44 protein-coding genes and 2 tRNA genes (1 of these 46 running past the window's edge) are annotated in these 57,671 nt (G+C 44.8%); 28 read left to right on the forward strand and 18 right to left on the reverse strand.

Annotated elements, in window-relative coordinates:
* The 7 genes from AAEY72_RS08980 to leuS all read right to left on the reverse strand — a co-directional run bounded on the left by AAEY72_RS08980 (position 1) and on the right by leuS (position 8,930).
* Positions 1-76, reverse strand: a tRNA-Lys gene (locus AAEY72_RS08980).
* A gap of 160 nt (positions 77-236) precedes the next feature.
* A tRNA-Lys gene (locus AAEY72_RS08985) sits at positions 237-312 on the reverse strand.
* Positions 313-496: 184 nt separating this feature from the next.
* Positions 497-2,446 carry a MacB family efflux pump subunit gene (locus tag AAEY72_RS08990; protein ID WP_352310326.1) on the reverse strand — a complete coding sequence of 650 codons (1,950 nt, stop codon included), beginning with the start codon at positions 2,444-2,446 and terminating at the stop codon, positions 497-499.
* A gap of 253 nt (positions 2,447-2,699) precedes the next feature.
* Positions 2,700-4,025, reverse strand: a complete 1,326-nt coding sequence (locus tag AAEY72_RS08995) for an efflux RND transporter periplasmic adaptor subunit (protein ID WP_352310264.1) — start codon at positions 4,023-4,025, stop codon at positions 2,700-2,702.
* Between the two features lie 276 nt (positions 4,026-4,301).
* Complete coding sequence (holA, locus tag AAEY72_RS09000) at positions 4,302-5,381, reverse strand: DNA polymerase III subunit delta (RefSeq protein ID WP_352310265.1); 1,080 nt, start codon at positions 5,379-5,381, stop codon at positions 4,302-4,304.
* 58 nt (positions 5,382-5,439) lie between these two features.
* Entirely contained in the window at positions 5,440-6,102 is a 663-nt protein-coding gene (locus AAEY72_RS09005) for an LPS-assembly lipoprotein LptE (protein WP_352310266.1), read from the reverse strand.
* A 122-nt stretch (positions 6,103-6,224) separates the two neighbouring features.
* Complete coding sequence (gene leuS, locus AAEY72_RS09010; protein WP_352310267.1) at positions 6,225-8,930, reverse strand: leucine--tRNA ligase; 2,706 nt, start codon at positions 8,928-8,930, stop codon at positions 6,225-6,227.
* A 211-nt stretch (positions 8,931-9,141) separates the two neighbouring features.
* Here leuS and AAEY72_RS09015 point away from each other — a divergent pair, with 211 nt between their 5' ends.
* On the forward strand, positions 9,142-9,519 hold the full coding sequence (locus AAEY72_RS09015) for a Spx/MgsR family RNA polymerase-binding regulatory protein (RefSeq protein WP_352310268.1): 378 nt from the start codon (positions 9,142-9,144) through the stop codon (positions 9,517-9,519).
* Between the two features lie 85 nt (positions 9,520-9,604).
* Positions 9,605-9,964: a hypothetical protein gene (locus AAEY72_RS09020; RefSeq protein WP_240216828.1), complete on the forward strand. Its 360-nt coding sequence runs from the start codon at positions 9,605-9,607 to the stop codon at positions 9,962-9,964.
* A 157-nt stretch (positions 9,965-10,121) separates the two neighbouring features.
* On the opposite strand, the gene argB is transcribed toward AAEY72_RS09020, so the two are convergent.
* From argB to AAEY72_RS09045, 5 genes are all read right to left on the reverse strand, one after another.
* Entirely contained in the window at positions 10,122-11,033 is a 912-nt protein-coding gene (gene argB / locus AAEY72_RS09025; protein ID WP_010198880.1) for an acetylglutamate kinase, read from the reverse strand.
* Positions 11,034-11,520: 487 nt separating this feature from the next.
* A complete protein-coding gene (locus tag AAEY72_RS09030; RefSeq protein WP_352310269.1) occupies positions 11,521-13,440 on the reverse strand; it encodes a phosphohexomutase domain-containing protein in 1,920 nt (639 codons plus the stop codon).
* Between the two features lie 42 nt (positions 13,441-13,482).
* Positions 13,483-13,947 carry a dUTP diphosphatase gene (gene dut, locus AAEY72_RS09035; RefSeq protein ID WP_010198884.1) on the reverse strand — a complete coding sequence of 155 codons (465 nt, stop codon included), beginning with the start codon at positions 13,945-13,947 and terminating at the stop codon, positions 13,483-13,485.
* Between the two features lie 145 nt (positions 13,948-14,092).
* Positions 14,093-15,496: a magnesium transporter gene (mgtE, locus tag AAEY72_RS09040; protein WP_352310270.1), complete on the reverse strand. Its 1,404-nt coding sequence runs from the start codon at positions 15,494-15,496 to the stop codon at positions 14,093-14,095.
* A gap of 137 nt (positions 15,497-15,633) precedes the next feature.
* On the reverse strand, positions 15,634-17,667 hold the full coding sequence (locus AAEY72_RS09045; RefSeq protein WP_194620361.1) for a UvrD-helicase domain-containing protein: 2,034 nt from the start codon (positions 17,665-17,667) through the stop codon (positions 15,634-15,636).
* 800 nt (positions 17,668-18,467) lie between these two features.
* Between AAEY72_RS09045 and ndhC the strand changes: the two genes are divergently transcribed.
* The 14 genes from ndhC (at position 18,468) to AAEY72_RS09115 (ending at position 35,857) form a co-directional block, all read left to right on the forward strand.
* Positions 18,468-19,091, forward strand: a complete 624-nt coding sequence (gene ndhC, locus AAEY72_RS09050; RefSeq protein WP_240216826.1) for an NADH-quinone oxidoreductase subunit A — start codon at positions 18,468-18,470, stop codon at positions 19,089-19,091.
* A 175-nt stretch (positions 19,092-19,266) separates the two neighbouring features.
* Positions 19,267-19,935, forward strand: coding sequence for a NuoB/complex I 20 kDa subunit family protein (locus AAEY72_RS09055; RefSeq protein ID WP_010198893.1), 669 nt, complete (start codon positions 19,267-19,269; stop codon positions 19,933-19,935).
* Between the two features lie 132 nt (positions 19,936-20,067).
* Entirely contained in the window at positions 20,068-21,843 is a 1,776-nt protein-coding gene (gene nuoC, locus AAEY72_RS09060; protein ID WP_189586443.1) for an NADH-quinone oxidoreductase subunit C/D, read from the forward strand.
* 200 nt (positions 21,844-22,043) lie between these two features.
* Complete coding sequence (gene nuoE, locus AAEY72_RS09065) at positions 22,044-22,553, forward strand: NADH-quinone oxidoreductase subunit NuoE (RefSeq protein ID WP_240216825.1); 510 nt, start codon at positions 22,044-22,046, stop codon at positions 22,551-22,553.
* Positions 22,550-23,974 (forward strand): NADH-quinone oxidoreductase subunit NuoF, encoded by a 1,425-nt coding sequence (gene nuoF / locus AAEY72_RS09070; RefSeq protein WP_352310271.1) that lies wholly within the window; start codon positions 22,550-22,552, stop codon positions 23,972-23,974. Before nuoE ends, nuoF begins: the two co-directional genes overlap by 4 nt.
* Positions 23,975-23,984: 10 nt before the next feature.
* Complete coding sequence (gene nuoG / locus AAEY72_RS09075; protein ID WP_352310272.1) at positions 23,985-27,095, forward strand: NADH-quinone oxidoreductase subunit NuoG; 3,111 nt, start codon at positions 23,985-23,987, stop codon at positions 27,093-27,095.
* Positions 27,096-27,147: 52 nt separating this feature from the next.
* The gene (gene nuoH, locus AAEY72_RS09080) at positions 27,148-28,140 is read left to right on the forward strand and encodes an NADH-quinone oxidoreductase subunit NuoH (protein WP_352310327.1); all 993 of its coding nucleotides are present in this window, start codon (positions 27,148-27,150) and stop codon (positions 28,138-28,140) included.
* A gap of 55 nt (positions 28,141-28,195) precedes the next feature.
* Entirely contained in the window at positions 28,196-28,744 is a 549-nt protein-coding gene (gene nuoI, locus AAEY72_RS09085) for an NADH-quinone oxidoreductase subunit NuoI (protein ID WP_189586455.1), read from the forward strand.
* Positions 28,741-29,460, forward strand: a complete 720-nt coding sequence (gene nuoJ, locus AAEY72_RS09090) for an NADH-quinone oxidoreductase subunit J (protein WP_352310273.1) — start codon at positions 28,741-28,743, stop codon at positions 29,458-29,460. The genes nuoI and nuoJ overlap by 4 nt, the downstream gene beginning before the upstream one ends.
* Before the next feature lie 98 nt (positions 29,461-29,558).
* On the forward strand, positions 29,559-29,867 hold the full coding sequence (gene nuoK / locus AAEY72_RS09095; protein ID WP_025653102.1) for an NADH-quinone oxidoreductase subunit NuoK: 309 nt from the start codon (positions 29,559-29,561) through the stop codon (positions 29,865-29,867).
* A gap of 4 nt (positions 29,868-29,871) precedes the next feature.
* Positions 29,872-31,746: an NADH-quinone oxidoreductase subunit L gene (nuoL, locus tag AAEY72_RS09100; protein WP_352310274.1), complete on the forward strand. Its 1,875-nt coding sequence runs from the start codon at positions 29,872-29,874 to the stop codon at positions 31,744-31,746.
* Position 31,747: 1 nt separating this feature from the next.
* Positions 31,748-33,376, forward strand: a complete 1,629-nt coding sequence (gene nuoM / locus AAEY72_RS09105) for an NADH-quinone oxidoreductase subunit M (RefSeq protein WP_010198913.1) — start codon at positions 31,748-31,750, stop codon at positions 33,374-33,376.
* A 3-nt stretch (positions 33,377-33,379) separates the two neighbouring features.
* Positions 33,380-34,858: an NADH-quinone oxidoreductase subunit N gene (locus AAEY72_RS09110; RefSeq protein WP_010198916.1), complete on the forward strand. Its 1,479-nt coding sequence runs from the start codon at positions 33,380-33,382 to the stop codon at positions 34,856-34,858.
* A gap of 165 nt (positions 34,859-35,023) precedes the next feature.
* Entirely contained in the window at positions 35,024-35,857 is an 834-nt protein-coding gene (locus AAEY72_RS09115) for a ferredoxin--NADP reductase (RefSeq protein WP_502945361.1), read from the forward strand.
* A gap of 256 nt (positions 35,858-36,113) precedes the next feature.
* On the opposite strand, the gene AAEY72_RS09120 is transcribed toward AAEY72_RS09115, so the two are convergent.
* Complete coding sequence (locus AAEY72_RS09120; RefSeq protein WP_352310276.1) at positions 36,114-36,893, reverse strand: hypothetical protein; 780 nt, start codon at positions 36,891-36,893, stop codon at positions 36,114-36,116.
* A 588-nt stretch (positions 36,894-37,481) separates the two neighbouring features.
* Between AAEY72_RS09120 and AAEY72_RS09125 the strand changes: the two genes are divergently transcribed.
* Both AAEY72_RS09125 and AAEY72_RS09130 read left to right on the forward strand, forming a co-directional pair.
* Entirely contained in the window at positions 37,482-38,369 is an 888-nt protein-coding gene (locus tag AAEY72_RS09125) for an energy transducer TonB (protein WP_010198926.1), read from the forward strand.
* A gap of 90 nt (positions 38,370-38,459) precedes the next feature.
* The gene (locus AAEY72_RS09130) at positions 38,460-39,335 is read left to right on the forward strand and encodes a mechanosensitive ion channel family protein (protein ID WP_010198929.1); all 876 of its coding nucleotides are present in this window, start codon (positions 38,460-38,462) and stop codon (positions 39,333-39,335) included.
* A gap of 34 nt (positions 39,336-39,369) precedes the next feature.
* Here the strand turns inward: AAEY72_RS09130 and ybeY are convergent, their stop codons facing one another.
* Positions 39,370-39,966 carry an rRNA maturation RNase YbeY gene (gene ybeY / locus AAEY72_RS09135; RefSeq protein WP_352310277.1) on the reverse strand — a complete coding sequence of 199 codons (597 nt, stop codon included), beginning with the start codon at positions 39,964-39,966 and terminating at the stop codon, positions 39,370-39,372.
* A 143-nt stretch (positions 39,967-40,109) separates the two neighbouring features.
* The gene (locus AAEY72_RS09140) at positions 40,110-41,198 is read right to left on the reverse strand and encodes a PhoH family protein (RefSeq protein ID WP_352310328.1); all 1,089 of its coding nucleotides are present in this window, start codon (positions 41,196-41,198) and stop codon (positions 40,110-40,112) included.
* A gap of 616 nt (positions 41,199-41,814) precedes the next feature.
* Between AAEY72_RS09140 and AAEY72_RS09145 the strand changes: the two genes are divergently transcribed.
* The 7 genes from AAEY72_RS09145 (at position 41,815) to AAEY72_RS09175 (ending at position 48,393) form a co-directional block, all read left to right on the forward strand.
* Positions 41,815-43,113 (forward strand): FAD-dependent monooxygenase, encoded by a 1,299-nt coding sequence (locus AAEY72_RS09145; RefSeq protein WP_352310329.1) that lies wholly within the window; start codon positions 41,815-41,817, stop codon positions 43,111-43,113.
* A gap of 79 nt (positions 43,114-43,192) precedes the next feature.
* Positions 43,193-44,461, forward strand: coding sequence for an FAD-dependent monooxygenase (locus AAEY72_RS09150; RefSeq protein ID WP_352310278.1), 1,269 nt, complete (start codon positions 43,193-43,195; stop codon positions 44,459-44,461).
* Between the two features lie 23 nt (positions 44,462-44,484).
* Complete coding sequence (locus AAEY72_RS09155) at positions 44,485-45,147, forward strand: OmpA family protein (RefSeq protein ID WP_352310279.1); 663 nt, start codon at positions 44,485-44,487, stop codon at positions 45,145-45,147.
* A 12-nt stretch (positions 45,148-45,159) separates the two neighbouring features.
* Positions 45,160-45,813 (forward strand): OmpA family protein, encoded by a 654-nt coding sequence (locus AAEY72_RS09160; RefSeq protein ID WP_352310280.1) that lies wholly within the window; start codon positions 45,160-45,162, stop codon positions 45,811-45,813.
* A gap of 58 nt (positions 45,814-45,871) precedes the next feature.
* Entirely contained in the window at positions 45,872-47,062 is a 1,191-nt protein-coding gene (locus AAEY72_RS09165) for a hypothetical protein (RefSeq protein WP_352310281.1), read from the forward strand.
* 65 nt (positions 47,063-47,127) lie between these two features.
* The gene (locus tag AAEY72_RS09170) at positions 47,128-47,712 is read left to right on the forward strand and encodes an OmpA family protein (RefSeq protein ID WP_352310282.1); all 585 of its coding nucleotides are present in this window, start codon (positions 47,128-47,130) and stop codon (positions 47,710-47,712) included.
* A 105-nt stretch (positions 47,713-47,817) separates the two neighbouring features.
* Complete coding sequence (locus tag AAEY72_RS09175) at positions 47,818-48,393, forward strand: OmpA family protein (RefSeq protein WP_352310283.1); 576 nt, start codon at positions 47,818-47,820, stop codon at positions 48,391-48,393.
* An 88-nt stretch (positions 48,394-48,481) separates the two neighbouring features.
* Here the strand turns inward: AAEY72_RS09175 and AAEY72_RS09180 are convergent, their stop codons facing one another.
* Entirely contained in the window at positions 48,482-49,393 is a 912-nt protein-coding gene (locus AAEY72_RS09180; protein ID WP_210541337.1) for a LysO family transporter, read from the reverse strand.
* Positions 49,394-49,664: 271 nt separating this feature from the next.
* On the opposite strand from AAEY72_RS09180, the gene AAEY72_RS09185 reads away from it, so the two are divergent.
* The 3 genes from AAEY72_RS09185 to AAEY72_RS09195 are packed head-to-tail and all read left to right on the forward strand — an operon-like array spanning position 49,665 to position 54,568.
* Positions 49,665-52,502, forward strand: coding sequence for an alpha/beta fold hydrolase (locus AAEY72_RS09185; RefSeq protein WP_352310284.1), 2,838 nt, complete (start codon positions 49,665-49,667; stop codon positions 52,500-52,502).
* 3 nt (positions 52,503-52,505) lie between these two features.
* Positions 52,506-53,735 carry a patatin-like phospholipase family protein gene (locus AAEY72_RS09190; RefSeq protein ID WP_352310285.1) on the forward strand — a complete coding sequence of 410 codons (1,230 nt, stop codon included), beginning with the start codon at positions 52,506-52,508 and terminating at the stop codon, positions 53,733-53,735.
* Positions 53,736-53,743: 8 nt separating this feature from the next.
* Entirely contained in the window at positions 53,744-54,568 is an 825-nt protein-coding gene (locus tag AAEY72_RS09195; protein WP_352310286.1) for an SDR family NAD(P)-dependent oxidoreductase, read from the forward strand.
* A gap of 245 nt (positions 54,569-54,813) precedes the next feature.
* Here AAEY72_RS09195 and AAEY72_RS09200 read toward each other — a convergent pair whose 3' ends face one another.
* Together AAEY72_RS09200 and nadB are read right to left on the reverse strand one after the other, a co-directional pair.
* Complete coding sequence (locus AAEY72_RS09200; RefSeq protein ID WP_352310287.1) at positions 54,814-55,707, reverse strand: phosphatidate cytidylyltransferase; 894 nt, start codon at positions 55,705-55,707, stop codon at positions 54,814-54,816.
* An 84-nt stretch (positions 55,708-55,791) separates the two neighbouring features.
* Positions 55,792-57,671: the 3' portion of an L-aspartate oxidase gene (gene nadB / locus AAEY72_RS09205; protein ID WP_352310288.1), read on the reverse strand. Its footprint extends 31 nt past the window's final position; the window shows 1,880 of its 1,911 coding nt (coding positions 32-1,911); its start codon lies beyond the right edge, outside the window; the stop codon is at positions 55,792-55,794.

A 57,671-nucleotide genomic window follows, 5' to 3' on the forward strand; every position in this document is an offset into this window, starting at 1 on the left:
TGGTGGGCTGTCCGCGACTCGAACGCGGGACCAATTGATTAAAAGTCAACTGCTCTACCAACTGAGCTAACAACCCTGAAGAGTGTATAAAAAGCATTTGCTTTTTAACTCTGCAAAAGAAAATCCTATGTAACGAACTTTCTAAAAACTAAACATCTTGACGATGTCTTTTAAACTTATCTTTATTGGTCTACTACCGGATAGGGCAGAACGATTAATAAAGATAAAACTAAATATGGTGGGCTGTCCGCGACTCGAACGCGGGACCAATTGATTAAAAGTCAACTGCTCTACCAACTGAGCTAACAACCCTAACGTTTAAAGTGTTTGTATCCCTAAACGTGAGAGCACATTATATATATTATTAAGACAATTACAACCCCGTATTAGGAAAAAAGTGTAAATCTCTCGTAAAACTGCGTATTTCTTTGATTTTTTATCGCTAATTCAATATTTCGGACTGAATATTTGGCCAAAACGTTCATGTGTCTAGGTATTAATCCCTAGACAATGCTTCAACAGGATCCAATTTGGCGGCATTACGGGCAGGCAAGAATCCAAATACCACGCCAATCAATGTCGAACAAACAAAAGCGGCAATAATAGAAGTCGATGAATAGATGACTTTAAAGTTATCACCACCAACACGATTGATCAGTTCACCAATAGCAAATGCTAAGCCAATGCCTAGCAAACCACCTAAAACACAAACCAAGATAGCTTCAATCAAAAACTGCTGCATGATGTCGTTTTGACGTGCCCCTACAGCCATACGTACACCAATCTCATTGGTGCGCTCGGTGACAGACACCAGCATGATGTTCATGACCCCAATACCGCCAACTATCAGTGAAATGACAGCAACAGATGATATCAATAGCGTTAAAGCACCAGTTGTCGATTCGATCGTTTGACGGATAGAATCTGAATTACTTATTTGGAAGTCATCTGCACCATGACGACTCTCTATCAAGTCAGAAATGGCCGTCTCTGCGGCACTAGAGGAGATGCTGTCATCTAACAATGCTATAAAGCGGTCGATATTGGTACTACCCGTAACACGCGACATCACCGTTGTATAAGGCATATAGATGGTAGGCGTCGTTACATCTGCACCGAAGCCACCGTCGCTCTCTTCGAGTACGCCAATCACGCGTCCGGGCACACTGCCAATCAGTATCACTTCACCAACAGGGTTATCAATATCTGAGAAAAAGGTCTGTTTGGCATTGTTATCGATAATGATATCTTGACTACGTAATGTGACGCTTTTTGCATCAAACCCTTGACCCAATGCCAATGTCTCACCAGTGACGGTTAGATAGTCTTCGCCAACGCCGTTGACGGTGGCATCCTCTTGTGTACTTCGATAGCGCACGCTAGAGTTGGCATTCACTTGAGGGCTAACGCTGATAATATAGGGCTGATTGCCAACTGCTTCTGCGTCTTCTGGTGTCAAATTGTCATCATTATAGCGGCGTCTAGGGTCGCCTCTAGGGTAGCCATCATTAACGGTAATGGTGTTAGTACCTAACGAGCTGATATTGGCGAGGATTTGCTGCTGAGAGCCTTGTCCAAGACCTACGATAGATACGACTGCAGCGATACCGATGATAATGCCGAGCATAGTCAGTAGGGTACGCATCTTATGTGCGCGCATGGAAAGCAAAGACATCTTAAACGCTTCAAGCAATCGATCTATGAAACTACCAAAGGCACTTTTACGGTGCTCACCAAGGATAGACTCTGGTTTTTTGTCGGTGTGCTTATAATGCTCAGTTTGATAGTCAGCGATGACATAGCCATCTTTTAGCTCAATCACACGCTCTGCTTGTGCCGCTAGCTTTGGATCATGTGTGACCATGATAATGGTATGACCTTGTGCACTGAGGTCATGCAAAATTGCCATGACATCTTCACCAGACTTGCTGTCTAGAGCACCAGTTGGCTCATCTGCCAAGATAACGTCACCACCATTCATCAGTGCACGAGCAACAGAAACGCGCTGCTGCTGTCCACCTGAGAGCTGATTGGGACGGTTATTAACCTTATTGCCAAGGCCCAAATCCGTTAATAGCTTCTCAGCACGATTGGTGCGTGCCTCGGTATCCATGCCAGCATATACTGCAGGGACGGCGACATTGTCTTTGGCACTGATATCACCAAGCAAATGATAGCGCTGAAAGATAAACCCAAAGTGCTCGCGGCGTAGCTCAGCGAGCTCGTCAGCATCAAGCTTACGGGCGGATTGACCATAAATCTTATAATCGCCAGCGGTGGCTTGATCTAAGCAGCCCAAGATATTCATCAAGGTAGACTTGCCAGAGCCTGATTGTCCAATGATGGCAACCATCTCACCTTGGTGAATCGTTAGATTGATATCATGTAGGACTCGAATGGTCTGCTCACCAGCCGCAAACTCGCGGATGATGCCGGACAATTCCATAATAGGTTTGCCCAATACTGGTGAGACCGTCGTGTCCGGGGTGACTTTTCTAGGGTGCCCTAGGGTGTCAGTAGGTGCGTTTTTCTCTAAGTCTAGAGTCGCATCATCTATCAGCGGCGATTTGGACGAGGGAGGTATAGTCATAGCAATGTCTTCAATAAAAGGCAAGTAGTCGTTGTAGCGTTGTTATAAAAGGACGGTTATGTTTAAGCGTCCTTTTTAGTCAACATAAGCAACATAGTCAAAGAGCAAGTTACATTCGAGGTTTACCAGGGATACGGCCGCTACCTGATTTCTTACCGCTTTCTTCACTGATGATTACTTCTTCCCCTTCTTTCAAACCACTTAAGATTTGCGCGTTTACTCGGTTATCGATACCGACTTCTACAGTACGCTCTTCTACGGTTCCGTCTTCTTTTAATACACGTACAAACTTGCCGGTGGCTGCTTTGTCTTTTTCTTTGCCTCTAGTTCGCTTTTCTTGTATCACTGTTGACGGTACTAAAAGCGCGTTTTTGGCTTCATTGACGATGATATAAATCTGCGCGGTCATATCAATTCGGAACAAGCGGTCAGGGTTCGGCACTTCTACGTAGCCGACATAATAGATAGCAGCGTCTGTCGAGCTAGTACTACTGATTTGCTCCGGAGCAGGCTCAATAGCAGTCAACGTTGCATCATACTGTTGATCTGGATTACCGATGATATTGAAATAAGCCGGCATACCAGCATTGACGTTGATGACATCAGCTTCGGAGATTTGCGCGTTGATTCTGACGGTAGATAAATCAGCTAGAGTCACAATAGTCGGTGCCGTTTGATTGGCGTTAACCGTTGTACCTTGTTCGGTCGTTACTGAGACAACCGTACCTGAAATTGGCGCACGAATCGTCGTGTAGCTTAAATCTTCTTGAGCAGTTTCTACATTGGTTTGCGACTTACGTAGCGCAGCTTGTTGACTGCTGACGTTAGCATTGGCAGTAGCGATAGCGGCTCTGGCAGTATCGATGGCGGCTCGAGCATTGGCAACGGCTGCCTCTGCTGTCTCAACGCTGGTAGCCTGAGTGTCATACTCCTGCTGCGATATCGCATCGATAGCGACTAGACCTTGCAAGCGTGAAAAGTCTGATTGAGCTTGTCTCAATTCTGATTGGCGACTAGCAAGATCAGCTTGCGCACTCTTAAGACCAGCTTGACGGCTCAATGCATCTGCTTTAGCGCTTTCGATAGCAGCAACACTCTGCTCAAGAGTCGCTTGCTCGTTGCTTAGATTATTATTCTGAGTGACTTGATCAATTTGTGCAATAAGGTCGCCTTTTTGAACCTCGTCACCCACTTCTACATAGAGTTTTGTGACCTCACCAGAAACCTGCGCACCGACATCAACGGTATTAAGTGCTTTAACTTTACCCGATGCCATGACATTGTTTTCGATATCACCGACCTCAACCGTGGCGGTTAAGTAGTTAGGTGTGGTTTCTTCTGGTTTTAAAAAAGTATAGGCCAAAGCCACTAATGCTACGATAATTAAGGTAATGACACCCCATTTGATAGCAGCCTTTTTGCTTATTTTGCGCATGACAACAATCCAATCACAATTAAATCAAGTGTAGATATAGTAGAGACTTCATCTACAAAAGGGAATGTTAATTAGTTTACGAAAGGTTAAGGTAGCTAAGCATAGAGATAGGTACAGAAAATAAACGCTTACTAAAAACAATAAGGCGAAAATTATAGGAGAACAAGATAGGGTAGTAAAATCTGGACTTATAGTGTTTAAACCTATAAGTCAGTAAGAGAGGAGATGGTTAACTGGTTAATAAGCGAAACAATAGAAGGTGGTGACAGACTAATTTTAGCGCATCGCAAATAAACGCTTACCTGCTAGCTCTAATGCTGCTTGTAGTAATAGCTCCCATGCTGGCTGGCGAATAAGCCCCTTAATCGCTTGATCACAACGATACAGCAGCGCAGGCCATTCAGCCGTTTGAGCTTTTGCTTGGCGGCGGCAGGCTTGTTGATATAATCCTTGCTTGCTACGCCAAATACCCAGTGCTTGCGGATCTTGGCCATCCATTAATTGTATGATTTGGCGCATGTCTTTGCTGATTGCCCACAGTACCAAGGTCGTCGGCTCATCAGTGGCTTTCAGCTGAAAAATGATTTTTGCCACTTGTGCGCTATTGCCTGTCAGCATCGCATCGGACAGATCAAAGACACTGAATTGGGCGTCGCTGACCAAGGCGGCTTGAAGATCCTTGATATCTAATGCTACGTTTGGCGCGGTCGTTGTAGACTGATTACTGCCTTCGTGAATTGCGTCATGACTACTAGCATCCAACTGCGGCGCAAATAAATAAGACAGCCGCCATAAGGTTTGATAAGCACTTAACAGGTGATGCTCGGTGTGCGACATGAGCAGTTGCCATGCTTCTTGTGACAGCCTGAGTCCAAACTGCTGGGCTTGAATCTGCAACAGCTGCTGACGTTGCTGTTCGTTGTATAAATTACAATCAATGACGTGACCGTACTGGGCAAATGGCGCAAACCACTTGCTGCTTTGCGCTCGTTTGTCTTGTTTGGGCGTTAACCATAATAAGCTATGACTGTGCGCTCCTGTTTGCGCCTCAACAGCAAAGCGCTCAAGCTCAGCGATAACGGATTTGTCTGGTTTATGATTGCCGGTCACGATCAGCGCGCTAGCATCATCAAATAGAGATTGACTGCCAAGCTCTGACAGTACTTCTTGCCAGCTCTTAACTGATATCAGTTCTATACGTTTAATCGCGTAATTTTGCGCACGCCAATGCGGACGCAAGGCGTCAATCAGCCACTGACTCAGTAAGGGCTCATCTCCATGTGCCAGCCACAAACCTGCTACCGCCACGGATGACTGTAGTAGTTTGGGATAGGCTTGTATAAAAGTATCTTGCATAGACTAATGAGGACACAGGTTTATGAGGATGGATGTGCAGAATGACGTACGCTAAATATTAAGGGTTTGGTGCGTTTGGTACGATAACTGCCGTAGATGCTGACCCTGTTTGTGATGGTGTATTGGCGCTGGTAGGGGCGACTCTAGGCAGAGCAATGGCGACATACTGATCAGTGATACGGCGTGCCAAACTGTCATAGAGCCAGTCACGAACTTGGTCGCCTTGCTGGTCATCGGTACTGACCGATGCTTCATTATACTGGTAGCTGCGCTCAACTTGGATGGGGTTGGTCAGCGTCACAACTTTGCCGTTTTGTAGGGCTTGGTAGCTGACATCTGCTGATATTACCAAGCGAATTTCTGTTAAAACGCCGACCAATTCATAACGCTTAAAGCGTATATTATTGACGCTAATCGCGGCAATGGGTTCCGCCGTAGCGTTTTTATTGTTATTGGTGACATCAGCCGAGGTCATATTATCAGTCACCTCGACACCTAAGGCCTCTAGGCGTCGTGTTAATGGTAACTTTAGTGGGAAGGAGGTACGATTGTCTTCGATAATGACAGCTGTTTTAGCAACATCAAATAGCATCGGCGTGTCATAACCTCGTAGCTGAAAGCCACAGCCGCTAAGGGCTGCTGTCGATCCAAGCACAGCAAACAGTGGCAAGCTTGTGAGTAATGCTGTCGCTAGCTTCTGTCCACTAGACCTTTTTGCCATACTGCATTGCCCATTTGGCTTACTTAATTTTGTTTGAGATGACTGCACAGCTCGATGCTTATACGACATAATCGCTATCCTTATGTTGATAAAAAGGCTTAAAACACTAAGTTTAAAAAGGTCTAGCCTGCAACCACGATATTGACCAGTTTATTCGGTACGACGATTTCTTTTTTGATTTCACCGGTCAAGAATTTTGCCACACTATCCATCGCGCGTGCTTGCGCTTTTAGTTGTTCAGGGTCGCTGTTCGGCGCGACATCCATCTTACCGCGCATTTTACCATTGACCTGTACCACCATCGTGATCATATCCTGTACTAGCGCACTTTCATCCACGGTTGGGTAGTTTAGGGTTAATGTATCGAGCCCTAACTGCTCAAGTAAATGCTCGCCCGCATGAGGCGCATAGACTGATAGCATAATGAGCAAATCAATCAGTGCTTCGTGCTGGACTTGTAGATCGTGTTCACTATCGGCTTTAAAGCTCGAAAGTTCGTTGGCAAGTTCCATGAGGCTTGATACGGGCGTGTTTAGCGCCAGACGATCGCCCAAATCACTATCAATCTTGGCAATAGTCTCATGGGTCTTACGGCGTAATTTTTTCGCTTCTTTGCTTAAGCCATTCGTATTAAAGGCGGCATTGTTTAGCGTCTCAAAGCTTAGGTTTGCTTCGGTGAGCGCTTGCGTATGCTCAGTAGCAATGCGCCATACTTTTTTAACGAAATTATAAGGGCCTTTTAGCGCGTCATCTGACCATTCTAGCGTTTGATCGGCAGGCGCAGTAAATAGGGTATAAAGGCGAACCGTGTCAGCGCCATATTTATCAATAGTGATTTGTGGGTCGACACCATTGTTCTTTGACTTAGACATTTTTTCGATTTTGCCAATGGTCACTGGCTGACCATCTAACTTTAAAATGGCTTTAATCGGTTGACCACGCTCGTTGTAGTCAATATCAATATCTTCTGCAAAATAATAGGTAGTGCTGCCATCAGCATTGACACGGTAAAAAGTACCGGCAAGCACCATGCCTTGAGTCATAAGGTTGGCAAATGGCTCATCGCCTGATACCAATGACTCATCACGCATGAGCTTATGAAAGAAGCGTGCATACAGTAAATGCATGACCGCGTGCTCTACACCGCCAACATATTGATCGACCGGCAGCCATTTATTGGCAGCAGACTTGTTGACCATGTTTTGTGCGTCATTTGGACTGGCAAAACGCGCATAGTACCAGCTCGACTCCACAAAAGTATCAAAGGTGTCGGTTTCGCGCTCAGCAGGATTGCCACATTTAGGGCAAGTCGTATTGACAAACTCTGGGATGTTTTTGAGTGGGTTACCGCGACCATCAGGAACAACATCCGTAGGCAATACTACTGGCAAATCTTGCTCTTCGACTGGTACGGTGCCGCAATGTTCACAGTTGACCATTGGGATAGGGCAACCCCAATAGCGCTGGCGAGAGACGCCCCAATCGCGCAAACGATATTGGATCTTTTTCTTCGCAAGTTCCTGTGGCTCAAGTTTGGCTAGCATGGCTTCAAACGCTTGCTCAAAGTCCAAGCCGTCAAATTCACCTGAATTGATCAAAATATTGTGCTCAGTATAGGCAAGATTTGGCTCAGAACCATCTTTTTTGGCTTCGGCGATAACAGACTCAGTATGACCATCAGGAGACTGGATAACTTGTTTGATAGGCAAGTCGTATTTAACGGCAAATTCATAATCGCGTTCGTCATGTGCCGGTACTGCCATGACTGCGCCAGAGCCGTAGCTCATCAGCACATAGTTGGCAACCCAAACAGGCACTTCTTCGCCAGTCAGTGGATGCGTCACGGTGAGACCAGTGTCCATACCGATTTTTTCTGCTTTGGCTAGGTCTGCTTCCGCGACTGAGCCTTTTTTGCAAAGGGCACAAAACGCAGCAATCGTTTCATCATGTTCAGCCGCGTACTGCGCCAATGGATGCTCAGCGGCGACCGCTACATAAGTGACGCCCATCAAAGTGTCGGGACGGGTAGTAAAGACGTCTAAGCTATTGGCTTGGCCGGCAAGCTCATAAGGGAAGTGCACTTCCATACCCGCACTACGACCAATCCAGTTGCGCTGCATGGTCAGTACTTCAGATGGCCAGTGACCTTCTAATTGATCCAAGTCATCAAGCAGCTCGTCAGCATAATCGGTGATATTAAAGTAATACATCGGGATATCGCGTTTTTCGACCGCTGCACCACTACGCCAGCCTTTACCGTCGATAACTTGCTCGTTGGCTAAAACTGTATTATCAATCGGATCCCAATTGACCGTCGCCAGCTTCTTATAAACCAAGCCTTTTTTGTATAACTGTAAAAACAACCACTGCTCCCACTGATAATACTCAGGGCTACAAGTGGCAAATTCACGCGACCAGTCAATAGACAAGCCAAGCAATTTTAGCTGCGCGCGCATGCTATCAATATTAGCGAACGTCCATTTGGCAGGCGGCGTCTGATTGGCAATCGCGGCATTTTCAGCGGGCAAGCCGAAACCGTCCCAGCCCATTGGCTGCATGACTTCATATCCTTTGAGGCGATAGTAACGGCTCAGCACATCTGAGATAGTATAGTTTCGCACGTGACCCATGTGCAGCTTGCCGCTTGGGTAAGGGAACATCGACAGCATATAGCGACTTGGCTTATCGCTAGGCTCGTTGCCCACTTCATAACGCTTATCCGTTGCCCATTTGGCTTGTTGCGCGGCTTCAATTAGCTGCGGCTGATAGTAGGTGCTGTCATTGGTATGATTAGTATTAGAAGGTTCTGCTGTCACGGCGTTGCTCATAGTCGGCTCGAAATTGATTAATACGAATAAATTGGGTGAAATTTCACAATGCCATAGCATAGCGTAATTTGGCAAAAATTGCGACGATATGATGGTGCGCTTGCTCGATATGTTTGATGTTTTAAAAACTAACGATGGCTAAGTTTCCGCTCTCATGCTCGGTAGTGTTAGGTATAATAAAGACAATAATGATAATTGACTTGGAGCTTATATGACCATCACCATTTACGGTATCAAATCTTGTAGCACGATGAAAAAAGCTTTTACTAAGCTTGATGAGCTGAATGTAGGTTATGATTTTCATGACTATAAAAAGCAGGGCATCGATAAAGAGAGTGTAGAGCGCTGGGTAAAAGAGTTAGGTATTGATAAAGTGCTCAACAAGCGCGGCACTACATGGCGCAAACTGACCGAGGAGCAAAAGCAAGCTGCTGATGATAATGTAAATAATGCTATTGATTTACTTGTCGAAAATACCAGTATGATTAAACGTCCAATTGTAGAAGGTCAGTTGTCAGATAAAAATCAAGGTCAGCAAGTATTGCTATGCGGCTTTGATGCCACTGAATTTGAGGCAAATTTTCAATAAAAAGCTATCACTTTGGCAAATTATAAACTATTCTACTTATTAGTAGAATTAAGTTTGTTCGTTTGTAATAGTCAAGGATAAGATTATGAAAAATTTATTGTTAATGGCAGCGTTGGCGGTGAGCCCTTTAATGGTGACGAGTGTGCAAGCAGCTGACTCGTCTACCAAAATTACCTTTGCAGATAATAGCTATTGCGGCAGTTTTACCGGTAATATTAAAAATGGTAAAGTGTTTCGCTTGTGGCTCATGCCAGATCAAAATCTGGTCATTCGCAATGTGGGTGACGATCGTATCAATGTTGCTTATGTCACAGGGCCAAATGGTCGCCTCGATGGTGACCGTTACGAAGATGAGACTTCCTATTTTACCGAGCGTAAAGGCAATCACCATATGAAAGTATACGGCAATAGTAGTCATAGTTCCGTAGAGTTCTGCGCTTATTAGGGTCTGTTTAGCGATCAGCAGTCCTAATATTTGAATGTTCAACAGACCCTAAACTTGTTTGACTATGATTTGATACCATCCAATCAATAAAGCCCGAACTTAGCATTGTCTAGGTTCGGGCTTCGTTTTTTATACATCTGATTTGGGCGGCTGGTTATTAGATCACCGTAGAATCTATCTCACGACTAATCAGCGTGCCGACACCTTCGTTGGTGAAAATCTCTAACAGCGTCGCATGAGGCACACGACCATCAACGATAACCGCACTTTTTACGCCACTGCGCACCGCATTGAGCGCACATTGAATTTTCGGAATCATACCACCTGAGATAGTGCCGTCTTCAATCAAGCTGTCCACTTTCTTTGGCGTTAATCCGGTGACGACTTCACCGTCACGACCCAATACCCCTTTGATATTGGTCAATAGCATGAGCTTTTCCGCTTGCAAAAATTCAGCGACCTTACCCGCGACCAAATCAGCATTGATATTGTAGGTATTGCCTTCGCTGTCGACTCCAAGAGGCGCAATCACAGGAATGAAATCAGAAGCAATCAGCATATTAATCACGTCTTTATTGACGCTGACAACATCACCGACAAAACCTAAATCGACAGGCACAGCGATACCATCTGCACCAATTTTTTCCATCATTAGTTTTTTGGCTAAAATTAAATTGGCATCTTTACCCGTCAGACCAATCGCGCGGCCACCGTGCTTATTAATTAAGCTGACGATAGATTTGTTGACGCTACCGCCCAATACCATCTCAACGATATCCATGGTACTTTTGTCAGTCACTCGCATACCATCGATACGGTTGGACTGGCGACCGAGCTCTTTTAGTAGATTGTCTACCTGTGGGCCACCGCCATGTACGACGACAGGGTGTATACCGACGGTTTTTAGCAAGACGATATCACGAGCAAATGAACTCTCAAGCTCAGGATCGGTCATGGCGTTACCACCGTATTTGACCACAATGAGCTTATCCACAAAGCGCTGGATATAAGGCAGTGCTGTGGTTAATACTTCAGCGGTATTTTTGGCTTCATCCAAATTAAGCGTCATGATAAGCTCCTAAAATTTAGTTCTAAAAGAGATGGGTTTAAAAAGTTGGTTTATTACGGCTGACTATCGTTAGACAGGCTTATCTTAGGGCGTGTTGAACATTCACAAATAGGCACTGCTGATTGCGAAAACTGTTCTAGACAAGGCGTAAAACGACGGTAATGCTCATGCCTTAACTAGGTTTACAACGCAGCATAGGGCAGTTTTCGCATCAGCTCGAAGAGACAGGTCTATTTTTTGCCATTTCATGGTTAAAAATAGACGCTTAGAATGACTAAACTTACTGTTTTAACGTCGAACTGTCTAAAAAATAGTCTCTGTCAGTGCCATGGTCGAATGTGCAACACGCCCTAATTATTCTCAGATATGCTTGTCTTTATAATGATAAAAAACGATTTATACAAGGATTGGTAGCGAGATTTTATGTCAGCGGCTAGGCAATGATGATAATGAAACAAGTTAATTCAATCAAAGTCAGTTCAAAAAACTATTCAGAGAGAAGTGCTGCAATCTGCTCTGCCAAGTGTTTATCAAATGGGCGACACAGTGCGACGAAGCGGGCTTGTATGTCTTTCAAATCTGTAAGGCTATCACCAGCAAAGCGCACGGTCAAATGATGACTGGTGTTTGATTGGCGTAATACACCAAAACCATGAGCAAAATCTAAGCGCACGCCATCAATACAGGTCAGCTGCGTGCCGCTCGGTAATAACTGCTTTGCTTGTGCTAAGGTTGTGTGCTTGACGCTCGACGATACACAAGCGCATTGTGATGAGACATAAGCCGCAGTCAGTGTGCTGTCGAGGTCATCAGAAGACGCGGCAACCAAACACTGCAAATAACAACAAAATTCTGCCAATTGCTGCACGATTGGGCACTGCAAAGGCGCTCTACTGGGTAAAGGTAAATAATGATCTGCTGTACTGACCAACATCGGTAATTGATGGGTAATCTCAGTCAAGCGAATAGGGCGTGACTGCTCAATCGGCTCACCCCATAAACCAACAGCAGCCGATGATGTGTCACGATGCGTCGCTGTATAGGCCAACCAATGTAGTAGGCGCAAGCCCGCATACATCGCATCATCATGAGCAGTAAAATAACCATCGTTAAAAATAAAGTGCCCAGACAATTCACCTGCGAATAAGATTTGACTGTCATCGGCCTGTAGCTGTTGACGCATTAAACTACTGCCAGTTTTACTCAGGATTGGCGTCGCTCCCAAATCGCTTAAGAGAATAGGCAGATGGTGTGAGCATTTAATATCGAACAGCACTTGCGGGGATGCGGTATGAGTTTGCCATGTCTCTGGACGCTCGCTCATGGCGACTGAGGCGAGCAAATACAGCAAATGATCGGGCATGACTATTTTGCCACTGTTGTCGACGATCATCAGTCTATCGCCATCACCATCAAATGCTAGACCAATATCAGCAGTATTAACGATGACATTTTGTTGCAATTCTGCCAATCGATTCGGCTCAGTAGGGTCAGGGTTACCCATGGGGAAGTTACCATCAGGGGTGTCATTGATGATGATGACGCGCTGGCAAAAAGTGGTAAATAAGGGCAGGGCAATCCTGCTAGTGGCCCCATGCATACAATCAATAACGATGGTGAGATCAAGCTTTTTAAAGGTTCGTTTGTTACTAGCCGATAGGTTTTGCTCGGGATAAATACTGACAAATACTTCAGCAATGGCATCAATATAAGGCGTTGCCACAGTGTCAGTCGGCAAGCCAATGACCGATAGCACTGAAGTTGCCTGTTGGTCATTACTTTGGCTAGCACTTGGAAGCTTAAGGTTGTCACTATGATTGTCGATCTGATTGTGGTGTTGGTTGGTCTCAAACGCTATCAAATCTTGATAAAGCATCTGAATATCTTTAGCACTAGGAGAAGTATTACCGACCAGCCATTTGAGACCTAAGATGCCTTTTGCAGAATGACTGGCAGTGACCATGATGCCATGACCAGCGTATTGCTCGGTCCAAAATGCCATCATCGGTGTCGTAATTAACCCTAAGTTAATTACTTGGAGGCCTTGCTTTTGTAGGATCGATGCCAATGACTGAGCCATACTGTCACTACCGCAGCGTACATCATAGCCGATGATGACCGTGGTTTCTTTCGGCTTATGATGCGGTTTAACGTTGCTGTTAGAAATATGGCTATTAGCAATGGGGCTACTAGAAATGGGGCTGTTAGAAATGGGTTTGCTACGTTGTTTCGCATTATGGTTTTTATAAAGTCGCACAAATGCGGCGCCCAAAGCCTGTATAAAATCCGGAGTAAAGTACTGCTCGTCGCCGCGAATATCGTAAGCACGAAATAAGGATTGCTGCGTCGCAAAAAACGGCATGGCTTTACTCTCCTTATCGGCGTGGTTGATATTGTCGTGATACATGCAAAATGGCTAGCCAGTGACTATCTATACAGATTAATCGTCTTAGTGACGACCCGAATGTCCAAACCCGCCAGCACCGCGTACGCTTTCATCACTGAATTCTGCGACAACTTCAAACTCAGGACGGACAACAGGCACCACGATATATTGCGCCATACGTTCTGCTGGATTGAGCACAAAGTCGTCTCCACTACGATTCCAAATACTGACCATCAGCTCACCTTGATAGTCCGCATCAATCAATCCGACCAAGTTACCCAAGACGATACCGTGCTTATGCCCAAGCCCTGAGCGCGGCAAAATCATACCAGCATAGTTGGGGTCTTGAATATACACAGCGAGACCAGTACCGATCAAATGCGTTGCGCCTGCTTTAATGGTCAAAGGCTCGTCAATGCAAGCACGTAAGTCGATACCTGCACTGCCATCGGTGGCGCGAGTCGGTAAGGAAAACGCTTTATCTTCAACGATTTTAGGATTTAATACTTTTACTTGTACAGCTTGCATAACGCACTCACTTAACGATTTGATGGTTTTTAAATTGTGATTTTGAATAAAAGTTATTCAAGATTTCTATGTAACAAGACCTCTATGTAAATAGCATTTCTATATGTTGACTGGGTAATTATTGATTCAGTCACTTAATATTCAATTAAAGTATCAGCACACTCGCCAAGCCCAAGAATGACATAAAACCGACGATATCGGTTACTGTGGTCAAAATAACGGAAGCAGATAGCGCAGGGTCGATATTCATCCGCTTTAGCATCAGCGGTATACTAATACCTGAAACGTTAGCGGCGGTCATGTTAATCGCAATCGCAAAGCCAATCACGGCGCTGATTTTGATATCATCAAACCATAATTGGGCAATAAATGCCATGATTATCGCCCAAATGATACCGTTTATCGCGCCAACCCACAGTTCTTTGTTTAGGAGCCAGACACGGTTAGAACCACCAATTTGACCCATTGCCATACCACGGATGACAACCGTGAGTGTCTGAGAGCCGGCGATACCGCCCATGCTGGCGACCACTGGCATGAGGATTGCCAGTGCTACCACCTTTGCCAATACTTCCTCAAACTGTCCAATCACCGCTGCCGCCAAAAGCGCGGTACACAAGTTGATGCCCAGCCAAATACTACGACTTTTTGCACTGGTTAGGATGGGTGCAAACAACTCTTCATCTTGGCTGACACCGGCAAGGTTTTTCATGGTGCTGTCGACATCATCTTGGATAATTTCCATGATGTCTTCGCCATTTAATTGACCAACCAGCTCGCCATGACTATTAATCACTGGCGCGAAACGAATGTCTTCTGAACGAAAAATCGCGGCAGCATCTTGAATGTCTAAGCGGTCGTTAATGGTAATAGCTTTATCAATCAGCGCTGAGACCAAGGTATTCTGATCATGCTTGATCAAATCGACCAGACTGAGTAGCCCAAGTAACTGCTGGCCTTGATCGACGACCAGTAGTTCTTGGCTTTGATCATCAAGTAAGTCATCGTTTTCGCGCAGCCAGTGCTGTACTTGCGCCAGAGTAATATCATCTTTTACTTGGATGAGGTCGGGATCCATATAGCTACCAACTTCCCAGTCGGCATAGGTATCGAGCTTATTAACCTGAATCCTAATATCTTCATCTAAAGTCGCCATGACTGAGGTACGCACGCTCTCAGTAACGGTGTCTAAAATCTCAGAGATATCTTGTGCATCAAGGTCTTGGGTAAAAAGCGATATCTCTTTTGAAGAGATGTTTTCCATCAAGGGCTGGCGCGTATCTACGTCCAGCTCAGCGAGGACTTCACCTCTTAAGTTATCGGGGACTTGTGCCCAGATGATACGCCGTGCTTGCGTCGGAAAGGATTCGAGTAGGTTGGCAATCTCATACTCTGACTGCTTGATTAAGAACTCAGCAATGTCGCTATGCGAGTCTTTAGCGACCAATTCCTGTAAATATAACAGCTTATATTCGGCACTATATTCTAACGGATTATAATCTGCCTGCAAGGTTGGCTGACGATCAGGAGTAGGCGTGGGAGCAGGCATAATCGTTCCAAAGTAGTGAGTGAATAGGTTTTTGCCAATCATTAGCCTCATGCTAATGATTGGCGCTCAATGTAACATGGCTAGAGGCTAGTGCACGTTCTAGCCACTAAACTAGCCATGTTATAATTTTTATCGGTCTAGCGTTTACCCAGTAAGGCACGAATATTGGCCAGATATTCATCAGCGACGGCTTCTGGATCCTTCGTGGCTTTTTTCTTTTTCGCTTTGGCCGGCCAGTCGATATGATCTTCTGGTAATTCGTCTAAAAAGCGTGATTCAGAGGTGACGCGCATCTGCCCACCGGCTCGGCGCTGAGTCGCCAAGGTCAACGTCAGCTCACGACGGGCGCGGGTGATACCCACATACATCAAACGCCGTTCTTCTTCGACCGTCTCACTCATGATAGAGTTGCGATGTGGCAGCATTTCTTCTTCAAGGCCCATGATATAAACGAAATCAAACTCCAAGCCTTTTGCCGCGTGCAAAGTCATTAGGTTGACCTTGTTGGTGTTCTCTTCTTCTTGCTGTTGCTCAAGCATATCGAGCAACACCAGTTTACGAATGATGGTATCAATGGTACGGTCTTCATCCTCTTCGGCGCGATTAATCAACGATTGAATGCTGGTATAAAGCATATCGATATTATCGATACGGTTTTTTTCTTGTTGTGGCGTTTTGGCATCGCTACGAACAAAGTCAATATAACCGGTTTCATCAATCATCTGGCGCACGATTGGCACGGGGTCAGGATGTTGATCCAACTCGCGGGTATAATGCTCGATGAATTCACCAAACTCTTTTATCGTGCCATAAGCCTTCGATGGCAATACGTGAGCAAGACCAGCGTGCGTGCAAGAGGCCAATAATGAGATGCTATGCTCTTGCGAAAACAAACCAAGCTTTTCGAGGGTCGCAGGTCCCATGCCGCGCTTAGGCGTATTGATAATCCGTAAAAACGCGCTGTCGTCTTCAGGGTTCAAAATCAGACGCAGATAGCCCATGATGTCTTTGATTTCACTACGCGCAAAGAAAGACTGACCGCCGGACAACTTATAAGGCACTTGCAGCTGACGCAATTGCGCTTCCAACATGCGCGCCTGAAAGTTACTGCGGTAGAGGACAGCGTACTGTTCCCACTCATTACCAAAGCGTAATTTATGAGTGACGATCTCTTTCGCCACGCGCTCGGACTCGTCGTCATCATTACGACAGTTGATAATGCGGATTTTTTCGCCTTGACCTTTATCTGACCACAGTTTCTTTTCGAATAAATGCTCGTTATTCATAATCACGGCGTTAGCAGAGGTCAAAATACGCGTGGTCGAACGATAATTTTGCTCAAGCATGACGATTTTTAGTTTCGGAAAGTCTTCTTTGAGCAGCGCCATGTTTTCAGGCTTAGCACCACGCCATGCATAGATAGATTGGTCATCGTCACCCACGACGGTAAAGCGCCCTTGCGGCCCGACCAGGTATTTAATCATTTCGTACTGGGCGGTATTGGTGTCTTGATACTCATCGACCAATAGATAGCGAATGCGGTTTTGCCATTTGTCACGCAGCTCTCTGTTTTCACGCAGGATTTTGGTGGGCAGTACAATCAAATCATCAAAATCGACGGCATTATAAGCGCGCAAATTACGCTCATAAAGCGCATACAAGGTCGCAAAAATCATATCTTCTGGATCGTCTAACGTTTCCATCGCCTTGTCAGGTTCAATCAGATCGTTTTTCCAATCAGAAATCATTTTAATGGCTTTACCAACCAGCTCGCGACTTTCAGCCCCGCTTAAGTTATCGCGCATCATCAGCTCCATCAGCAAACGCTTACTATCGTCGCTGTCCATGATGGAGAAGTTGCCTTTTAGCGGCGTATGAATCAGCTCATAGCGCAAAAACTGCAAGCCAAACTGGTGAAAAGTTGACACGGTCAGTCCGCGCATTTTTTCACTTGGTAGCAGCTTGCTTACCCGCGCTTTCATCTCACGTGCCGCTTTATTGGTAAAGGTCACCGCCGTGATGCGCTCAGCAGGCATGTTGCATTCTTCGATCAGGTAGGCAATCTTACGCGTAATCACCGAGGTCTTACCGGATCCGGCACCTGCTAATACGAGTAATGGACCAGATACGTAGAGCATCGCTTCTTGTTGTTTGGGATTAAGTTGACTCATAACGTGACCTGTAAGACAAAAGCAAAAAAGAGGGTAGAGCTGATAGTATCGTGGCTAAACGAACGCGGCGTGTATGATTAAAGTCGATATCGTGGCGATATTTTTAATCAAATTAATCAGGCAATTAAAGTAATAGAGTGTGCTGTTTATTGAAAATGTGCCATTAAAATTGGCTGTGCTATTATAAAGCAAAAACCATAACTTTGGGTAAGGAGTTGGCTGATGACAATGGCATGATAAAGCATGCAATATTTAGCAGCAACGCTACTGATGACGGTTGGTAATAAAAAGTAAGGATTTGGTGTTAATATAAGGTAACGTCTATATCATAATTTATAGATAAAAAAATATGTTTTTTTCGCTTATAAAGTGACCGTCCAATGCAGTTAAAAACTAGCTTTTGAACCATGATATGCGTATAGTACGTAAATAATTTATGCCAGTTGTCACGTCACTATTGACCACGTGTAATGAGCTATTAAATCAATTAAATAAAACATCAAATATGATATTGATTTAATACGTTGATCTTACGTTGTTAGAAGATGCGTTAGGCGACCAGCTTTCTCCGCGCGCGTATCGGGATTCTACAGTTGGGCACGTCTGACACCGTCGTCAATAAGCTTGATAATTGGTTATTACCAGCACAGTACCTATAATCATCATCGAATTACTGATAAAAAGTGACTCGATGACAGTTACTTTGTGTTTTCGTCTGCGTTACGCCTGTCGCAAAATTGCCTTAATGGGTGTATCTGCGCTGCGCTTGACACTCGATTGGGTGAGGAGCACGTATTATCATGTCTGCTTTTAATTGGTCAGCAGTTGCGTTTATTTTAGCCGCTATTGGGCTAGTTGTTTTTATGCTGGTCGTTCCGCGCTTGCTTGGCGGTCGCTCTCAGGGCTCACAAAAAGAAGAAGTATTTGAAGCGGGTGTTGTCGGATCTGGCAACGCCCGTATTCGTTTGTCTGCCAAATTCTACTTGGTCGCCATCTTCTTCGTCATCTTTGACTTAGAGGCGTTGTACTTATACGCCTATGCGGTCTCCGTGCGAGAGGCAGGCTGGCTTGGTTTTGCCGCTGCTGCTACTTTTATCACTATCCTTATTATCGGTTTGATCTATGAGCTGAGCTTGGGTGCAATGAACTGGGCGCCTGCTGACAAGCTGCGTAAAAAAGCACGTCTCTATGCGGCGCCTGCGCCCTTTAATTGGGCGGACATCACCAAGTTCGATGGTGTCGATGAGTTGATGGTTGACCCGACGGGTAAGATACCAGCGCAGTCTTCAGGACAGATTAATGTTTCTAACAATATTGAGACCAATCGTCGTCATTTACAGAACATCGATCATATTAACACCACGGGTAACGTTACTTCTGTGGACTTTGCGACGTCTGCACAGCCAGACAAAGCGGGGCGTTAATGCCAGCTGTTGATCTTAGCTTATAGCGTTCGTAAAAAAGATGAGCAGCCAGATATAAAAACGTTTGTTTATATTGATGATCGTTAATGATTAGCCATTTATTAATAATAGAAGTTATGGCGCTGGTGCTGGCAAGATAATTGCCCTGCTGAGCCTAATATAAAGGTTGTATGTTATGAAATACACATTAACAAAAGCCAACCCTGATGCAGATGTCTATCCTGCACAGACCAGTCAAACGGTCAACGATCCTATCGAAGACGAAGTCAATAAAAACGTCTTTATGGGTCGCCTAGAAGACCTCGTTCACTCGACTGCAAACTGGGGGCGCAAGCACTCACTGTGGCCATTTAACTTTGGCACCTCTTGCTGTTATGTCGAATATGCCACTACTCTGACGGCGGTTCATGATTTGTCACGCTTTGGGGCAGAAGTTATTCGCGCCTCACCGCGTCAGGCAGATGTAATGATCGTCGCTGGTACTTGTTTTGTCAAAATGGCACCCGTTATTCAGCGTCTTTATGAGCAAATGCTTGAGCCAAAATGGGTCATCTCGATGGGTGCTTGTGCCAACTCAGGCGGCATGTATGATATCTATTCGGTCGTGCAAGGCGTGGATAAAATCATCCCTGTCGATGTCTATGTACCAGGTTGCCCGCCGCGTCCAGAAGCGCTGATTCAAGGCTTGATGCTACTACAAGAGTCTATTACCAAAGAGCGTCGTCCGCTGGGTATTCATGTCAATGAGCAGGGTATCTACAAGCCACAAATGACCCCTGAGCGTGACCGTAAGCAAGCCGATCGTATCGCGGTCAAAAACTTGCGTAGTCCAGACAGTATTTAGATTCTAGATAGCATTTAGATTCACAGTAACAACCTCAACGTCTTATGCGCTCATCATAGTTCGGTTATGATTAACATAGCTTAGTTATGGTTGAAATAGTTCAGTTATGATTAATGAAGGAATACATCATTCATGGTCACGGTAGTCGAAAACATAGATCCTAAGATTAAGCCTGTTCCAGCCGTTATCAAAGAGCTGGAGCATAAATATGCCGGTAAGTTCGTGGTGCAGCACACTGTTGATGAGATTCCAACGGTTTGGGTAGCGCGTGCTGATTTGCTGGATATTCTCTTATTCCTACGTAAATTGCCTAAGCCTTACGTCATGCTATTTGACTTGTCAGCGATAGATGAGCGCTTGCGCCAACATCGCCAAGGCATGCCTGACAGTGACTTTACGGTGTTTTATCACTTGATGTCGTTTGAGCGTAACAGTGATGTCCGTATCAAGGTCGCGCTGAGCGAAGACGACGTCAATGTACCGAGCGCTACGCAGATTTGGCCAAATGCCAACTGGTACGAGCGTGAAGTTTGGGACATGTTCGGTATTGTCTTTACGGGACATCCGCATTTGACCCGTATTTTATTACCGAAATACTGGGAAGGTCACCCACTGCGCAAAGAGTATCATGCGCGAGCGACTGAATTTACCCCATACTTCTTGAATACGGCTAAGCAGCAATACGAGCAAGAAAACCTGCGTTTTGTTCCAGAAGAGTGGGGCATGAAGCGTTCAGGTCGTGATGAAGACTTTATGTTCTTGAACATCGGTCCTAACCATCCCTCTGCTCACGGTGCCTTCCGTTTAGTACTACAGCTGGATGGTGAAGAAGTCGTTGATTGTATCCCTGATATCGGCTATCACCATCGCGGTGCAGAAAAGATGGCGGAGCGTCAAACGTGGCACTCATACATTCCTTATACCGACCGTATCGATTATCTCGGCGGTGTGATGAACGAGCTACCGTACATTATGTCGGTCGAAAAGCTTGCTGGGATTACCATTCCACCGCGCGCTGAAACCATCCGCGTGATGATGAGTGAGTTTTTCCGTATTACCAACAACTTACTATTCGTCGGTACTTTCATTCAGGATGCGGGTGGTATGACCCCTGTATTCTATATGTTTACCGATCGCCAAAAAGCCTATGACGTGATCGAAGCCGTGACTGGCTATCGTATGCATCCCGCTTGGTTCCGTATCGGCGGTACAGCTGCTGACCTGCCACGTGGTTGGCAGCGTCTGGTTCGTGAGTTCTTAGATTGGATGCCAAAACGCTTGGACGAGTATGTCAAAGCGGCATTACAAAACAGTGTACTAAAAGGCCGTACTCAAGGTGTTGCTCAGTATAATGCCAAGCAAGCACTTGCTTGGGGCGTCACTGGCGCTGGTCTACGTGCCACTGGTGTGGATTTTGATCTACGCAAAGCACGTCCCTATATGGGCTATGAAAACTACGACTTTGAGATACCAGTTGGCTACAACGGCGATGCTTATGATCGCTGTATGGTAAAAGTTGAAGAGATGCGCCAGTCATTACGTATCATCCGTCAGTGTATGGATAACATGCCACAAGGTCCATACAAGGCAGACCACCCATTAGCCGTGCCACCACCAAAAGACCGTACGCTAAACGATATTGAGACCTTAATTAATCACTTTATCTCCGTATCTTGGGGTCCTGTGATGCCAGCTGGCGAATGTACGACGATTGTAGAAGCGACTAAAGGTCTGAATAGTTATTACATTACCTCAGATAAGGCGACGATGAGCTATCGTACCCGTATTCGTACACCGACATTTGCGCATTTGCAGCAGATGCCATCAGTCATTAATGGTTCGCTCGTATCTGATGCCATTATGTACTTGGCATCGATTGATATTGTGATGGCGGATTGTGATCGCTAGTGCTTTAATCTAAACAGTGCTTTAATCTAAGAATAGTGCTTTGCTCAAAGAATTATAGTTTTGAAAAAAGATAAGTTAATCAATATATTACTGCCAAATGGCACACCAAAATGCTGTAATATTTCAGTGCAATGATAGTCAGTGTTTAGACCGTCAATGTAGTGTGATAAAGCGTGATGAGTGAGGAAAGATAGAAGATTATGAAAATTGTTTCCGACAAAATGCCAAAAGTAGATGTGGCAAGTATCCTCACTGCTGAGGAAATTGCTGCCATTCATGAGTTTATGCATCATTATCCGCAGGCGCGTGCCGCCTCGCTAGATGCGCTGAAAATCGTGCAAAAGCGCAACGGTTGGGTCGATGATGCGCAAGTGAATGCCATCGCTAATATCTTAGATATTCCGATGTCAGATATGGACGGCGTTGCCACGTTTTTCAACCGTATCTATCGTCAGCCTGTCGGTCGCCACGTGATTCTTATTTGTGATTCAGTGGCTTGTTATTTGACAGGTTATGAGGCGTTATCGGCTGAAATCAGATCGCAACTAAACATTGAGTATGGTCAGACGACCACTGATGGTCGTTTTACGCTATTACCGATTTGCTGCTTAGGTAACTGTGATAAAGGGCCTGCGGTGCTGATAGACGAAGATACTTATGGCCCTGTGCAGCCCTCCGAGGTCGCGCAATTATTGGAGCTATACGCATGAGTTTAACGATTTCAGAGCAAATTGCTCGTCGCGGTCAAGGCCAAGCACCAAGCCAGCTAAATGCACAGCGTGTTCCAATCTATGGTGATAAAGAGACAGCTACCAGCGAAACTAAGCCTTTGACTTGGCGTTTGGCGCATCATGATGCCGTGCTTGATTTATCCACTTATGAATCTCTAAAAGGCTTTACTGGTTTAAAAGAAGCCTTATCTAAGTCGCCTAAAGCAGTCGGTGATATGATTAAAGCTGCCAACGTCAGAGGTCGCGGTGGTGCGGGCTTTAACGCTGGTTTGAAGTGGACGTTCATGTCGCCGCCAGACGGTTTGCCGCGTTATCTTATCTGTAATGCTGATGAGATGGAGCCGGGTACGTTTAAAGACCGTCTATTGATGGAGCGCCTACCATTTCAGCTGATCGAAGGTATGCTTATCACTGCGCATGCTATCGGGGCGACTGACGGTTATATCTTTATCCGCGGTGAGTACATTTTAGCTGCTCAGCGCTTGGTTACTGCTATCGAAGAATGCTTGGCCAATAATCTAATGGGCGATAACATTCTTGGCTCAGACTTTAGCTTTAATCTGCATGTACATACTGGCGCTGGGCGCTATATATGTGGTGAAGAGACAGCATTGATTAACTGCTTGGAAGGTCGCCGTGCTAACCCGCGTACCAAACCACCTTTTCCGCAAATCTCTGGTGCATGGGGCAGACCAACGGTTGTCAATAACGTTGAGACTTTATGTAATATGCCAGCCATCCTGAATCATGGCGTTGAATGGTATCAGTCGTTGTCTGATGTTAAAGGTAAAAGTAAAACGCCAGGCACGAAACTGTTTGGTTGCTCAGGCTTGGTCAATGACCCCGGTTTGTGGGAGCTACCATTTGGTTATACCGCTCGTGAAATCATCGAAGATTTGGCTGGTGGTATGAAAGATGGTAAAACACTGAAAGCTTGGCTACCGGGCGGCGCCTCGACTGACTTTTTGACCGCAGAACATTTGGATGTGGTGGTAGATTTTGACACCATTCAAAATGCGGGTAGCCGTATGGGTACTGGTCTGATTATGGTTGTTGATGAATCACAAGACATGGTGCCATTACTGCGCAACCTTGAGATTTTCTTTCAACGCGAATCGTGCGGTTGGTGTACACCATGCCGCGATGGTCTGCCGTGGGGTGTCAAATTGCTTACCGCTATCAATGATGGTGAAGGGCAAGTGGGCGATGTCGAAAAACTAGAAGGCCTGACGCGTGACTTATGGATTGGTAAAACATTCTGTGCGCATGCACCGGGCGCGATGGAACCACTGATGAGTGCGATTAAATATTTCCGTCCTGAATTTGATCAAAAAATCGCGCAGGCGGTTGGTGTCGATGTCATTGATGCGGCAGCCAATCAACAGCCAGAAGTGAAATAAGGAGAGCGGCATGGCAGTCATACATATTGATGGAACCACTGTCGAAGTAGATAGCGCAGATAACTTGCTACAAGCCTGCTTATCACTCGGCATTGATGTGCCGTATTTTTGTTATCATCCAGCCCTTGGCTCAGTAGGCTCGTGCCGTCAGTGCGCGGTCAAGCAATTCCAAAACAAAGAAGACATGGAAGCAGGTCGCGGTCGTCTCGTGATGTCATGTATGGTCGCTCCTGGCGATGACATGTACATCTCAGTCACTGACGACGAAGCCAAAGCATTTCGCAAGTCGATGGTTGAGTTACTGATGACCAACCATCCACATGATTGCCCAACTTGTGAAGAGGGCGGCCATTGTCATTTGCAAGACATGACTTATATGTCAGGTCATAGTCGTCGTCGTTATCGCTTTACCAAGCGCACGCATCATAACCAAGAGCTTGGCCCCTTTATCGCACATGAAATGAACCGCTGTATCGCTTGCTATCGCTGTGTACGTTTTTATAAAGACTATGCAGGCGGCGAAGATTTGGGCGTTTATGGCTCAAACAATCGTGTCTACTTTGGCCGTGATAAAGATGGTCAGTTCGAAAGCGAATTCTCAGGTAACTTAACGGAAGTCTGCCCAACAGGCGTCTTCACTGATAAAACACATTCAGAGCGTTATAACCGTAAGTGGGACATGCAGTATGCGCCTAGCATCTGTCATGGCTGCTCGGCTGGTTGTAATATCTCACCGGGCGAGCGATATGGTGAATTGCGCCGTATTGAAAACCGCTATAACGGTGAAGTAAACCGCTATTTCTTATGTGACCGTGGTCGCTTTGGTTATGGCTATGTCAATCGTGACGATCGCCCAACCCAAGCGCTTGAGCGTATCAATGATAAGCATGTCAAAATCAATATTGACTATGCACTTGATGAAACCATCAAGCGTATCAAAGATAAAAAAGTCATCGGTATCGGCTCACCGCGCGCCAGTCTAGAGACTAACTTTGCGCTAAAAAATCTCGTTGGCTTTGATAACTTCTCAACAGGTCTGAACCATCAGCAGCAAGCACTGGTCAATAAATGTATCGAAGTGCTCAGCACTGAAGGCATCTATAACCCAAGCATGACAGACATTGAAAGCCATGATGCGGTATTAGTATTGGGTGAAGATATCACTCAAACTTCATCACGTGTTGCACTATCAGTACGCCAAGCCGCAAAAAATGAAGGCCTGAAAATGGCAGCGGCTTTGCAAACGCAGCCGTGGCTTGCTGAACCGGTTAAACGTATCGCTCAAGATGCGCTAAGCCCAGTCTATGTCATTGATGTAACGCAAACTAAGCTAGAAGACATCAGTAAAGTAAGCGTGGTGGCGACCCCTGAAGACATTACTAAACTTGGCTTTAAAGTGGCTGATGAGATTGCAAGCTTTGCTGATGATTTAGCAGAAATAGCAGATCCACAAGCGGCTGAACAAGATGTTGACGTCGATGCTAATACTGACGGTATGCAAGCGTTGGCTCAGCAAATTGCTTATGACTTGATTCAAGCAGACAAGCCACTGGTCATCTCAGGTAGCAGCTTGTCTTCTACCGCATTGATAGAAGCGGCTGCACAGATTACTCAGGCATTAACGCAAAAACGCTCGGCAATCAAAGCGACTGAACAGCATCAAGTTGAGACGCATAACGCCAAAGTCAATGCGGCAACGCAACAAGCACAAACCGATCAGCCTGAAGAAGACCAAGAGCTATCAGCCAAACCAAATAAGCCTGAAACGGGTGTGAATACAGAAGTGCAGGACGATATAGAGCGTGAGCCTGCTGAAAAACTTGAGCTGAAAGAGATAAACAATAAGTATCAGGCACAAGCAGGTATCTACTTAACGGTTACCGATGCTAATAGCATGGGTGTTTGCATGCTTGGCGGTCAATCAGTAGAAGAGTTGTTAGCGACTGATTTCGATGTGGTTATCGTCGCTGAAAATCAGCTGACTGATGCCATCGATGCCAATAAACTGACGCAGTTATTATCTGATAAAACCGTCATTGCACTCGATCATCAGCTGCTTGATTGGCATAAAGATGTCGATATCGTATTGCCAGCGGCTAGTTTTGCAGAAGCAGACGGTACGTTGATATCTGCTGAAGGCCGTGCACAGCGCTTCTTCCAAGTCTATGATAACGAATATTATCATCCGATGAGCAGTATCAAAGAAGGCTGGCGCTGGTTGCATGCAGTGCATAGCAGCATCGAAGGTCGTGATGTCGATTGGACGCAGCTAGATGATGTCATCAATGCGTTGATTGCCACGCATCCTAAACTGGCTGGTATCAAAGGCGCTGCGCCTGATGCTGATTACCGTATGACGGGTCTTAAAATTGCCCGTCAGCCACGCCGCTATTCAGGTCGTACCGCTATGCGTGCCCCGATATCAGTCCATGAGCCGATGCAGCCAAAAGATTTAGACACTGGCTTAACCTTCTCAATGGAAGGCTATAGCGGCAAACAAACACCAAGCTCGATGATTCCTTTTGCCAATGCGGCAGGCTGGAACTCACCGCAAGCGTGGAACAAATACCAAGACAAAGTCGGCGGTCATCTGAAAAATGGCGATCCAGGTGTACGCTTATTTGATCAGCTAGCACGTTTAGAAACACGTCAATATGTTGCGCCAGAAGCGATGTCTGCGACGACGACTGATATGCAGCAAGGCCAAGCGAAGCTAGTGCCTATCTATAATATCTACGCCAGTTCAATGATGGCCTCACGTAGTCCAATCGTCGCTGAGCAACTACCTGTTGCCGCATGGCGTATCGGTATGGATGATGCTAATGACTGGAATATTGCTGCTGGTGATTACTTGGCGATTGAGATTGATAAGCAACAAATCACTTTGCCAGTACAAATAGTCGGTTATTTAGCGGAAGGTTGTATCGGTTACCCAGTCGGGCAAGTGAGCATCATTCACCCATCGATGCCAGCGTCGGTACGTAAAGTTGATGCGCCAGTGACCATGATGGGTAGTATGGCTGACGATAGTTCTTTGATAAATAATGATGCTGGAAACGGCATGAACGATAATAATGCCGCGCAAATGAATACAGCGCCGACCATCACACAGGAGGTGTAATATGCAAGTTACCCGTATTATCCCTGATGTGCCAAGCTTTTTGGCGAGTAGCATGAGCTTTGATGCTTGGTCTATTCTTTTTTTGGTCAGCCAATCGCTGGTCATCTTTTTAGTAGTGGTCATCGTTGCCGCTATGATGATTGTCTATGAGCGCCGCATGCTGGCCTTATGGCAAGACCGTTACGGTCCAAACCGAGTTGGGCCTTTTGGCTCATTGCAGCTGGTCGCAGATATGCTCAAAATCTTCTTTAAGGAAGATTGGACACCAAATTTCACCGATAAGTTTATGTTTACCTTGGCACCTGCGGTCGCAATGTTTACCGCATTGGCTTCATTTGCCATTATTCCTATCTCACCAACATTTGGTGTGGCTGATTGGGATATTGGTATTCTGTTCTTCTTTGCCATGGCCGGTATTGCTGTCTATGCAGTGATGTTCGGTGGTTGGGCATCTGCTAACAAGTTCTCGTTATTGGGTGGCTTACGTTCAGCGGCGCAAACCATCAGCTATGAAGTCTTCTTAGGTTTGTCGTTGATGGGCGTCGTCGCCTTGACCGGTTCTTTTAATTTACGTGAGATTGTCGAGTCACAAATTGACGGCTGGTATATCATTCCGCAGTTTTTTGGATTTTTGACCTTTGTGGTCGCTGGTGTGGCTGTTACGCATAGGCATCCATTTGATCAACCAGAAGCAGAGCAAGAGCTTGCCGAAGGCTATCATGTCGAATATTCTGGCATGAAGTTCGGGATGTTCTTTATTGGGGAATATGTCAACGTCGTATTGATTTCAGCATTGATGACTTGTCTGTTCTTTGGTGGTTGGCTTGCGCCTTTTAATTTAGATATTCCATTTATTCCACCAGCTTTTTGGTTCATGATTAAGACGCTGTTCTTTATGACCATGTTTATTTTGGCTCGAGGCTCACTCATGCGTCCGCGCTATGATCAGGTGATGAACTTTGGCTGGAAAGTCTGCCTGCCGGTAACGTTGATTAATTTATTGGTTACTGCCGCAGTCATTTTGATCTTTTCGCCAACGTTGTAATCATTACTAGCCATCATTGATGAACTAGGGTAAAGCTGATAAGGATAATAATCCCATGTTTACTAGCATAAAAAAGATCGTCATTGGCCTATTTACCATTGTCCGCAGCATGTGGATGGTCAATAGCCATGCGATTAGACCGCGTGACACCATTCTTTATCCTGAAGAGCCCGTACCTGTACCACCGCGCTTTCGTGGACGCATCATATTGTCTCGCGACCCTGATGGTGATGAGCGCTGCGTTGCTTGTAACTTATGCGCCGTGGCATGTCCGGTCGGCTGTATCTCATTACAGAAAGCGGAACGTGAAGACGGTCGCTGGTATCCGGAGTTTTTCCGAATTAACTTCTCGCGCTGTATCTTTTGCGGCTTATGTGAAGAAGCCTGTCCGACAACAGCGATTCAAATGACGCCCGATTTTGAGCTGGGTGAATATAAGCGCCAAGATTTGGTCTATGAAAAAGAGCATTTGCTCATTTCAGGACCGGGTAAGTATCCCGATTATAACTATTATCGTGTGACGGGTATGGCAGTCGCGGACAAACCAAAAGGCGCGGCACAAAACGAAGCTGCACCGATTGATCTAAGGAGCTTGCTGCCATGATGAATATTTTGAACCATCCTGAACTGGCTGGGTTTTATTCACTTGCTGCAGTGGCCATATTTGCCAGTTTGCGAGTAGTGACTCAGGCCAATCCAGTGCATGCTATCTTATCGATGATTGTGTCGTTACTGGCAATCGCAGGGATATTTTTTGTACTAGGCGCGCCATTTGCTGGTGCGTTAGAGATCGTTGTCTATGCAGGTGCCATTATGGTGCTATTTGTCTTTGTCATTATGATGCTGAACTTGGGCATGAGTAATGACGAGCGCGAAGAGCGTTGGCTCGATGCAGGCACTTGGGCGATACCGACAGGATTGACAATAATCATTGCAGTTGTGCTATACGCGATGATTGGCCTCAACCATGATGAAGCGGTCATGATGGGTGGCACGACTATCTCTGCCAAAGCAGTAGGTACGGTGTTATTTACCAAATACATTATGCTGGTCGAAGTAGCAGCGTTGCTACTACTAGCGGCGCTAGTCGCTGCTTATCATGTGGGTAAAGAGTCATCTGATGATGAAATTGTCGGTAATGACAGTCAAGACTTTAAGCCTAGTGTGGGCAGTATCAAGCAATACGATAACGAAAGCACTCATACAGAATATGATGCGGTAAAAATGGCTAAACCCTACGAATATAAAGATGTTGACCCGCATGACTATGTAGGTATGAAAACAGGTGCGAACAAAGTCACGCGCAAGGAGTCAGACTAATGGTACTAGCAGCAAGCGTGGCACAAGATGTGTCAAACGTGCCGTTTGCCCACGAGGTGGCAGGCTTAGTACAGCCGGTTTCTGAGGCGCAAAATGTACTGGGTATGATACCCATGAGCCATGGACTGATTTTGGCAGGAATTTTATTTGCCATTGGTCTATGCGGCGTCATGGTACGACGTAACTTCCTATTTATGCTAATGAGTCTTGAGATCATGATGAATGCGGCAGCATTGGCATTTGTAGTGGCAGGTAGTCGCTGGGTCGATCCAGACGGACAAATTATGTTTATCTTTATTTTGACGTTGGCAGCAGCTGAAGCGTCAATTGGTCTGGCAATATTATTGCGTTTTTATCATCAGCGTGGGCATCTCGATGTCGATAGCGCCAATGAGATGAAAGGATGATGTCATGAGTTTATTACCATTAACCTTTATATTCCCGCTCATTGGCTTTTTGATTTTAGCCTTTATGCGCGACAAATTATCAGAAACGGTCGCAGCGATTGTTGGCGTGGGTAGCATGCTGTTATCAGCATTATGCACGCTAGTGGTTAGCTATATCTTTTTAACCACCAATCCAGCTGGGACGATAATTGAGGTTCCGCTGTGGACATGGTTCCAAGTTGGCGATTTTGCGCCACATTTCGGTTTGAGCTTTGATGGTCTTGCATTGACCATGACTGGTGTTATCACTGGGATTGGTTTTTTAATCCATCTGTTTGCCGCTTGGTATATGAAAGGCGACACTGGCTTTGCCCGTTTCTTTAGCTATATGAACTTGTTCGTCGCCAGCATGCTATTGCTGGTATTGGCGGACAATTTATTTTTGCTTTATCTCGGTTGGGAAGGCGTGGGTATCTGTTCTTACCTTTTGATTGGTTTTTATTATCATGATAGAGCCAATGGTCGCGCAGCGATGAAAGCCTTTACGGTCACGCGTGTTGGTGATGTGTTCTTAGCGTTTGGTTTGTTTTTATTGTTCCGTGAATTTGGTACGCTTAATATTCAAGACATTATTACGCGCGCGCCAGAAGTCTTTGATATTAATAATCCAACGATGATGCTAACCACCATGATGTTGGTCGGCGGCGCGATGGGTAAATCAGCCCAGTTGCCATTACATACTTGGCTTGCTGATGCGATGGCAGGTCCGACACCAGTATCAGCGCTGATTCATGCCGCGACAATGGTAACAGCGGGTGTTTATTTAATCGCCCGTCTACATCCATTGTTTGAGCTGACGCCTGGTATCTTATTGTATTGGGTCGGTGGTGTAGGGGCATTGACGTTAGTCGTTGCTGGATTCTGTGCGCTGGCGCAAACTGATATTAAACGTATCCTTGCCTATTCAACCATGAGCCAAATTGGCTATATGTTCCTAGCGCTCGGCGTGGGTGCTTGGCAAGGTGCGATCTTCCATTTGATGACGCATGCTTTCTTTAAAGCCTTGTTATTCTTGTCATCAGGTGCGGTCATTCTTGCAGTACACCATGAGCAAAACATCTTTAAGATGGGCGGCTTACGTAAAAAGATACCGTTGGTATTTTGGTGTTATATCGTTGGTGGCGGTGCACTTGCAGCGATACCTTGGGTCACCGTTGGTTTCTATTCTAAAGAAGCGATTCTTTGGGAGACCTATGCAACCGGTCACATGGTCTTATTTTATATGGGTGTATTCGGTGCTTTCTTAACGGCACTTTATACGTTCCGTATGATTTGGATCATATTCTTTGGCGAAGAAAAAACGCCTGCGCACAAGTTGTCAGGGATATCTTATTGGTTGCCGCTGACTGTATTGCTGGTGTTATCAACTGCGGTTGGCGCATTGATTACGCCACCATTGCAAGGGGTGCTGCCAGAGAGCGTTGGTCATTTATTAGAAGTTGCTGGTCAAGCGCATGCCAAGCACACCGCAGAGTATATCGCGATGGGTGCAATGGCGGCAGGTTTGATATTGGCGGCACTATTATATGTCGTGGATAAAGGTCGTCTACTCACCAGCTTTAAGCGCTCACGTATTGGTGGTGCGCTATATCACTGGTGCTATCACGGTCTAGGCTTTGACGCGCTATACGATATAATTTTTGTAAAACCCTTTTTGTTCATCGGCCGCTTATTTAAAGCCGATCCTGTTGATAAAACGTGGCTTTTATTACCTAAGCTGGCTTCAGCAGGTAATAAGATATTGTCTGCGACGCAAACAGGGTCACTTCGAGGCTACGCTACAAGCTTTGGCTTGGGTATTGCTGTATTGCTGGTGCTGGTAATGATGACGGTGGTATAAGATGATAGAGTTACAACAAACGTGGATGCTACCAGCATTGATTGCGATTCCGTTTATTGCAGGATTGCTATGTTGGTTGGTAGAGCGAGTTAATAAACGTCTGCCGCGCTGGATTGCTTTAATCGGTATGACGTTGACCTTTGTATTGTCACTGGTACTGTGGCAATACGGTGATTTTGGCGGTATGAGCAAACAGGTGATTGCACCAGATTCGGCTGTGCCTTGGGTCGCTGAATTTAGTGTGCCGTGGATACCGACTTTTGGTATTAGCTTTCATTTAGCCTTAGATGGCTTGTCGCTCATGATGGTGGCCTTAACCGGTCTACTGGGTATTGCAGCGGTTGCCTGTTCGTGGAATGAGATCCAACGTCGTGTTGGTTTCTTCCATCTGAACTTGCTATGGAGCTTGGGCGGTGTCATCGGTGTTTTCTTAGCCATTGATCTGTTTTTGTTCTTCTTCTTTTGGGAGATGATGCTGGTTCCTATCTATTTCTTGATCGCCATTTGGGGTCATGATGTGGTCGGTGGCAAGACCAAAGAATACGCGGCAACCAAGTTCTTCATCTATACCCAAGCGTCTGGGCTTATCATGCTCATTGGCATATTGGTATTGGTCATTATCAGCTACGCGCAAAAAGGCGTGGTCAGCTTTAATTACAATGATTTGCTCGGTACGTCGCTCGGCGGTTGGGAATACCCCATCATGCTATGCTTCTTTATTGGCTTTGCGGTCAAGCTGCCGATTGTTCCTTTTCATGGCTGGCTACCTGACGCGCATGCGCAGGCACCAACGGCTGGTTCGGTTGATTTGGCAGGGGTACTGATTAAGACAGCTGCTTATGGTTTGATTCGTTTTGTCTTACCGTTATTCCCAGCAGCATCACAAGATTTTGCGCCGATTGCGATGACTTTAGGTACGATTGGCATCTTCTATGGTGCTTGGTTGGCCTTTATGCAAACCGATATGAAGCGTTTGCTGGCTTATACCAGTATCTCGCACATGGGTTTTGTGGTCTTGGCAATCTATGCTGGCAGCTTACTCAGCTTGCAAGGTTTGATGATTCAGATGTTAGCGCACGGCTTAAGTTCGGCAGCATTGTTCATCATGGCAGGGCAGTTATACGAGCGTCTACATACTCGTGATTTAACCTTGATGGGCGGCATGTGGGGACAATTCCGCTACTATGCACCCATACTGATGTTCTTCTGTGCCGCCTTATTGGGTATCCCAGGTACAGGGAACTTCATCGGTGAGTTCATGATTTTACTAGGTGCATTTGCCCAGTATCCCGTGTTTGTGGTATTAGCCACTTTCAGCTTGGTATTGGCAGGATTGTACTCGCTGATCTTGATCCATCGTGCATTATTTGGTACCAATAATATTGAAGCATTGGCCATGCGCGAGACCAAGTCACACGGTTTGCCGAACCGCAAATTAAAAGATTTAGGCAAACGTGAGCTGTCGTTATTACTGATGTTGGCCGCTGGTTTGGTCTGGCTCGGACTGTATCCACAGCCGTTCCTTGATACCTCAAGCCACGCTATGCAGTGGATCAATAATGCCTATATATATAGTCAAGTGACACAAGTAGATGCATCACAGCTGCTTGATGCAATGGAGGCACGTTAAGTCATGAATGAATTTACGATGAATGATTTGATGGGACTGATGCCTTATGCACCGATCATTGCCGTCGTCATTACGGTATTGCTGGTAATGATCGCCATCACTATTAAACGCTCACATATTGTGACGGGTACTATTACGGTCGTCGGCCTAAACATTGCTCTGTTTACTTTAATTGGGCAAATGGCAGGCATAATCACCAGTGGCTCGGAGTTGCCAATCGCTGAACAGCTTTTTGTGATTGATAACTTCGCGCAGTTCAATATGGTGGTAATACTGATCTGTGCGCTGGCTTGTTGTACTTTATCTTACGCCTATTTGGCCGATTTTAAAGACAATAAAGACGAGTTGTATTTGCTGATGCTGCTATCGACCACGGGCGCGCTGCTCATGGTGTGTGCTCAGCATATGGCATCGTTCTTTATGAGCTTAGAGCTGCTCTCAGTACCATTGTACGGTCTGCTGTCTTATACTTACATGCGCAACCGCTCGCTGGAGTCAGGGCTTAAGTATTTGGTACTGTCAGCGACGGCATCGGCCACCTTGCTGATGGGCATGGCCTTTATCTATGCACAAGTTGGCTCACTGGCTTTCAAGCCGATTAGCATCATGCTGGTCGATGTATTTGAGTCGCCATTATTAATACTTGGCGCGGCAATGATGATGTTCGGCATTGCCTTTAAACTGTCAGCAGCACCATTTCATATGTGGACACCCGATGTTTACGAAGGCGCACCTGCACCTATCGCGACTTTTTTAGCCTCAGTATCCAAAGTTGCTATGATGGCATTGGCGGTTCGATTCTTAATCGATACCTCTTTATTGGCGTTGCCGTCGGTACAAATGCTATTGATGGTCATGGCGACCTTATCGATTTTGGCAGGTAACTTGTTGGCGGTTCGTCAAACCAGCCTCAAACGTCTATTGGGTTATTCTTCAATTGCGCATATGGGTTATGTGCTGATCGTGATCGTCAGTATTGGTTCAGCCGCAGATAGTATCTCTAGCATGTATATGGCGGTTTATGCCTTTACCTCTATCGGTGCCTTTGGTGTCGTAACCTTGATGTCGAGCCCGTATCGCTTGGCTGGTGAAGCGGATGAGCTGACCCACTATCAAGGACTGTTTTGGCGTCGTCCAGTGTTGACTGCTGTCATGACCATTATGATGTTGTCATTGGCTGGCATTCCACTAACGGCAGGCTTTATCACTAAGTTATTTGCCATATTAGCTGCTGTACAAGGAGCCAATTGGTTCTTAGCAGCGATGATTATCTTAGGTAGTGCGATTGGCTTATTCTATTATTTACGTGTCTTACTTACGCTGTTCAAACGTCCTAAGCAATTCATTGAGTTTGATGTTTCTGGGCAATGGGGCATTCGCACCGGTGGTATTATGGTGATTGCAGTGACTGCGATGATAGTCTTCTTTGGTATCTTGCCGAACACGCTGATTGAATGGGCAAGTCTGGCACGTATATGGTAATACCATTATAAATATAAGATAAGTCGCCGCATTTGTATGGTGCTGCTTATCTGCTGTTACGGTTAGAAAACCCAGATGCGCCAGCTTTATGATAAGCTTGGCGCATCTTTTTTTATTGTTTAAATTCTTATAAAAATAAATTTAATAAAGTATAAGTGACGAATGATTATGAGTGACAATATCCAAACCGTAACTGTTCTGAGTAAGACCACTTGGACACCGAATCTGTTTAGCTTTACCGTCAGCCGTCCTGCCAGCTTTAAATTTACAGCGGGGCAATTTGTACGTTTGGGCGTCAACCCGAGTCAATTACAGTATTATCAGCAGCAAGATGAGGCCTCTAGCGATGTATCTGATGCTGCATTAAATGAAGATATTTTTCGTGCTTATTCGATTATTTCTTCTCCCTTTGACGAGGTATTAGAGTTTTTCTCTATCGTCATTCCTGATGGTGCGTTTACTTCGCAGCTGCAACATTTACAAGTGGGCGATGAGCTATTACTCAATACGATGCCGTTTGGTTTTTTAACCTTAGCGCGTTATCAAAAACCATTGCCCAAGGATTTATGGCTGCTCGCAACAGGTACTGGCCTCGCACCGTTTTTATCCATGCTACAAGACTTGCAAACATGGCAGGACTACGAGCACATTGTATTAGCCTATAGTGCGCGGTCGATAGAAGAGCTGGCTTATGTGGATAAGATAGAAAGTCTACAAGAAGACTTTGGCACGTTAGTAGATAATCCAGCCAAATTAATCTTCATTCCTATTGTTACTCGTGAGCCAGTTGAGGGCGCACTGACAGAGCGTCTATCAAAACTGCTATTAGACGGCACGCTACAAGAGCGAGCGGGCATAGCGTTAGACACTGATAGCACGCATGTCATGCTGTGCGGCAATCCAGACATGGTAGAGGATACCAAAGAGACGCTAAAGTCATTAGGGTTGGTGATGAATCGTCGCGGTGAGGGCAATATTGCGGTAGAAAACTACTGGTAGTCGTCTTATCTCTTTATGCTAATGAAAATTGGCTCGATAAAAACAAAAACGCTGACTCTTAAAAGACCATAGTCTCCAAGAGTCAGCGTTTTTTTATGAGCTAAAAGTATAGTCAGTGAAAAGTAATATCGATACGTCACGCACTGCTGATATCAATTTTTCTTGCTTGCTTGCTGTGCCTGTGCAGACAGAGGCGACAAAAAATTGATATCAGCAATACCGTCGCGTTTTTAGGATATTTTGACTATAGTGGGTTCTAAACTTGACTCGGTTCGGTGGCATCATCAATCGGGTTGATTGGACCTTGCATGAGTTCAGGCTCATCATCGTCGCCAATGATATCCTCGTTGCTGCTCGCTGCCAATAGATCGCGATAATTGATTTGCGTTTTCAAAATCATTTGCTCTTCTTCAATTTCGCCATAATTCACTTGTACCTTATGCAAAGCACTCATGATTTTTTTGTTCTTTTTTAGCCAGCGATTGATATCAAGATAAATAACTTCATCTTTTGCGCGCGCGATATTGATATAAGACAAAATAAAACCCAAAGGATCTTTTTTTAGGATGCGATGGTAGAACCAAATGAACAGCTTGACGCCTTGACGTTTGATAAATGACTCACAGCGTAAGTTAAGCACATCGGTATAAGTTTGTTGCCCAAACACAAAGCGCTGTACATTACGATCAAGTTGCACATGAACCAAACTGAAATTACTGGCGATTTCTACATAAATACCGGACACGTTGATGGTGCAGTACAAGCGAAACCAATCATCATGCATCTCAACACGCAGCTCTAAGATGGCTTTGACATTGTCGGTCACGAACTTTTGCAGAGCATCATTGACATAGCTCTGAGCGACTGGCAGAGACAGCTCATCTTCAAGTTTATCAGTCGTTCTATCATATAGGTTCTTGATGGTTTGGGTTATGCGATCCCAACCATCGCTGAATGACTCGTCAAAACGATAGCCGATACTATCGAAAAAGTCATCAAAACTGTCTGAATTATTCACGTTATCAAAATCACTCAAACTTATTATCCTTATAAATATAGGGCAGCAACATCAAAGGCGACGCAAAGAATCGTTTATGAAGTATGGATGGTCAATGATGGTTTTTTAGTTGTCAGGCATACTAATAGTAATCAAAAAACACGACGCCATGGAACTTGCTTGGTTACAGCATTTTTTACTAAGCTCGCCGAGTGCTAGGTATTGCCTTAGCAAACACAAATGAAAAAGTCATGCTTGATAGGGTAATATCTAATAGTTGATAATGTTGTCATTAGAAACAGTATATAACAAAACAGAAGCATGCAAAATGAACACATGCGTTTTGTCGGTATTCATTTGATAAGCATACTTAACATCAATGAACCAATCACATAATCTTGTGAGGTTATTTTTGCTATGCGACTAGGGTGTGTTGATAACCTTAGTACCGCGAAATGATGCATAGGTGGCATAAGGTTGGTCAGCCACGGTTATGCTAGCGACATAATTATATGTCATGTTATGATAGCGCCGACATGTGCCACAGATAACGCGCCTTAATTTTATTCAGCGTATTGTCTGCTGCTTTTACACTTATAAGCTCATATCCAGAAGCTGAGACCAATTGTGGCCTATATTAAAGACTCACAAAGCTACCACTTTTCAGCGCAAGCACCCAAGCGTGATATTAGTTTGCCTGTTGCTATTGCCATCGCGGTAGCCGTGCATGCGTTGATTATTTTTGGTATTAGCTTTTCTATGGGCAAAGATCCTGCAGCGATGATGCAAGATGTGGCTAAGGCGCTAGCCGATAATATGCAGCCAAATGAAGATGCCCATTTTATTGCCAATGCTTCACAAGAGGGTGGTGGTACGGTACGTGAGCTTTTGAGGCAAGAGACCGATCAGAGCAGTCCATTGTCTGCTGAGCAGATGAGTGAAACCCAAGACGTGATCAGTTTGCAGCGTCAAGTTCGCCAGCAACGCTATCAAGAGAGCTACCTGCGTACCACGCTAAGCTGGCGACAGGCTACGGTAGAGTCTGATAATGACAGTAAGCAAGTAAAAGATGATCTCATGGCGCAAGAAGAGCGACTGCGTAAGCAAATTGCCACCCTAGAGGCGCAACTGTCTCAGCGTCAGCAGCTCTATGCAACCAAGTCGAAAGTAGTGACGGTCGATAGTAATTCAACGACGCGTGGTGCAGCCGCTGACTATATCAATACTTTTCGTGAACACGTCGAGCGCGTTGGTAATTTACAATATCCTGCTCAAGCGCGTGCGCAAGGTATTACGGGTGAAGTGCGCCTCATGGTCATTATTAGTCATGACGGTAATATTAAAGCCATTCGCCTGCTTGAAAGCTCAGATTCTACAATATTGGACGAAGCTGCTAAGCAGTCAGTACGGCAAGCAGCGCCCTTTGGTAAGTTCACTAAAGACATGCATGATATAGTCGAGTTGCGTTTGATACGTACCTACCGTTATAGTGACAAAGTAGATGTGACTTATTAGGATAACAAGTTAAGATAACAAGAATCAGTTCGAATCCCTAATAGCAGACACCCAAATTCATAAAATACAGCGATAGAATAAAGAGTCATTATGGAATTTTTAGGTTTTACAATAGATGTGGCCACGCTAACCAGCACTGCAATAGAGTTAGTCATCAAAGTGGCTTTGGCAATACTCATATTCATCATCGGACGCTGGCTGGCCAAAAAGGCGGTCGCTTTCTCTAATCGTCTTATGATGCGTAGCCATCTAGATGAGACAGTCGCTGGATTTTTGAGCCGTCTGTTGTATGGCGTGTTACTGGTCGTGATTACCTTGGCTGCGCTAAGCAAAGTTGGTGTGCAAACCACCTCAGTTGTCGCTATCTTGGGTGGTGCCGCCGTTGCCATTGGTCTGTCACTAAAGGATCAGCTGTCGAACTTTGCCGCTGGTATTATGATTGTGACTTTTCGCCCGTTTGTACGCGGTGACTATGTCCAGATCAGCAGTTATACCGGCACGGTGACTGAGATTAGCTTGGTCAATACCCATTTAACGACCATTAACAATCACGATATCATCATTCCTAATAGCGATATCACAACGTCAGCCGTTGTCAACTATACCGCGCTACCCAATCGCCGCGTCGATATTACGGTTGGTATTGGCTACGATGCCGATATAAAAACTGCCAAAGAGGTGATGCTAAGCCTCGCAAGAAACAATGCATTGGCGTTTACTGATCCTGAGCCTATCGTGCGAGTGACCAATTTGGGTGATAATTCAGTGGATTTAACCTTAAACGTTTGGACGACCAATGCTGACTGGTGGTCGATGCAATGCGAGCTACTAGAGCAGTTCAAACATGCGCTTGATGATGAAAAAATTGAGATTCCATTCCCGCAGCGCAGTGTCCATGTCAAAGGCTTAGATCATATGATTAATCAGATGGGGCAAGCGCAGAAACTGCCATTGGCTAAAGACTAGTCCATAAAGCTCTAATGAGTAAAAGCGCATATATTTAAATATAGGGATTTGGTAGGTTCAAGCCTGCCAAAATCTCAATCTCAAAGCTTTCCATCTCATCTTGCTCGGCTTGCCCAAGCTCATGATCAAACCCTAATAAGTGCAGTACACCATGTATCAATAGGTGACTAATATGCTGCGCGACAGTTTTGTCTTGCTCGGCGGCCTCACGTACCATGACTTCATGACAAATGATTAACTCACCAAGTGGCAGCGTTGGCATAAGCTCAATGATGGCAGCTGGCATATCGCTTGGGTAGGATAAAATGTTAGTCGCATAATCTTTGCCACGCGCTTCCAGATTCAACTCGCGTCCTTCTGTCTCATCCGTAATATATATATCGAGTGCTTTTGGCTTCTCTTGCCATTGCTCAGAGTCAATATCTGCAAAGTAGGGCAGAGTCATACCAGTGTTAATACGTTCATCGATATAATTCAGCGTTGCCATTATGACTGGTAACAGATTATCTGCACTATAAAAGCGATCAATCAAATTATCATCAATACTGTCAATCGCGCTGACATTGAGATCTGCGCTGGTCAGATTAGTTGCACCTGTTTCAGTCATACTATTATCATTAGCTTGGTTCATTTTTCTATCCTTTAAAAAATAACACGCCCTAATAAAAAACCGAACTACTGTCTTTAGTAATCCGGTTTTCATTGTTTTGAAAGCTAATGTTTTAAAGCTTAACGTTTCATTACGGCTACAATTTATCAGCCATAGCTTCTCACTTATAACTTAGCAGTCGCGTTGCTGATCGCTTGTCTACGTTCTTGCTCAGCTAAGCGTTCTTGTTTGCGCTTTTCTTCTAGGATCAACTGCTCAGTGTCAAACACTTCATAAGCTTCAACGATTTGTTGTACCAATTGATGGCGTACCACATCTTTTGAATCGAATTTAGTGATATGAATCTCTTCGATACCGCTTAAAATTTCGAGCGCTTGCGTCAGCCCTGATTTGGTACCGCGTGGCAAATCGACCTGAGTAATGTCACCAGTGATGACCGCACGTGAGCCAAAACCTAAGCGTGTCAAAAACATTTTCATTTGCTCAGGTGTGGTGTTCTGTGCTTCATCCAAAATAACAAACGAATTGTTCAAAGTACGACCACGCATATAAGCAAGTGGTGCAACTTCAATGATTTGCTTTTCAATCATTTTGCCGACTTTTTCAAAGCCAAGCATCTCGTATAACGCATCGTATAACGGGCGTAAGTAGGGATCGATTTTTTGTGACAAGTCACCCGGTAAAAAGCCTAGCTTTTCGCCTGCTTCTACCGCAGGGCGCACCAATAAAATACGCTCAATCTCATTACGCTCTATCATATCGACCGCACAGGCAACAGCAAGATACGTCTTACCCGTACCCGCAGGCCCAATACCAAACGAGACATCAGAACTCAAAACGTTTTTCACATAACTTTGTTGATTGCCACCGCGCGGAATGATTTTACCTTTGCGCGTGCGCAAGCTGATCGGGGTGAACTCACTAGCGGTTTCTAAGTTGTTCTCATTTTCTTCAGCAGTAGCTTGCTCATCTGCCTCGTTATCTTGATCGCGCGCGATGCTTGACTGGATAATGAGGTGCAGCTCTTCTGCGCTAATATCTTTTGAGTTTTGAGCTTCATCGACCATTTTATAAATGATACGTTCGCCACGCTCAACGCCAGTGATATCACCACTCAGGCAAAAATCCCCTTGGCGTTGGCTGATTTTGATATCGAGGCGTTCTTGGATATATTTCATGTGGTTGTTGTATTCACCAAGCACGGTTTTGAGCTGTGCTGGGGTCAATGATTCGAACTTTATGCGGCGGCTCATGGAATCAGTCAATCGATTATCCTTATATTGGTAGCCCGATGCTATTCCTATTTATTGATAGAAGCATGGGTGTAATAGATAAAATAGTCAGTAATACTTTTAGAGAGTAGAGACAACAATGACGGTAAAATTATTATGTAGTTTATCGATAGTAACAAGTGAATGGCCTTCCTTTATTATGGTAGATAGATTTTAAAATTCAAGCCATAGATGGCATGGACAGCCTTGTTTTTGTATGGCGATTGCAACCGCTGTACCAAGATTTTGGAAGCACTGCCGTTTAAGCTGATTAACTTTGTGCCTTAAGTAAGCTGGCGCTGTTATTTTAGATATTCGATGCTTTTTGTACACGCTGTCTGTACCGTCAAGAGCACTGAATGATGGACAATTTGTGGTAATCTATCAGCCATATCATCACTATTTACATCGCTGTCTAAATAGTAAACTTAATACTGAGCTTCACCTCTCAATAGAACGATGGCGTTTTTATATAGAGTAATATAACTTCTATAATAATAAAATTTTTGAGAGTTTATCAATAACTCGTTTTTGCTGATGACGGATAGCCAGCCAGCATACCAAACAGATCACAATAGGAATAATCATGATGCAAAATATGGATTCAAATTTATCGAATGCCAAAAACAAATTTGGCAATAAAAAGGCAGTCACTGACCAGAACGTTCTTATCGTTGGCGGTGGGCACGTGGGTTTGTCTTTTGCGTTGCTACTAGCGCATCATGGTATCGCCAGTACTTTGCTCGAAAAAATGGGCTATCCAACCATTAGTCCAAATGATGACAGTAATCGAAGCCATTATTTAGACAGCCGCAATACGGCACTATCACGGCGTACGGTACAGATTTACCAAGAGATTGGTCTGTGGGATGAGTTGCAAAGTCATGCTTGTCGCATTGATGCAGTTCAAATCAGTGAGCAAGGTAGTTTTGGACGCGCGCAGCTTAATAAAGACGAAGAAAAAGTAGAGTCATTTGGTCAAGTCATGGAAAATGCTTGGCTGGGACGTAAGCTATTGCTTGCCGCTCAGCAAGAGCCGCTCATTGCCTTAATTGATCATGCGAATGTCACGGCAGTTGCGCAGAAAAACGACATGGTGACGTTGAGCTTTAGCTACTATGGTAAAGAGGAGCATGAACAGCAGTTGCAAGCTAGCGTCTTGGTCGCTTGTGATGGTCGCGACTCTACGGTGCGTCAGCTATTGAATATCGGCACGACGACTTATGATTATCAGCAGACGGCTATCGTCGGTGTGGTAGAGACTGACAAACCACACGGGCATGCGGCGATTGAACGCTTTAGCCCTGCTGGACCACTGGCGGTATTACCATTGACAGATCCAGATGGCGATGGCAATGATGAGTATCAAACAGGTTATAGACGCTCGGTGGTTTGGGTATGTCCAACAGGTGAAGAAACCAAGTATCTAGAGGATGACGCACACTTTTTACAGACCCTACAGCAAGCCTTTGGTGAGCGCGCTGGCACGTTTGTCACAGCTGGTCGTCGCGGTGCTTATCCGCTAACACGAGTATTGGCAGACAAACAAGTCGATGGTCGCTGTGTGGTTATGGGCAATGCGGCGCATACCTTACATCCTGTCGCTGGTCAGGGATTTAATCTCTGTATGCGTGATGCTCATGTGCTGGCGCAGATGATGAGTACGCAAGTGCTAAAAGGCGCAGACATTGGCGATACGCAACTGTTAAAACGCTATGAGAAGGCACGTCAAACCGATCAAAAACGCGTCATTCGCTTTTGTGATGCCGTGGTACATGGCTTTACGCATCCTAACCCCGCCATTAAGCTGGCACGGAATGTGGCCTTGGTTGCCTTTGATAAACTGCCCAATATTAAGCCACTAATCGCCAATTACGCGATGGGCTTGAAGTCGTAGTTTGTCATAGCACGAGCACGTGATATAAATTGTCTATACCAATGTTCTATACGATGGCACTTAAATGTAGGAATAACTTATGAAAAATAATCATACGCTGATTATCGGTAGCGGTATTGTTGGGGCGACATTAGCGTTAAAACTGGCGCAAGCAAAAATGCCCGTGACGTTGATTGATGCACGCCCTGAACGTGATGAGTCAGAGTGGCAAGACATATTGAAGCAACGCGACGCTCGCGTTTATGCACTGAGCGTGGCCAGTATTAACTTGCTCAACGATGTCGGCGCGTGGCAAAAAATTGCTGCCTCTGAGCGTAAAGCGGACTACTCACAAATGCAGGTATGGCAACTGAACGGCATGGGCGAGCTATTATTTGGTGACAGTGGTAATAATCATCCCAACAGTCATCTACCGAAAATGCTTGGCAGCATGGTTGAGCCCGCCGTCATTGAACATGCGTTATGGCAGCGTTTATCTGAGGATGATGTCAGTGACTATCTAACCGTTATCGCTGGACATAAAGTTATCAATATGGATTGGCTGGGTGCAGAGCAAGGTTATCGTGTCACCGTTGATGATGGTACTGTGATTGACGCTCAATTATTAGTGGGCGCGGATGGTCGCGGTTCATTTGTGCGCCAGCAAGCAGCCATTGGGCTAGATACACTCGATTATAATCAAACGGCAATTTGCTGTGCGATTCACACCGAAAAACCGCATCAAGCAACCGCGCGTCAGGCGATGCTGCCCACAGGTACGCTGGCACTATTACCATTAGCAGATATTACTGATGAAGACAAAGCCAACCCAGAGCACTGGCAGTCGATCGTATGGACATTGCCTCGCAATCAAGCATTGGCATTGATAGAGGAGGACGCGCGCGTTATTGCTGATAAATTGGCTGCTGCTAGTAACTATGAGCTAGGCGCTATCAGTCAGATTGAGTCAATTGCCAGTTTTCCATTGACTGCGCAACAAGCGAAAAGCTACGTCGCGGACAATTTAGTCTTGATCGGTGATGCGGCCCATGGTGTCCATCCGCTGGCAGGTCAAGGTCTTAATCTGGGCATGCTCGATGTGCAGACTTTAAGCGAGCAATTGTCACACGACTTTGCCCGTAGCGGTGGAACCAGTTGGGGCGGTAATCAAACGTTGCGTAGCTACGAGCGTTTGCGTCGTCCGCATAATAGCCTGATGATGCACAGCTTCTCAGCGCTTAATTGGCTATTCGCAGGGTCGCTTGCACAGATGCGTCCTATTCAACAAATCCGCAGCGAAGGTATGTATCGAGTTGGCAAAATTAAGCCATTGATGAGACTGTTTGCTAAGCAGGCGAGTGGGGTTTAGGGTTTTGACTTAAGGAGTGAGTGATGCAAACTAAGTTATGGACAACTATTGTAGTTATGGTAAGCGTCTTAACGCTATCCGCATGTCGAACCGCTGACCTGTCTAATCGAACAAGTCAAACTATCAACATGCCAACGGTTGTGGTTAATTTGGATAGTGACAGTGATGGCGGGCATGATGATTTAGATCAATGTCCAAATACGACAGAAAACGTAGTAATAGACGAAAGAGGCTGTCCTGAGGTTATAAGTCTTATTGGTATGCCTCCAATGATGGAGTATCGTGCTTTTTTTACCAAGGACAGCAGTGAATTATTGCCACAGTATCATGATGAGCTTGATAGAGTAGCAGAACAGATGAATAACTATGATACAGCTACTATAAAAATTGAAGCTCATGTTTCAGAGGATGAGGTCAGTAAAGCTTCTACCTCAATTTTGCAATCGAACTCGCTGGCTAAGAGTCGAGCGCTCGTTGTTAAAAATTACCTAATTTTAAATCACAAAATTGAGCCTAGTCGTCTGACTACTCTCGATTGCGGTATTAGAGGTCCTATTGCACCTTCTGATACCGAGGAAGGCAGATCTATGAATCGTAGAGTTTATAGCTTAGTAAGCGATTCAAAAAACCACAAAGCTGATTATTATCAAAATGACCTAGGCTCAAACAGATGTATCGAGTTTTAAAGGTAAAATACAATGAAAATTAAATTAAGAAATACAATTCTAGTTTGGGTAAGCGCTTTGGTATTAACAGGCTGTCAAACCGCCGACTTGTCTAATCAAGCAACTCAAATTATTGATATACCAGTTGTTGAAGCTATTTTAGATAGCGATGGCGACGGATATTCTGATGATATAGACATGTGTCCGGGTACACCAATGAACATAGTAACAGATGAAAGGGGTTGTCCCTTTACTGGCATGGGGATAGGTCTAAAAATGGAATATCGTGCCTTTTTTGCCAAGGGTAGCAGTGAGCTATCGCCAGAGTATCAGCTTGAGCTTGATAAAGTAGCAGCAAAGCTGCAAGAGTACTATACGGCAACGATGCGTATTGAAGGGCACGCCACCACAGATGAAATATCCGCTACCGTCTTACGACCGGATTCTCTATCAAGATATAGAGCACTTATCGTCAAAAACTATCTAATAATGCAGCATCAAATTGAGCCTGAGCGTTTAAGTACCGCTAGTTTTGGTGCTGAACAGCCCATTGCTTCTTCTGATACTCAAGAAGGTAAGTCTATGAACCGCCGTGTTTATGGGATAGCTACTGCAGATTTTGATACCGAAGAGGAGATGTCTATGCACCGCCGAGTTTATGATATAGCTACGGAGCCTAAAGATTAATTATTTAATATTCAATCAGCAGATTTTAGTTTAAAACAACTATCCAAAGGCAAACCCCATGCTTATCCCAAAATACTGGGCGCAATACAAACAGCGCTTTGAATCGCTAGAGACGTCTAGTAAATCCTCCAAGCAAGCCACTATTAAACGTTACGGTTGGTCAGATGTCAGTCAAGCAGAAGCGCTAAGCCATGCTAAATCTCGCGTGAGTGAGGCGCATAACTGCTGGCTGGCAGGTGAAGATATCTTACGTCGTGAGCGCAGGGAAGAATATAACGCAAGCAACGGTATTCCCATTCGTGAAGAGATTATTTCTGAACGTGATTTTCCAGAAAATGAATTATCCAATAATAGTGCAGCAGTGACGAAGCTTATCGTTACGCGTAACAGTTACGGCGCACAAGTCGCTAACGTCGATAACATCGCAATCATTGATGTCGATAATAAAGATCTACTAGGCCATCTATATCCCGAACATTACAGCCCTAATGGTTTTATGCCTGCTATACCCACTTATCAAAGTAAACCATCAAGCAAATTAAAAATTTGGGTTTTTATCCTTGTGTTTATACTTATCGCCAGTGTCATCGCTTGGCTAGGATTGTCTTGGTTGTGGCTATTGGCAGTTATGTTTGGCGTGACTACTTATTTGTGGAAACAAGCCAGCCAAAGAGACAAAGCCCGCGCACAAAAATATACCGATGATATTGCCTCGTTACAGCCTTTCATGACGGATTTAATCAAAAAACGTGTTGTCAATCATCCTACCGAACGCTTTCGTTTATATCAAACGCCAGCAGGATTTCGCATTATTGCCACACACGATACTATCGCGCCAAGTGATGAGTTGGTCGCGGAGTGGTTTGAGTATTTCCATGCGGATGCCAATTATGTGCGTCTGAGTCAAATACAGCAGTGTTTTCGAGCGCGGCTCACTGCTAAGCCGTGGCGTATGAGTGAGGTTGAAAATAAGAAGTTGGTTAAAGATATCCCTGCTAAAAACTTTTGGTTTGGCTCTGATAATACCGATGTGGAGAATAGCATTGAGCAACGTCAAGATGAGTTAAAAGCGCGTAAACAGTGGATTGTTGACTATGATCGTTTTGTAAAAGGCTATCGTGCATGTCATTATGTTGAGAGTTTTGCTGGCAGGAAAGCCAGTCATCAATTAGAGTCTGTAGCGATAAAGGCTTTTGTCGATTGGCATGATAGGGCTTGTCGAGTGGATAAAGCGTTACCGATGGCTTGATTGAGGAATTCAAGCTATTATCGGAATAATGTTTATTCATTATCAGTAAAGTCTGTGAGGCCGTTATGATTATTAGAATACCAGTGTACTTAGCGATAGCAACTACTGTCTTAATAGGCTGTCAAACCATTACAACTGTGCCGCCTAAAGTTATGCCTCAATATGAAAACATCAGGACAATGCAAGCAGATAGCGATTTAGATGGCGATGGTGTACTTGATGCTATAGACGAGTGTCCAGGTACATCTTTTAACGTGGTGATAGATGAAAGGGGTTGTCCGCATTCCTTACTTTTTGGTGAAAATGAATTTATGATGGAAGCTAGAGCGTATTATGATGAAAATAGCAGTGAGATAAAAAGTGAGTATTATGAACAGCTAGATAACGCAGGCAAAAAAATGCAAGATCATTTGGACGCTGTTATGCATATCGAAGGGCATATATCCAAACGTGAAGATAATAATGCCAATCAAACATTATCAATATACCGTGTGGAAGGAATTAAAAATTATATGACCATGACATATAATATTGATCCTGATCGTATTAAAACTTTTTACTATGGGTCAGAACGTCCAATTGCGCCAAATGATATCGAAAGCAGTTGGCTCAACCAGCGTATTTATGTGCTTATTAGCAATGTTGAGTAATATATTGAATGTTTCAAAAAGATCGAAAATGATGGTAAATAAAGCTGTAAGTGATTCTTAATGAAGAGAATAACAATGACAACTAGAAACTACAGGAGTTTATTGATGCTAGCATCATCTATTGCTTTAGCTGGCTGCCAAACCACTACAACTGCGCCTTCTAAAGATTTACCTAAAGATGAAAATATCAGGACGATGCAAGCAGATATCCCTGATTCAGATAGCGATGGGGTGCTAGATAATACAGACGAATGCTCAGACACACCAAATAATGTAGTGGTTGATAAAGTAGGTTGCCCTTTATCTGTATCAACAGATGTTGGTCATGGTATCGGAGGCCAAGTTTCTTTTCCTATGAACAGTAGTCAGCCTTATGCAGAAGATATAGATAGCCTTAAAGTTTTTGCAAATATTAACGATAAATGTTTAATTGGATTAGACGGTAATATTAGTAAATATGAAAATATCGAAAGTAATAAGACACTAGCAAGAGACCGCGCCGAGTATATTGCGAGTTATCTTATTCTAAATTATCAAATTGATCCTAGACAAATCAAGACAGCTTACTACGGTGATGAGAGATCAAAAGCGCCTAGCGATAGCTATGAAGATAGTAAGGTAAATCAAAGAGTAGATACGACTATGTGGTTTGATGACAATTGTAAGAACAAGATTGATTGAGCTAAGGTGAAAGTCTTTTTATCTCTTAGACGTATAGTTAAAAATAGAAAAAAATTTTTGTGAAGTAAAGCTTATCATTTTTTCGACATCAACCCAACGCCGAGAATACCACCATCAACACAGGCGAGACAATATTAATAATAAAGCCAAAGCTAATCGCTAAAGGCACGACTTTTAGACCGCCAGACTGCTGAATAATGGGTAAGGTAAAGTCCAAGCTCGTCGCACCGCCAAGTCCAACTGCTGCTGAGGGATATTTACGCATAAACACAGGAATAAATATCAGCGCAAAAAACTCACGTACCAAGTCGTTAAAGAGTGCCACACTGCCCCAAACCGCGCCATAAGCATCGGTCATGACGATTGCTGATAGCGAGTACCAGCCAAATCCTGACGCCAGTGCCAAGCCTTTTGTCCACGATACCTCACTGAACATCAGCGCAAATAGTAAGCCACCAACCAATACCGCTAGCGTAAAAATAATGCTCATCTCAACGCCGCGTTTATTCAGCAGCACTTCTTTTAAAGTAATACCCGAGCCTTTCAATCCAATACCGACCAGCAAAATTAATATCATTAACATCACCGTCATGGTGTTTTCGGGTGGCATATAATTGTCTGGTAGGAAGTATCCAATCACCATACCAATGACTACACAAATCACCTGAGCGAGGCTGCCACGAATACTGACGCGATGTTCTTTAGATTTTACGCTGGGTTTTTTGGCGTGCCATGGACGCAAATGATCGAACAACATCAGGGAAAATAAGCCCGTACCAATCGTCAATATCGATAATATAGTGACATACAGCGCAATCTCACCTATCTGACTGCCAAGCCCTTCCACTTGCGACAGCTCAATACCAATCAGCGCTAAGATGATAAACACCAAATAAGACAAGCCTTTATCCGCAAGCTTGGTCATTTTAGGATTAGAAGGAATGGCAAAACCAATAAACATTGGCATTAATACCAGAACAAGGGTAATCAGGCTTTGCATGGTGGCAGGCTCGTAGCATTTTTGAAGGTGTTTTTGAGAAGGTATTTCTAAGAAGCTGAGGATTGTAGCATATCAAGCGATTAATACTGACATGAGCGACTAAGATTCCTTGTGAAAACTGACTGTTTAACTATTAAATGTTGGCTTATAAGGTGAGCACCTTTGTAGCGAGATGGTAGGATAGGGTTTTATGCATGATAATCCGGCTAACAACCATACTTAAGTATTTACCTAATCAACTTTTGTTGCTACATTAAAGGACTGAATATATTTGGCTCGCCTTATGTCGCTCTATCAGCTCAAATCTCAGTTTCAAGATCAATTGCGCCCAATTAGCGATGCATTGGTCGAGCAAAAGGTTACCGCTAACCAAGTGACGGTATCAGCCATCTTATTGAGCCTTGGTACGGCTTATGTGATTGCCAAGCCTGCAACTGAGAAGCAGGAATTATGGCTTTTATTGCCTTCATCATTGTTTGTACGCATGGCGCTCAATGCTATCGATGGCATGATGGCGCGCGAGCATGGGCAAGCCTCTAAAATTGGTGAAGTGCTCAATGAAGTGGGCGATATCGTGGCTGATACGGCGCTTATCGCAAGTCTTGCTCCGCATGTTGCTAATGGTAATTTGCAAGCGTCGGCAGTCAATTTTCCCAACAATATATCAATCCATCAGCAACATATTGTCAGTCTAATCGTGCTTAGTATCGGCACCGAGTTACTAGGTATCGCCAGTAATAGGATGTTAGACATTAGAGCGAATCAAGGGCCTTTGGGCAAAAGTGATCGTGCTTTTGTGCTCGGTGTGCTTGGCACTTTTATGGCAAGTAAAGTACCGCCCGCGTTATTTCATATCAGAGTAGGGCAATTATTTATACTCACAGAGGCGCTGCTACTAAAAACTTGTCTCAATCGACTGCGTTATATGGCAGACTTATATTTGATGCGTAAACCACCTGTGCTACGCTCAAACCGTTTAGACAATATTGAATCAATAGCAGAATCATCGTATCAATCTATATTATCTATCGATTGCCAAGCGATTATTGATCAACCTGATACGTTATCTCCCAATAGCTTTTCATCAAATTCTCCTTTATCACATTTTCCTTCATTAAATGCCCCTTTATCAAATTCTGCTGCTAAAACGTCCCTTTTGGAGTCCCAGACAATGCCCGCTATTTCTAAAAATACCCAGTCTACCACTGCCAAAGCTGCCCCAAACAAGGTTAGCGATTACCTTCATCTATCATCGTCCGAAGTTGTTAGCGGTGAAAGTTGCTACAACGCGTATGATGGTACGGCAATCTATTATCGCTATTGGTTGACGATGCCTTTAGAGGGTATAAAAAAAGCCAGTCAGCAACACACACAACAGCGCCAAGTCATTCTGTTACATCGTGGTCACGAACATTCTGGACGCTTAGCAGAACTTGGGGAACAATTTGCAAAAGCGGGCTATCAAGTATTTGCTTGGGATGCGCGTGGTAATGGGCGTTCGGGTGGTATCAAAGACCATGCCGAAAGCGTCACCGAGCTTGAGCGCGATTTAGACGGTTTTGTACAATTGGTTATTGGGCAAACGGGCATTGCTATTGAGGATACATTAATCGTCGCCAGTAGTATCGGTGCAGTACTCGCAGCAGCATGGGTACATGATTATGCGCCAAATATTCGCGGGATGATATTGGGTACGCCAGCGTTGAGTATTCGCTTGTACATGCCATTTGCCATACCATCGCTAAAGGTGGCTCGCGCGCTTGGTCTAATGTCACGCGTGAGCAGCTACGTCAAGGCGCAAGTCTTAACGCATGATAAAGACGCACAGCAAGCTTATAATGCCGACCCGCTAATCTCAAACAGTATCTCGACCGACTTGCTCATCGATACGCATGCAACGGGTCAACGCTTGCTCGATGATGCGGGTGCTATCACCGTGCCGACGTTTGTATTGTGTGCAGGCAAGGATTACGTCGTTGATAAGCAGGCCGAACGCGATTTTTATGAGGCGATTAATACGACTGATAAACGCTGGCAGTTATATCCAGATAGCTATCATGCGATTTTTCATGAGACCAATAAGGCAGACGTCTTCGCGGATTGTATCGATTTCGCTGAGCAGGTATTCAGTAAGGACGTTAAAGCACCTGATTTAAGCGCCGCTCATCTTAATAGTGCCAGTAAAGATAAGGTGGATCGTTTAGCGATTAAACCCTTTAACCCAAGCTTTGCCATTACCCGATTTGCCATGCAAAAATTTGGTCATGTCAGCGACGCCATTGCCACAGGACTAGAGCATGGATTTGATTCGGGGCATTCGCTCGATCATGTTTATTATAATCAGCCCAGTGGTCAGAATAAATTTGGTCAGGCGGTCGATAAGTTTTACTTAAGCAATATTGGTTGGCAAGGGATTCGTATTCGCCGTGAGCATATATTAGAGCTGGCACGTGAAGCTTTAGCAGATATTAAGTCTGGCAATCAAAACCAAGCTAGTCAAAACCAAGCTAAGCAAAACAGCAAGGAGTCATTGCAGCCGAAACTACTCGATATCGCTAGTGGGCATGGCTTTTACGCCTTTGATTTATTGACAGAGTTTACCAACTTGCACGCTGAGCTACGCGATTATGAGCAGCATAATATCCAAGCCTTACAGGCAAAGGCGGAGCAGTTAGAGATTGCTGATCGTGTCCTTACTTGTCAAAAAGATGCGTTTGACCCTGCCAGTTATTCTCATGTACAGAAGGGAAGCGGCGATGCTAAAGGTCTTGATGATAAAAAGTTCGATATCGCCATTGCCTCTGGCGTGTTTGAATTATTTTCTGACAATACGCTACCAGCGACGGCGTTAACGGGTATTTATGACAGTTTAAAATCTGGTGGTTATTTACTTTATACCAATCAGCCGTGGCATCCTGAGCAGGAATTTATCAGCAAAACCCTAAACAATCATCGCGGTAGCAGTTGGGTGATGCGCTGTCGCTCGCAAGCGGAAATGGATCAATTGGTTGAGAATGCTGGCTTTAAGAAAGTCGCCATGCGCATCGACCGTTTTGGTATCTTTACGGTGTCATTAGCAATTAAAACAGCACCAAATGCTGATAAGTAATAGATGAATAATAAAAGCGTCAAGCCTTTGAATAGAAAAAGCAGCAAACCTTATGAGCGCGTCCAGCTTTTCTCCGGAGGTGGCTCGCGTTTTGGTTATTATTTGGGCAGTTATGCGGCATTGGTTGCCCATGATTTGACACCAGATATCATCGTCGGCACTTGCGGTGGTAGTCTGTCGGCTTATTTAGTCAATTTAGCGCCTGACCCCAAGGATTTGCAGGAGCTGATGTGCAGCCGTGAGTTGTATCGTGTCATTACTGCAATTAGACATGTCGCGCCAGACGAAGCCAATAGGCGACTAAAAATACGTTATATGACTCAGGCGCTTAAACGCTGGCGCTTGTCACGGCAGCTGTCCAACCGCCAAAAACAGCAACAAGCAGATAACTACGAGCGACTATTATATGAGCTGCAGCAGTTGGCGATGTTTCGGATAGATAACGAGGGGCAATGGCTCGATGAATTGTCTCGTTTTTATCCCAAGCAGAATAATAATTCATTTAATACCGCCGCGCCAGAGATAGCTCTTATCGCTAGTCGACTGTATCAAGCGCCCAATCAAGCACCTAATCAAACGCCTAATGCTGATAAATCTGTCCACAATGAGTTTAAACTACAAGAGTTGTTATTTGCGCCACCGCGTTTGGCAGTATCAGAGCATTTTGATGAAATGCTTAACGCACCTGCGCATACGTTTGCCGATAGGCGTATTCATCAGTCAGTAAATGTCGTAAAGCAGTGGGAATTTAATTCAGCGGTTCGCGCTTCCATGGCAGATATGTATTATCTACCGCCAACGCCTATAGACTATCTGGGGTGGTGCTTAGGCGGGGTGATTAATCTTACGCCGATCGAGCTAGCATGTCAGCTAGGGCAGACTGTATTTGCAGAGACCAAGGCAGGATACGATACTTATCTTGCTTCGCCAGCGATTCAGCGCGTTTTTGGTTTTGACCCCAATGAGCGTTTGGCACAGGTGCATGATTATCAGCCAATGGAAACGTCATCACTTGTGAAGTCAGAAAGAAATAGCCGTCAATTGCATTGGTTACCCTTTGCTGATAATGGCCAACAGTTGGCAGGACAGCATGTACAAAAGCGTTTTAATATCAGACAAATGACCGTTGAGCTTATTCACAGTGACTATGATGGTTTTGTACAGCAAATGCAGACGCAATGGCAATATGGCTATCAGCGTACGACTGACTATATACGGCAGCAGGGTCTATGAACGCACAAATGAAAAATATTACACAATCTACTTCCACTCATAAGCCATCGCATCTTATCGTTTTTGGCGGTACGAGTGGACTTGGCTTAGGCTTGGCGCTGCATCATCAGGCGCTTGGCTGGCAAGTGAGCGTGGTTGGTCATAGTATGGAGAAGATAGATAATATCAATAGTCAGCATCCTAATATTGTCACTTATTGCTGTGATTTGATGGATAGCGTCCAAACACAAATGTTGTTAAATGATTTATCAAATATCAGTTTTCAAAGATTGATTTATAGTGCGGGCAGTTACACCAATGAGCGTGTCCATCGTCTCAATCAAGATGACAGCGATCAAATGCTCGCGATTAACCTGCAAGCCTTTGCTCAGGTCTTTATGTGGGCAAGTGAGCAGTTAAAGCGTCAAAGTTATTCATCAGATTTCAACGAAAACAACAGACAAAGTCTGATTTGTATCGCGTCTATCGCCGGTACTATAGATTATCCTTATGCCAGTCTTTACGCCAAAAGCAAACGCGCCATGATTGCGACTGCCAGCGCTTATCGAGCAGCACTTGCGCCTTATAATATCCAAGTCAACTGCATTGCCTCAGGCTATATCGATACCCAAGCGTTGCGTGATTTCAATGACGGCAATGCCAGCCATAAGCCATTCATAATCAGTACGCAAACGGCGGTTGAGAATGTTATACAAGCGATTGATGATGATATTGAGCTGGCTATATTTCCACGCTCCATGCGCTATATTACTCGGGCGCTCAATCATTTACCTAAGCCTTTGCTTAATTGGATATTGCGCAGTAGATTGGATAAACCTACTGGATATAGTTAGTCCTAAATAAAAGAAAGACAACTATTATAACGTGCTACTGGTATCAATTTTTCTTGCTTGCTGTGCTTACGCCGACAGAGGCTGCGAATAATTCATCCCAGTAGCACTGTATCTTTTAAAAGTGGATCGACTATAGTCATTCCACTATAAAAGTATTACAGCGTTAACCTCGCTTGAAGTATCACATATACATCTACACTCGGTTGCCTTGTACTACTTTTAAATTGAATCGACTATATAACAACTTAGCCGAGCAGCCAATAAAACAAGGTAAATACCGGCACGCCAATCAGCAAACTATCCACTCTATCTAATACGCCACCATGTCCAGCGAGCATAGTCCCCGTGTCTTTTACCCCGTGCTGACGTTTGAAGGCGGACTCTAATAAATCTCCAGCGATACCACTGACCGCTAAGCTATAAGCGGCTAATAAGCAAATCCACCAACTAAAAGGCGTGAGCCAAATGCCCAATAGCGTTGCCAATAGCGCCGCTAGCATACTTCCGAAAAGAGCACCTTCGATACTTTTATTCGGGCTAATGGTGGGAGCAAGACCACGCTTAAACAGCTTGTGACCAAGCAATCGTCCACATAAATACTGGGCAATATCATTAAATTGACTGGCAAATAAAACAAAAAATAAAACGCCATACTGTTCGCGCTGCCAGATTAATTGTTGTAAGGCAATGAGACTGATAATCAGGGTGATAAAAGCAAAACTAAAGAATAGGTCTAACAGATTTAGACGTGTGTAAGCTTGAGGAGAATGAGGAGAGGTTTGGCTAAAAGGCTGAGTATTCGCTTGTAAACCGCGCGCTTGGAGCTTGTGAATCAGCACAGCTTTGTTGCGCAGGCACCATAAGCGTTTGATCTCATAGCTACCACGCAAACCAATTAAGACGAAAAAGGCGATGAGTAGCCACTGGTAGGGGTAGGTAGGAGGCTGTGAGGGCTGGCTATTATCCGTTATCTTAGCGATAACATAACAAGCGCAAAGCGCCGCTAACATGAGCCACCACGAGCGTGCAATCAGATAAATTTTTGGCAGGCGCTTACGCAAGCGAGGTAGGGCCAGCAAGGCCCACGTCAAACTGACGACAATCATAAGTCCGATCACAAACAGCGTATCAGTAGCCATATTTTAAGCACTTTGGGGTCAATAAAGAACGGCAATTTATCGTTTTTCATGGCTAGAATAACAACCTTCAATCGCTGTTAAACGTTAGCAACTGTATGCTGTTCCAACTTCTGTGTCATCGATTATAGGCTGAACCAACCAATCAATGCCACCCTCTTTGTTACCTGTTTTGTCACCTTCTCTCAGCTTTGATAAGGGCGCAATCACACTGGTTCGAGGTGTGGTCGCCAAATGCGGATAATCTTGACGATAGTGACCACCGCGACTCTCATAACGCTGATAAGCCGACTGAATAATCAATGTCGCTAATTGTAATTGTCGTGCTAATTGAAAGTATGCCAAGCTGGCAAGGGTAGTTGTATCGCTCTTACTACTGATATTGGTTGAATGAGACTTGAGGCATCCAAGCTGCTGCTGCCAATTTTCTATTTGTAGCAATGCTTGTGCTAATTGCCCAGCGCTGCGAGTGATACCCATATGAGCAGTCATCAAAACTTTTAGTTTGGCGGTTATCCCAGCTATGTCAGCATCTATATTGACGTTATGATGAGTATTGCTTTTATAGTCAGTAGACGGTGGCAGAGTAATGGGCTGAGTATCTTTAAGCGTTGGCGGCGTCCAAATGCCAAGGGCTGATTGATTTCCTTTATTAAAATATGTCGCTTGACTAAGCTCAGTCACGTCTTTTAAATAGCGCGGTAAGTCAGCAGCGATATTACGTCCAACCACCACACATTCCAATAAAGAATTGCTCGCCAAGCGATTAGCCCCATGCAAACCTGTATAGGCAACTTCGCCAGCGGCATAGAGACCTGCCACATCGGTCATACCATTGACAGATGTGACTACACCGCCGCAGCTATAATGAGCGGTAGGCGCGACCGGAATTGGGTCAGTAGTCATATCGATGCCCAGCTTTAATAACGTTTGATAAATTTGCGGGAAGTGCTCTCGTAAAAACTGTTCTGGCAGATGACTGACATCAAGGTTTACGTAGCCAAGTCCATTCGTACTAATCTGTTCAGCAATAGCACGAGCGACGATATCGCGTGGTGCCAGTTCTGCACGCTCGTCAATGTCCAACATAAAGCGCACACCGGTTTGTGGACAAGTCAGCCGCCCACCTTCACCGCGTAGGGCTTCAGATATGAGAAAGCTGCTGTCATCTAATGCCAAACCAGTCGGATGGAATTGAATGAATTCTAAGTTTGCTAAGCGGCAGCCTGCTTGCCATGCCATCATTACGCCATCACCGACACAGACGTTGGGCGCACTGGCACGCTTAAACAATTGACCCAAGCCACCACTAGCCAGTACGACTGCGCGACTATAAAAAGTCAGTTGTCGTTGACTACTATGATCAAAAACTTGCGCCCCTTGGCACTGATTATCACTGCTTGTTAAAAGGCTCAGCGCTTCATAATAAGGCAAAATAGTGATATTGGCAGCAGATTGAGCCTTTATGGTCAAGGCTTCCATAATATGTCGACCAGTCGCATCATCCGCATGCGCGACCCGCCTGCAACCATGTCCGCCTTCTTTGGTTAAGTGTAAGTTAGCAGTCTGTAGCTCAGTCTGTAGCTCAGTCTGTAGTTCAGTCTGTAGCTCGGTGAAAGGTTTTGCATTATCATCTTGCTGTATCTGGGTAAAAGGCACACCTTGCGCACATAACCATTGCACAGCCTGCTGTCCGGCACTTAAAATGCTACTGGTATTGTCAGCTTCGCATAAGCCTGCGCCCGCAATTAGCGTATCAGCGATATGGTCAGCGACAGAGTCATTCTTATCTAGGCTGGCAGCAATACCACCTTGGGCATAATGGCTTGAACAAACTTCCAAGTCGGCTTTGCTCAATACGGTAATATTCAGCGATGTTGGTAACGCTAGAGCCGTGCTTAAGCCTGCCAATCCTGCACCGATGATAAGGACATCGGTTTGTACCGCCCCATCAAAATTATCAGCAT

The organism is Psychrobacter sp. W2-37-MNA-CIBAN-0211, from assembly GCF_040309405.1.
GTDB classification, from domain to species: Bacteria; Pseudomonadota; Gammaproteobacteria; order Pseudomonadales; family Moraxellaceae; genus Psychrobacter; species Psychrobacter glaciei.

Coding starts and splice junctions, on each gene's coding strand:
- nuoI (WP_189586455.1), top strand. CDS start 28,196: ATGTTTACTAGCATAAAAAAGATCGTCATTGGCCTATTTACCATTGTC.
- nuoM (WP_010198913.1), top strand. CDS start 31,748: ATGATAGAGTTACAACAAACGTGGATGCTACCAGCATTGATTGCGATT.
- AAEY72_RS09140 (WP_352310328.1), bottom strand. CDS start 41,198: ATGAGCCGCCGCATAAAGTTCGAATCATTGACCCCAGCACAGCTCAAA.
- AAEY72_RS09020 (WP_240216828.1), top strand. CDS start 9,605: ATGAAAAATTTATTGTTAATGGCAGCGTTGGCGGTGAGCCCTTTAATG.
- ndhC (WP_240216826.1), top strand. CDS start 18,468: ATGTCTGCTTTTAATTGGTCAGCAGTTGCGTTTATTTTAGCCGCTATT.
- mgtE (WP_352310270.1), bottom strand. CDS start 15,496: ATGCCTGCTCCCACGCCTACTCCTGATCGTCAGCCAACCTTGCAGGCA.
- ybeY (WP_352310277.1), bottom strand. CDS start 39,966: ATGAACCAAGCTAATGATAATAGTATGACTGAAACAGGTGCAACTAAT.
- AAEY72_RS09200 (WP_352310287.1), bottom strand. CDS start 55,707: ATGGCTACTGATACGCTGTTTGTGATCGGACTTATGATTGTCGTCAGT.
- AAEY72_RS09145 (WP_352310329.1), top strand. CDS start 41,815: ATGGATTCAAATTTATCGAATGCCAAAAACAAATTTGGCAATAAAAAG.
- AAEY72_RS08995 (WP_352310264.1), bottom strand. CDS start 4,025: ATGCGCAAAATAAGCAAAAAGGCTGCTATCAAATGGGGTGTCATTACC.
- nuoE (WP_240216825.1), top strand. CDS start 22,044: ATGAAAATTGTTTCCGACAAAATGCCAAAAGTAGATGTGGCAAGTATC.
- AAEY72_RS09030 (WP_352310269.1), bottom strand. CDS start 13,440: ATGTATCACGACAATATCAACCACGCCGATAAGGAGAGTAAAGCCATG.
- AAEY72_RS09195 (WP_352310286.1), top strand. CDS start 53,744: ATGAAAAATATTACACAATCTACTTCCACTCATAAGCCATCGCATCTT.
- nuoJ (WP_352310273.1), top strand. CDS start 28,741: ATGATGAATATTTTGAACCATCCTGAACTGGCTGGGTTTTATTCACTT.
- nuoL (WP_352310274.1), top strand. CDS start 29,872: ATGAGTTTATTACCATTAACCTTTATATTCCCGCTCATTGGCTTTTTG.
- leuS (WP_352310267.1), bottom strand. CDS start 8,930: ATGAGCAACGCCGTGACAGCAGAACCTTCTAATACTAATCATACCAAT.
- AAEY72_RS09110 (WP_010198916.1), top strand. CDS start 33,380: ATGAATGAATTTACGATGAATGATTTGATGGGACTGATGCCTTATGCA.
- holA (WP_352310265.1), bottom strand. CDS start 5,381: ATGCAAGATACTTTTATACAAGCCTATCCCAAACTACTACAGTCATCC.
- dut (WP_010198884.1), bottom strand. CDS start 13,947: ATGCAAGCTGTACAAGTAAAAGTATTAAATCCTAAAATCGTTGAAGAT.
- nuoH (WP_352310327.1), top strand. CDS start 27,148: ATGAGCTTTGATGCTTGGTCTATTCTTTTTTTGGTCAGCCAATCGCTG.
- nuoC (WP_189586443.1), top strand. CDS start 20,068: ATGGTCACGGTAGTCGAAAACATAGATCCTAAGATTAAGCCTGTTCCA.
- AAEY72_RS08990 (WP_352310326.1), bottom strand. CDS start 2,446: ATGGAATTGTCCGGCATCATCCGCGAGTTTGCGGCTGGTGAGCAGACC.
- AAEY72_RS09170 (WP_352310282.1), top strand. CDS start 47,128: ATGATTATTAGAATACCAGTGTACTTAGCGATAGCAACTACTGTCTTA.
- AAEY72_RS09160 (WP_352310280.1), top strand. CDS start 45,160: ATGAAAATTAAATTAAGAAATACAATTCTAGTTTGGGTAAGCGCTTTG.
- nuoG (WP_352310272.1), top strand. CDS start 23,985: ATGGCAGTCATACATATTGATGGAACCACTGTCGAAGTAGATAGCGCA.
- AAEY72_RS09055 (WP_010198893.1), top strand. CDS start 19,267: ATGAAATACACATTAACAAAAGCCAACCCTGATGCAGATGTCTATCCT.
- AAEY72_RS09190 (WP_352310285.1), top strand. CDS start 52,506: ATGAATAATAAAAGCGTCAAGCCTTTGAATAGAAAAAGCAGCAAACCT.
- AAEY72_RS09015 (WP_352310268.1), top strand. CDS start 9,142: ATGACCATCACCATTTACGGTATCAAATCTTGTAGCACGATGAAAAAA.
- AAEY72_RS09130 (WP_010198929.1), top strand. CDS start 38,460: ATGGAATTTTTAGGTTTTACAATAGATGTGGCCACGCTAACCAGCACT.
- AAEY72_RS09180 (WP_210541337.1), bottom strand. CDS start 49,393: ATGCAAAGCCTGATTACCCTTGTTCTGGTATTAATGCCAATGTTTATT.
- AAEY72_RS09155 (WP_352310279.1), top strand. CDS start 44,485: ATGCAAACTAAGTTATGGACAACTATTGTAGTTATGGTAAGCGTCTTA.
- AAEY72_RS09175 (WP_352310283.1), top strand. CDS start 47,818: ATGCTAGCATCATCTATTGCTTTAGCTGGCTGCCAAACCACTACAACT.
- AAEY72_RS09150 (WP_352310278.1), top strand. CDS start 43,193: ATGAAAAATAATCATACGCTGATTATCGGTAGCGGTATTGTTGGGGCG.
- AAEY72_RS09165 (WP_352310281.1), top strand. CDS start 45,872: ATGCTTATCCCAAAATACTGGGCGCAATACAAACAGCGCTTTGAATCG.
- nuoF (WP_352310271.1), top strand. CDS start 22,550: ATGAGTTTAACGATTTCAGAGCAAATTGCTCGTCGCGGTCAAGGCCAA.
- AAEY72_RS09045 (WP_194620361.1), bottom strand. CDS start 17,667: ATGAGTCAACTTAATCCCAAACAACAAGAAGCGATGCTCTACGTATCT.
- argB (WP_010198880.1), bottom strand. CDS start 11,033: ATGACGCTTAATTTGGATGAAGCCAAAAATACCGCTGAAGTATTAACC.
- AAEY72_RS09005 (WP_352310266.1), bottom strand. CDS start 6,102: ATGGCAAAAAGGTCTAGTGGACAGAAGCTAGCGACAGCATTACTCACA.